The organism is Nocardia sp. NPDC004860 (assembly GCF_040609015.1).
Taxonomy (GTDB): domain Bacteria; phylum Actinomycetota; class Actinomycetes; order Mycobacteriales; family Mycobacteriaceae; genus Nocardia.
Genome location: NZ_JBEXJI010000029.1, coordinates 56,448 through 112,085, shown reverse-complemented (window position 1 = coordinate 112,085; position 55,638 = coordinate 56,448). Strand labels below are relative to the sequence as shown.

The 55,638-nt window shown below is 67.7% G+C and carries 57 protein-coding genes and 1 pseudogene (2 of these 58 running past the window's edge); 20 read left to right on the top strand and 38 right to left on the bottom strand.

Features of this window, described 5'->3' with window-relative positions:
- Both ABZV44_RS36445 and ABZV44_RS36440 read left to right on the top strand, forming a co-directional pair.
- Nucleotides 1-173, top strand: the end of a protein-coding gene (locus tag ABZV44_RS36445; RefSeq protein ID WP_354846838.1) for a flavoprotein. Its footprint begins 304 nt before the window's first position; the window shows 173 of its 477 coding nt (coding positions 305-477); its start codon lies beyond the left edge, outside the window; the stop codon is at nt 171-173.
- 412 nt (nt 174-585) lie between these two features.
- The gene (locus tag ABZV44_RS36440; protein ID WP_354846835.1) at nt 586-1,350 is read left to right on the top strand and encodes an SDR family oxidoreductase; all 765 of its coding nucleotides are present in this window, start codon (nt 586-588) and stop codon (nt 1,348-1,350) included.
- A gap of 66 nt (nt 1,351-1,416) precedes the next feature.
- Here ABZV44_RS36440 and ABZV44_RS36435 read toward each other — a convergent pair whose 3' ends face one another.
- Nucleotides 1,417-2,403 (bottom strand): proline-rich domain-containing protein, encoded by a 987-nt coding sequence (locus tag ABZV44_RS36435; protein WP_354846832.1) that lies wholly within the window; start codon nt 2,401-2,403, stop codon nt 1,417-1,419.
- Between the two features lie 88 nt (nt 2,404-2,491).
- Between ABZV44_RS36435 and ABZV44_RS36430 the strand changes: the two genes are divergently transcribed.
- Together ABZV44_RS36430 and ABZV44_RS36425 are read left to right on the top strand one after the other, a co-directional pair.
- Complete coding sequence (locus ABZV44_RS36430) at nt 2,492-3,652, top strand: lycopene cyclase family protein (RefSeq protein WP_354846829.1); 1,161 nt, start codon at nt 2,492-2,494, stop codon at nt 3,650-3,652.
- A 304-nt stretch (nt 3,653-3,956) separates the two neighbouring features.
- The gene (locus ABZV44_RS36425; RefSeq protein WP_354846826.1) at nt 3,957-4,247 is read left to right on the top strand and encodes a hypothetical protein; all 291 of its coding nucleotides are present in this window, start codon (nt 3,957-3,959) and stop codon (nt 4,245-4,247) included.
- Between the two features lie 291 nt (nt 4,248-4,538).
- On the opposite strand, the gene ABZV44_RS36420 is transcribed toward ABZV44_RS36425, so the two are convergent.
- The 10 genes from ABZV44_RS36420 to uraD form a co-directional block, all read right to left on the bottom strand.
- Entirely contained in the window at nt 4,539-5,336 is a 798-nt protein-coding gene (locus tag ABZV44_RS36420; protein ID WP_354846823.1) for a TIM barrel protein, read from the bottom strand.
- Nucleotides 5,333-5,716 (bottom strand): gamma-glutamylcyclotransferase, encoded by a 384-nt coding sequence (locus tag ABZV44_RS36415; protein WP_354846820.1) that lies wholly within the window; start codon nt 5,714-5,716, stop codon nt 5,333-5,335. Before ABZV44_RS36415 ends, ABZV44_RS36420 begins: the two co-directional genes overlap by 4 nt.
- Before the next feature lie 31 nt (nt 5,717-5,747).
- The gene (locus tag ABZV44_RS36410; RefSeq protein WP_354846818.1) at nt 5,748-6,863 is read right to left on the bottom strand and encodes an XdhC/CoxI family protein; all 1,116 of its coding nucleotides are present in this window, start codon (nt 6,861-6,863) and stop codon (nt 5,748-5,750) included.
- 2 nt (nt 6,864-6,865) lie between these two features.
- Entirely contained in the window at nt 6,866-8,302 is a 1,437-nt protein-coding gene (locus tag ABZV44_RS36405) for an NCS2 family permease (RefSeq protein WP_354846815.1), read from the bottom strand.
- 134 nt (nt 8,303-8,436) lie between these two features.
- On the bottom strand, nt 8,437-10,770 hold the full coding sequence (locus ABZV44_RS36400) for a molybdopterin cofactor-binding domain-containing protein (RefSeq protein ID WP_354846812.1): 2,334 nt from the start codon (nt 10,768-10,770) through the stop codon (nt 8,437-8,439).
- Complete coding sequence (locus tag ABZV44_RS36395) at nt 10,767-12,119, bottom strand: 8-oxoguanine deaminase (RefSeq protein WP_354846809.1); 1,353 nt, start codon at nt 12,117-12,119, stop codon at nt 10,767-10,769. Before ABZV44_RS36395 ends, ABZV44_RS36400 begins: the two co-directional genes overlap by 4 nt.
- On the bottom strand, nt 12,116-12,589 hold the full coding sequence (locus ABZV44_RS36390) for a (2Fe-2S)-binding protein (RefSeq protein WP_354846807.1): 474 nt from the start codon (nt 12,587-12,589) through the stop codon (nt 12,116-12,118). The genes ABZV44_RS36395 and ABZV44_RS36390 overlap by 4 nt, the downstream gene beginning before the upstream one ends.
- Nucleotides 12,589-13,461, bottom strand: a complete 873-nt coding sequence (locus ABZV44_RS36385; protein WP_354846804.1) for an FAD binding domain-containing protein — start codon at nt 13,459-13,461, stop codon at nt 12,589-12,591. Before ABZV44_RS36385 ends, ABZV44_RS36390 begins: the two co-directional genes overlap by 1 nt.
- 42 nt (nt 13,462-13,503) lie before the next feature.
- Nucleotides 13,504-13,803, bottom strand: a complete 300-nt coding sequence (gene uraH / locus ABZV44_RS36380) for a hydroxyisourate hydrolase (protein ID WP_354846801.1) — start codon at nt 13,801-13,803, stop codon at nt 13,504-13,506.
- Entirely contained in the window at nt 13,800-14,315 is a 516-nt protein-coding gene (gene uraD / locus ABZV44_RS36375) for a 2-oxo-4-hydroxy-4-carboxy-5-ureidoimidazoline decarboxylase (RefSeq protein WP_354846799.1), read from the bottom strand. Before uraD ends, uraH begins: the two co-directional genes overlap by 4 nt.
- A 164-nt stretch (nt 14,316-14,479) precedes the next feature.
- On the opposite strand from uraD, the gene ABZV44_RS36370 reads away from it, so the two are divergent.
- A complete protein-coding gene (locus ABZV44_RS36370; protein ID WP_354846796.1) occupies nt 14,480-15,988 on the top strand; it encodes a PucR family transcriptional regulator ligand-binding domain-containing protein in 1,509 nt (502 codons plus the stop codon).
- 134 nt (nt 15,989-16,122) lie between these two features.
- Here ABZV44_RS36370 and ABZV44_RS36365 read toward each other — a convergent pair whose 3' ends face one another.
- The 3 genes and pseudogenes from ABZV44_RS36365 to ABZV44_RS36355 form a co-directional block, all read right to left on the bottom strand.
- The gene (locus ABZV44_RS36365) at nt 16,123-16,479 is read right to left on the bottom strand and encodes a ferredoxin family protein (protein WP_354846794.1); all 357 of its coding nucleotides are present in this window, start codon (nt 16,477-16,479) and stop codon (nt 16,123-16,125) included.
- Nucleotides 16,476-18,069: pseudogene (locus ABZV44_RS36360) on the bottom strand (FAD-binding protein). The gene ABZV44_RS36365 and the pseudogene ABZV44_RS36360 overlap by 4 nt, the downstream one beginning before the upstream one ends.
- Before the next feature lie 149 nt (nt 18,070-18,218).
- Nucleotides 18,219-18,650 carry a MarR family transcriptional regulator gene (locus tag ABZV44_RS36355; protein WP_354846792.1) on the bottom strand — a complete coding sequence of 144 codons (432 nt, stop codon included), beginning with the start codon at nt 18,648-18,650 and terminating at the stop codon, nt 18,219-18,221.
- 90 nt (nt 18,651-18,740) lie between these two features.
- On the opposite strand from ABZV44_RS36355, the gene ABZV44_RS36350 reads away from it, so the two are divergent.
- Complete coding sequence (locus ABZV44_RS36350) at nt 18,741-20,300, top strand: MFS transporter (RefSeq protein WP_354846789.1); 1,560 nt, start codon at nt 18,741-18,743, stop codon at nt 20,298-20,300.
- 306 nt (nt 20,301-20,606) lie between these two features.
- Here the strand turns inward: ABZV44_RS36350 and ABZV44_RS36345 are convergent, their stop codons facing one another.
- Nucleotides 20,607-21,065 (bottom strand): MarR family winged helix-turn-helix transcriptional regulator, encoded by a 459-nt coding sequence (locus ABZV44_RS36345; protein ID WP_354846787.1) that lies wholly within the window; start codon nt 21,063-21,065, stop codon nt 20,607-20,609.
- 152 nt (nt 21,066-21,217) lie between these two features.
- Here ABZV44_RS36345 and ABZV44_RS36340 point away from each other — a divergent pair, with 152 nt between their 5' ends.
- Entirely contained in the window at nt 21,218-21,865 is a 648-nt protein-coding gene (locus ABZV44_RS36340; protein ID WP_354846784.1) for a nitroreductase family protein, read from the top strand.
- A 152-nt stretch (nt 21,866-22,017) separates the two neighbouring features.
- Nucleotides 22,018-23,007, top strand: a complete 990-nt coding sequence (locus ABZV44_RS36335) for a diiron oxygenase (RefSeq protein ID WP_354846782.1) — start codon at nt 22,018-22,020, stop codon at nt 23,005-23,007.
- A gap of 376 nt (nt 23,008-23,383) precedes the next feature.
- Here the strand turns inward: ABZV44_RS36335 and ABZV44_RS36330 are convergent, their stop codons facing one another.
- The 3 genes from ABZV44_RS36330 to ABZV44_RS36320 are packed head-to-tail and all read right to left on the bottom strand — an operon-like array spanning nt 23,384 to nt 24,939.
- Nucleotides 23,384-24,238, bottom strand: coding sequence for a helix-turn-helix transcriptional regulator (locus tag ABZV44_RS36330; RefSeq protein ID WP_354846779.1), 855 nt, complete (start codon nt 24,236-24,238; stop codon nt 23,384-23,386).
- Nucleotides 24,219-24,737 (bottom strand): DUF6879 family protein, encoded by a 519-nt coding sequence (locus ABZV44_RS36325; RefSeq protein WP_354846776.1) that lies wholly within the window; start codon nt 24,735-24,737, stop codon nt 24,219-24,221. Before ABZV44_RS36325 ends, ABZV44_RS36330 begins: the two co-directional genes overlap by 20 nt.
- A 49-nt stretch (nt 24,738-24,786) precedes the next feature.
- The gene (locus ABZV44_RS36320; RefSeq protein ID WP_354846773.1) at nt 24,787-24,939 is read right to left on the bottom strand and encodes a hypothetical protein; all 153 of its coding nucleotides are present in this window, start codon (nt 24,937-24,939) and stop codon (nt 24,787-24,789) included.
- Between the two features lie 953 nt (nt 24,940-25,892).
- Between ABZV44_RS36320 and ABZV44_RS36315 the strand changes: the two genes are divergently transcribed.
- The 6 genes from ABZV44_RS36315 (at nt 25,893) to ABZV44_RS36290 (ending at nt 31,505) form a co-directional block, all read left to right on the top strand.
- Nucleotides 25,893-26,621, top strand: coding sequence for a PASTA domain-containing protein (locus ABZV44_RS36315; protein ID WP_354846771.1), 729 nt, complete (start codon nt 25,893-25,895; stop codon nt 26,619-26,621).
- A gap of 1,016 nt (nt 26,622-27,637) precedes the next feature.
- Nucleotides 27,638-28,102 (top strand): YbaK/EbsC family protein, encoded by a 465-nt coding sequence (locus tag ABZV44_RS36310; RefSeq protein WP_354846768.1) that lies wholly within the window; start codon nt 27,638-27,640, stop codon nt 28,100-28,102.
- Nucleotides 28,103-28,323: 221 nt separating this feature from the next.
- Nucleotides 28,324-29,232, top strand: a complete 909-nt coding sequence (locus tag ABZV44_RS36305) for a Ku protein (protein ID WP_354846765.1) — start codon at nt 28,324-28,326, stop codon at nt 29,230-29,232.
- Nucleotides 29,233-29,306: 74 nt separating this feature from the next.
- On the top strand, nt 29,307-29,885 hold the full coding sequence (locus tag ABZV44_RS36300) for a GNAT family N-acetyltransferase (protein WP_354846763.1): 579 nt from the start codon (nt 29,307-29,309) through the stop codon (nt 29,883-29,885).
- 30 nt (nt 29,886-29,915) lie between these two features.
- The gene (locus ABZV44_RS36295; protein ID WP_354846760.1) at nt 29,916-30,410 is read left to right on the top strand and encodes a hypothetical protein; all 495 of its coding nucleotides are present in this window, start codon (nt 29,916-29,918) and stop codon (nt 30,408-30,410) included.
- Between the two features lie 171 nt (nt 30,411-30,581).
- On the top strand, nt 30,582-31,505 hold the full coding sequence (locus ABZV44_RS36290; RefSeq protein WP_354846758.1) for a hypothetical protein: 924 nt from the start codon (nt 30,582-30,584) through the stop codon (nt 31,503-31,505).
- A 2-nt stretch (nt 31,506-31,507) separates the two neighbouring features.
- Here ABZV44_RS36290 and ABZV44_RS36285 read toward each other — a convergent pair whose 3' ends face one another.
- The 3 genes from ABZV44_RS36285 to lexA form a co-directional block, all read right to left on the bottom strand.
- Complete coding sequence (locus tag ABZV44_RS36285) at nt 31,508-32,131, bottom strand: hypothetical protein (RefSeq protein ID WP_354846756.1); 624 nt, start codon at nt 32,129-32,131, stop codon at nt 31,508-31,510.
- Between the two features lie 110 nt (nt 32,132-32,241).
- Nucleotides 32,242-32,697 (bottom strand): DUF4189 domain-containing protein, encoded by a 456-nt coding sequence (locus tag ABZV44_RS36280; RefSeq protein WP_354846753.1) that lies wholly within the window; start codon nt 32,695-32,697, stop codon nt 32,242-32,244.
- A 52-nt stretch (nt 32,698-32,749) separates the two neighbouring features.
- Nucleotides 32,750-33,412 carry a transcriptional repressor LexA gene (gene lexA / locus ABZV44_RS36275; RefSeq protein ID WP_354846751.1) on the bottom strand — a complete coding sequence of 221 codons (663 nt, stop codon included), beginning with the start codon at nt 33,410-33,412 and terminating at the stop codon, nt 32,750-32,752.
- Between the two features lie 323 nt (nt 33,413-33,735).
- Between lexA and ABZV44_RS36270 the strand changes: the two genes are divergently transcribed.
- The gene (locus ABZV44_RS36270) at nt 33,736-34,824 is read left to right on the top strand and encodes an ADP-ribosylglycohydrolase family protein (protein ID WP_354846748.1); all 1,089 of its coding nucleotides are present in this window, start codon (nt 33,736-33,738) and stop codon (nt 34,822-34,824) included.
- 188 nt (nt 34,825-35,012) lie between these two features.
- On the opposite strand, the gene ABZV44_RS36265 is transcribed toward ABZV44_RS36270, so the two are convergent.
- From ABZV44_RS36265 to ABZV44_RS36235, 7 genes are read right to left on the bottom strand one after another with little or no spacing between them, the layout of a single operon-like run.
- Entirely contained in the window at nt 35,013-35,369 is a 357-nt protein-coding gene (locus tag ABZV44_RS36265; RefSeq protein WP_354846745.1) for a metal-sulfur cluster assembly factor, read from the bottom strand.
- 2 nt (nt 35,370-35,371) lie between these two features.
- Nucleotides 35,372-35,845 carry a Fe-S cluster assembly sulfur transfer protein SufU gene (gene sufU / locus ABZV44_RS36260; protein ID WP_354846742.1) on the bottom strand — a complete coding sequence of 158 codons (474 nt, stop codon included), beginning with the start codon at nt 35,843-35,845 and terminating at the stop codon, nt 35,372-35,374.
- A 3-nt stretch (nt 35,846-35,848) separates the two neighbouring features.
- Nucleotides 35,849-37,102 carry a cysteine desulfurase gene (locus ABZV44_RS36255; protein ID WP_354846739.1) on the bottom strand — a complete coding sequence of 418 codons (1,254 nt, stop codon included), beginning with the start codon at nt 37,100-37,102 and terminating at the stop codon, nt 35,849-35,851.
- Nucleotides 37,103-37,900 carry a Fe-S cluster assembly ATPase SufC gene (gene sufC, locus ABZV44_RS36250; protein WP_354846736.1) on the bottom strand — a complete coding sequence of 266 codons (798 nt, stop codon included), beginning with the start codon at nt 37,898-37,900 and terminating at the stop codon, nt 37,103-37,105. It abuts the gene before it with no gap.
- A gap of 37 nt (nt 37,901-37,937) precedes the next feature.
- Nucleotides 37,938-39,116 (bottom strand): Fe-S cluster assembly protein SufD, encoded by a 1,179-nt coding sequence (gene sufD / locus ABZV44_RS36245; RefSeq protein ID WP_354846734.1) that lies wholly within the window; start codon nt 39,114-39,116, stop codon nt 37,938-37,940.
- Nucleotides 39,116-40,552 (bottom strand): Fe-S cluster assembly protein SufB, encoded by a 1,437-nt coding sequence (gene sufB / locus ABZV44_RS36240; protein ID WP_354846731.1) that lies wholly within the window; start codon nt 40,550-40,552, stop codon nt 39,116-39,118. Before sufB ends, sufD begins: the two co-directional genes overlap by 1 nt.
- Nucleotides 40,549-41,391: a metalloregulator ArsR/SmtB family transcription factor gene (locus ABZV44_RS36235; RefSeq protein WP_354846728.1), complete on the bottom strand. Its 843-nt coding sequence runs from the start codon at nt 41,389-41,391 to the stop codon at nt 40,549-40,551. Before ABZV44_RS36235 ends, sufB begins: the two co-directional genes overlap by 4 nt.
- 149 nt (nt 41,392-41,540) lie before the next feature.
- Between ABZV44_RS36235 and ABZV44_RS36230 the strand changes: the two genes are divergently transcribed.
- Complete coding sequence (locus ABZV44_RS36230; protein WP_354846725.1) at nt 41,541-42,365, top strand: NAD(P)H-binding protein; 825 nt, start codon at nt 41,541-41,543, stop codon at nt 42,363-42,365.
- 130 nt (nt 42,366-42,495) lie between these two features.
- The gene (locus ABZV44_RS36225; RefSeq protein ID WP_354846722.1) at nt 42,496-43,503 is read left to right on the top strand and encodes an LLM class flavin-dependent oxidoreductase; all 1,008 of its coding nucleotides are present in this window, start codon (nt 42,496-42,498) and stop codon (nt 43,501-43,503) included.
- A gap of 17 nt (nt 43,504-43,520) precedes the next feature.
- Here ABZV44_RS36225 and ABZV44_RS36220 read toward each other — a convergent pair whose 3' ends face one another.
- The 5 genes from ABZV44_RS36220 to ABZV44_RS36200 form a co-directional block, all read right to left on the bottom strand.
- The gene (locus ABZV44_RS36220; RefSeq protein WP_354846719.1) at nt 43,521-44,789 is read right to left on the bottom strand and encodes a glycosyltransferase 87 family protein; all 1,269 of its coding nucleotides are present in this window, start codon (nt 44,787-44,789) and stop codon (nt 43,521-43,523) included.
- Between the two features lie 515 nt (nt 44,790-45,304).
- Nucleotides 45,305-45,874, bottom strand: a complete 570-nt coding sequence (locus tag ABZV44_RS36215; RefSeq protein WP_354846717.1) for a peptide deformylase — start codon at nt 45,872-45,874, stop codon at nt 45,305-45,307.
- Nucleotides 45,875-45,943: 69 nt separating this feature from the next.
- Nucleotides 45,944-47,686 carry a pyruvate dehydrogenase gene (locus ABZV44_RS36210; RefSeq protein WP_354846715.1) on the bottom strand — a complete coding sequence of 581 codons (1,743 nt, stop codon included), beginning with the start codon at nt 47,684-47,686 and terminating at the stop codon, nt 45,944-45,946.
- A 116-nt stretch (nt 47,687-47,802) separates the two neighbouring features.
- On the bottom strand, nt 47,803-49,122 hold the full coding sequence (locus tag ABZV44_RS36205) for a deoxyribodipyrimidine photo-lyase (protein ID WP_354846713.1): 1,320 nt from the start codon (nt 49,120-49,122) through the stop codon (nt 47,803-47,805).
- Between the two features lie 47 nt (nt 49,123-49,169).
- Nucleotides 49,170-49,601: a DoxX family protein gene (locus tag ABZV44_RS36200; RefSeq protein ID WP_354846710.1), complete on the bottom strand. Its 432-nt coding sequence runs from the start codon at nt 49,599-49,601 to the stop codon at nt 49,170-49,172.
- A 29-nt stretch (nt 49,602-49,630) separates the two neighbouring features.
- Here ABZV44_RS36200 and ABZV44_RS36195 point away from each other — a divergent pair, with 29 nt between their 5' ends.
- A complete protein-coding gene (locus ABZV44_RS36195) occupies nt 49,631-50,527 on the top strand; it encodes a sigma-70 family RNA polymerase sigma factor (protein ID WP_354846707.1) in 897 nt (298 codons plus the stop codon).
- Here ABZV44_RS36195 and ABZV44_RS36190 read toward each other — a convergent pair.
- The 5 genes from ABZV44_RS36190 to ABZV44_RS36170 all read right to left on the bottom strand — a co-directional run bounded on the left by ABZV44_RS36190 (nt 50,517) and on the right by ABZV44_RS36170 (nt 53,192).
- Nucleotides 50,517-51,536 (bottom strand): alcohol dehydrogenase catalytic domain-containing protein, encoded by a 1,020-nt coding sequence (locus tag ABZV44_RS36190; RefSeq protein ID WP_354846705.1) that lies wholly within the window; start codon nt 51,534-51,536, stop codon nt 50,517-50,519. The genes ABZV44_RS36195 and ABZV44_RS36190 overlap by 11 nt on opposite strands.
- 40 nt (nt 51,537-51,576) lie before the next feature.
- Nucleotides 51,577-52,170, bottom strand: a complete 594-nt coding sequence (locus tag ABZV44_RS36185; protein WP_354846702.1) for a TetR/AcrR family transcriptional regulator — start codon at nt 52,168-52,170, stop codon at nt 51,577-51,579.
- A gap of 59 nt (nt 52,171-52,229) precedes the next feature.
- A complete protein-coding gene (locus ABZV44_RS36180; RefSeq protein ID WP_354846700.1) occupies nt 52,230-52,625 on the bottom strand; it encodes a DUF302 domain-containing protein in 396 nt (131 codons plus the stop codon).
- Nucleotides 52,625-52,861 (bottom strand): DUF2892 domain-containing protein, encoded by a 237-nt coding sequence (locus tag ABZV44_RS36175; RefSeq protein WP_354846698.1) that lies wholly within the window; start codon nt 52,859-52,861, stop codon nt 52,625-52,627. Before ABZV44_RS36175 ends, ABZV44_RS36180 begins: the two co-directional genes overlap by 1 nt.
- A gap of 61 nt (nt 52,862-52,922) precedes the next feature.
- On the bottom strand, nt 52,923-53,192 hold the full coding sequence (locus ABZV44_RS36170; protein WP_354846695.1) for a metal-sensitive transcriptional regulator: 270 nt from the start codon (nt 53,190-53,192) through the stop codon (nt 52,923-52,925).
- Between the two features lie 230 nt (nt 53,193-53,422).
- Here ABZV44_RS36170 and mptB point away from each other — a divergent pair, with 230 nt between their 5' ends.
- On the top strand, nt 53,423-55,105 hold the full coding sequence (mptB, locus tag ABZV44_RS36165) for a polyprenol phosphomannose-dependent alpha 1,6 mannosyltransferase MptB (protein WP_354846692.1): 1,683 nt from the start codon (nt 53,423-53,425) through the stop codon (nt 55,103-55,105).
- A protein-coding gene (locus ABZV44_RS36160; RefSeq protein ID WP_354846689.1) for an ABC transporter ATP-binding protein crosses the window boundary here: on the top strand, nt 55,102-55,638 show its 5' portion. Its footprint extends 396 nt past the window's final position; 537 of the gene's 933 nt are visible here — the first part of the coding sequence; it begins with the start codon at nt 55,102-55,104; its stop codon lies beyond the right edge, outside the window. The genes mptB and ABZV44_RS36160 overlap by 4 nt, the downstream gene beginning before the upstream one ends.

The window sequence follows — 55,638 nt, the reverse complement described above, 5'->3', positions numbered from 1 at the left end:
GTAGCTTCCCCGCCATCAGCAACGCCATCACCAACCTGTCCGAGTGGGGCGTCACGGTGCTCACGCGTGATCAGCATTCACCCGGTACAGGATCAGGGGTCCTCCACCTGTTCCCGTGGGAGACGGCCTGGCACGCGCTGCTCGAGCATCCATGGCGGTCCGCGGCAAGCTAGCTCCGGCATCTCGTTGCCGAAGTGGCTGCGCTGGTGCCTTCCGATGTCGTTCATGGGCGAACCACGACGTCAATCAGCGAGATCGAAGGGCATCCGCTTATGGCGAATACAGGGTGTACGGTGGCCTCACCGCAAAGCGGTCTGGGCAGGTGGTGAGTCCGCCGATGGCGCTGGTATGCACCGACCCAGCCAGACACCCCAGATGGTCTGACCTCCGATAAGCGTCATACAGCATCCAGCACAGGAGGCAGAGGCATCCGACTCAACGGCCGTGCGACTCCCGCTGCCCTCCGACCCAGGTCGAACCGCAAATAGGTCGATCCAATCAAATTTTCACCGCGCCTCACGGCCCCGCGCCACTGCCGGTAACGTCCGCCGAAGCGTCCACCTCGCCACCTGTAACGTGCCGTCCATGAGTGATGACTTGTCGGGTAAGAGCGCGCTGGTCACCGGGGCCAGCCGGGGTATCGGGTTCGCGGTGGCGGCGGAGCTGCTCAGGCGAGGCGCCAATGTGGTGATTTCGGCTCGGAAGCCGGAGCCGCTGGAGGAGGCGGCGGGGCGGCTGCGCGGGCTGGGGCATCCGGGGAAGGTGGTCGCGGTCGCCGGTAATTCGGGCGATGCGGCGGCTCGGGCCGAGCAGGTCGCCACCGCGGTGGCGCAGTTCGGGTCGCTGGATGTGCTGATCAACAACACCGGGATCAATCCGGTGTACGGGGCGCTGATGGATGCCGATCTGGATGCCGTGCGCAAGATCTTCGATGTGAATGTCGTTGCGGCGCTGGGGTATGTGCAGCAGGCGTACCGGGCGTGGATGGGTGAGCACGGGGGCGCGGTGGTGAATGTGGCGAGCGTCGCGGGGTTGCGGTCCACCGGCGTGATCGCCGCATACGGGGCGTCCAAGGCCGCGCTCATCCGGCTCACCGAGGAGCTGTCGTGGCAGCTGGGTCCGAAGATCCGGGTGAACGCGGTGGCGCCGGGCGTGATCAAGACCAAGTTCGCGGACGCGCTGTACTCGGCCGACGAGGAGGCCGCGGCGGGGATCTATCCGATGAAGCGGCTGGGGTCGCCGGAGGACGTGGCGGCGCTGATCGGATTCCTGGCTTCGAACGAGTCGTCGTGGATCACCGGCACGACCGTGCGAGTCGACGGCGGCCTGCTGGCCACCGGCGGCATCTGACACCGAACGGACCGAAAACTCGTGCCCGGCACCAGGAGTGGGTGCCGGGCACGGAACCGCGGCCGCTCAGCGGAAGACGAGCGCGCCCAGGGTGTCGCTGTGGCGGTACTTCAGGTACTTCGTGACCGTCTCCTCGTCGACCGCCGGGGTCGCGGTGGCCACGGTGATGACCAGGAAGTTGCCCTGGCTGCCGTCCCGCCATTTGCCGGTCTCGAAGTCGTTGATGTAACTGCCTTCCGGGAGCACGACGTCCTTGTCGTCGAACTGGCCGTCGGCGCCGGAGGCCTTGTCCGCATCGGACATGGTGAGCACCAGCTGGGTCAGCATGAGCGTGCCGTTCTCAGCCTTCCACGCCATCTCGGAGGCGCGCTTGCACCCGAGGCCCGTCAGCTTGCCCGCTTCCTCGATGTCGGCGCAGGTGTTGTAATCGCGACCGGACACGTAGGTGGCCTGGAGTGCGACGTCGCCCAGTTTGAAGTTCCAGTTCTGGCCGTACTCGGTGTAGCTGAACGATTTGCCGCCAGGTGCGGACTTGGTGGTGGTCGGGGCACTGCGGGTGGTGGCCGGAGCACTGGTGGTGAGCATCGTGGTGGTCGTGGTGGTCGCGTCGGCCTGCGAAGTGTCGTCGCTCTTGGAGACGAGGACGATCGCGCCGATGGCGACCGCGAGCACTACGACCACGCCGAGCACCACACCGATGACCAGCCCGGTGTTCGACTTTGGTGGCTGCGGCGGCGGGAAGCCCGGCTGCTGCGGAAAACCCGGGCTCTGCTGGAACCCCGGCTGCTGTTGAAACCCCGGCTGCTGTGCGAATCCCGCGTCTTGCGGATACCCCGGCTGCTGCGGATATCCCTGCTGCCCAATCCAATTCGTCTGTGTGGGCTCCCACCCCGCCGGATCGGCCGGCTGCTGTCCCGGCCAACCGGCCTGCGGCGCCTGCTGCTGGCTGCCGGTCTGCTGAGCGGGGTGGTCCCACCACGCCGGATCCGGATCCTGCGGCGGCTGCCCGTGCACGGTGGGGTCGCCGCCGAATCCGGCGGGTGGATACGTCATCTGCTCACCTTTCGCGGCCTGCCCGAGCCCTCCCCGGCCCGGCATCATTCCCGAAGCGTAGGCGGGCGACCCGTCATGATCCAATCACGTGGTGACCGATGATCTCCTCATCTGCGGTGCGGGCCCGGCGGGGCGAGCCGTCGCCCACCGCGCGCTGGCGCACGGACTCTCGGTCACGATCGTCGATCCGCACCCCCGGCGGCGATGGACGGCCACCTATGCGGCCTGGGCGGATGAGCTGCCGCAGTGGGTCGCTCCGGAGGCGATGGGGGCGACGGTCGACCACCCGATCGTGTGGGCGCAGCACCGCATCGAACTGGATCGCCGTTACATCGTCTTCGATACCGCGCGCCTGCAGGATTCGCTGGACCTTCCGGGTGCGCGGCTCCTGCAGGACAGCGTGACCGACATCGCGCCCGCTGCCCGGAACCGGCACGACGGACTGGATCTGCCGTCGGTGCGGCTCGCGTCGGGTTCGGTGCTGGCGGCCGGACGGGTCATCGACGCGCGCGGGGTGGCCCGCTCCCCCAGGCTGGCCGAGCAGACGGCATTCGGGGTGATCGTGGACCGGGCCCGCCTGCCGGAGCCGGAGACGTATTTCATGGACTGGCGTGCGGACAACGGCGCGGAAACCGATGCGCCCCGGTCGTTTCTGTACGCGGTGCCATTGGACGATGAGCGGGTTCTGCTGGAGGAGACGTGCCTGGCCGGGCTCCCGGCGCTGGATCAGCGGACGCTGCACGACCGGCTGACACACCGATTGCGTTCCCGGGGAATCACTCTCACCGGCACCGAACCGGTCGAACGCGTCCGATTCCCCGTGCACGGCGGCCGGCCGAACGCCCGCACGTTCGGCTCCGCGGGCGCTTTCACGCATCCGGCAACGGGATACAGCGTCGCGACCTCCCTGCGGATGGCCGATGCCGTCGTAGCCGGGGACCCCCTGTGGCCGGGTCCGGCGCGCGCCGTGCACCTGTTGCGCCAGGCCGGACTACGCGCCCTGCTGGCACTGCCGCCCGCCGACCTGCCCCTCTTCTTCGAGGCTTTCTTCGCACTGCCCGCCGAATCCCAGCGCGCCTACCTCTCCGGCCGCGACGACCTGCGCGGCACCGCCGCCGCCATGATGTCGCTGTTCGCGGCACTCCCCTGGCGAATGCAGCGCACACTCGCCATTGCCGTGGCCCGACCGCCCCGCCGCACACCCGACGCCTCCCGAGCCACGCCCTTATCCGCCGAGGGTCCCGTGTAGCGCAGTGGGTCGACGGTTATCGGTAGCGGGTTCGGTATTCATCTACCCGAATTCTCCGGAATTGCCGATGTAAAGCAGTCGCTGATGGTCTGCTGGTGGGGTCGCAATCCCGAATAGGGGGAGGTTCCAACGATGTTCGACCTTCCACGATCCAGTCACCGAGCACTGCCGAGGATGACCGTTTCCGATGCGCTCGCCGCGCAGAAAGCGCACGCCCAGTGCCCGATCACAATCTGCCCGATCAAATTGCAGGCCAGGACATTTCTTTTCGGTGAATCGCACCGCAGACCGAAGGGGGTGGGGCGTGGACGACCAGAGTGACATCGAGATTCGAGCGCTGCAGGATGTAATCGACGCGGTCGAAGATCGGTTGCGGCGTTTCGAGGCGAAGGACGGTGTCGTACTCGCGGAGCGGTCCGAGGTGTATGCCACCGTCATATACGCGGTCATCGCCAGTGCACGCGCCTCCGGCCACTACGGCGCGGGAAGCCTGGCGCGAGCGCCACTTCTGGACGAGATCCTCCTGGGTGCCGAGCCGGAGCCCTGGGAGACAGCGATGTACGCCGTGGTCATCGATCGGGCGTTGACGCAGTGAAGCGCGGGAGCCGCCGGCCCCTCATCGGTCAGCGGCTCCCGGGCCGTGAAGCGGGGGTCAGCCCCACTCGCATGGCGGTCAGTCCCACTCGCTCATGGCGGTCAGTCCCACTCGCTCATGGCGGTCAGCCCCGCTCGCTCATGGCGGTCAGCCCCGCTCGCTCGTGGCGATGCCGCGTGCGTCCGACGACCGGCAGCTGCACGGTGAACCGCTCTACCACCCAGCCGGGCGGCAGCGCCGATGCACAGTGCCCCCGCGGTGTCCACGATCCCGGCCGGCTCAGCACGATGCTCACTCGATCCAGCTCCAATCACGGTCGGGGTCCTGGTATTCCAGCCCGATCCAGCCGTCGTATCCGGCGGCGTCGAGGGCGGCGAAGAGGGCCTCGAAATCGAGGGTTCCGGTGCCGGGCCGGCTGCGCGCGGGCGCATCCGCGATCTGCACGTGCCCGATCCGGGATGCGTATTCGGCGATCACGCCGAACAGATCCGCACCCATGCGCGCGAGATGATAGAGGTCGCAGAGGAACCGGAGATTGGGTTCGCCGACCGCATCGATCACCTGTACGGCGCGCGCCGCCGACACGATCGGATAGTCCGGCGACTCGATGGAATTCAGTGCCTCGAGCACCACCTGCGCCTCGATGCCCGCGGCGGCGCGCGCGGCCAGTCGCAGGTTCTCCAACGCCAGCCCGTCCTGCACCGCCGGATCCGCGCCGGGAATCCGGTTCCCGTACAGGGCATTCAACGACCGGCATCCCAGCCGCTCGGCGATCCCCACGGTGACGTCGATATTGTCCCGGAATTCGGCCTCGCGTCCGGGCACGGACACCAGTCCCCGCCCGGCGGGCACCAGGTCGATGAAATTCAACCCGACCAGCTGCACCCCGGCGTCGGACACCGCGGAGACGAACGCGTCGACCTCCTTGTCCCCGGGCACCGGGTTCTCGCCGAAGGGCCACCAGAACTCGACCGCGTCGAACCCGGCCGCCTTCGCCGCCGCCGGACGCTCCAGCAGCGGCAGATCGGTGAACAGCATCGAGCAGTGCACGTCGAACTTCCGCAGCGCGCCCTCGGCGGTGTACTTCATCGGGCCGTTTCCTCCCTGTAGGTATGCCAGCTACCGAAATCGGTGATGTCGATGAGCTGCGGGTAGGAAATGATCGGGCGGCGCAACAGCATGGACAGCACCGAACGGTTGTCGGCCAACACAATCACACCCAGTTCCAGCTCCGGCGGTTCGGCCGGGAGCAGGCGGGTGCGCAGCACCTGCATCGGCACCTCGAACAGCTCGCCCGCGATGGGCGCGCCGCCGTAGGCCACCGGGTGCAGGCCGGGGAAGCGGTCACCGACCGAATAGAACCGGTAGTGCGGCGCGGTCCTGACCTCCCCGGCGCAGGGCGCGCCCTCGAGCAGGTGGTTCAGGGGTCCGCCGCGCATGGCACCCCCGTTCAGGAAGATCAAAGGCATTGCCGTGGTTCCTTTTCGGTCGACCGATGCATCAAGCGGTGAGCCGGAGGGCGTCCGGCGAGTCCGGAACGGTCACCTCCGGCACCGCGATCGCATCGCGATGGATCGGTCCGCCGTAGGTGCCCAGAGGCATTCCGGTGCCCCCACGGCGGACCGCCACGATCTCGGCGGCGATGGAGACGGCTGTCTCCTCCGGAGTCCGCCCGCCGAGATCGAGTCCGATGGGCGACTTCAGCCGCGCCAGTTCGGCATTCGTCATCCCGACAGCACGAAGCCGCTGGAGACGGTCCTCGTGCGTCCGCCGGGATCCCATCGCACCCACGAACGCCACCGGCAGGCGAAGCGCCACCTCCAGTAGCGGCACATCGAATTTGGCGTCGTGAGTGAGCACACACAGCACGGTCCGGGCATCCACCTGGGTCCGCGCCAGATACTTGTTCGGCCATTCCACGACCACCTCGTCCGCGTCGGGGAAGCGGGCGCGGGTGGCGAAGACCTCCCGCGCGTCGCAGACGGTGACGTGATAGCCGAGGAACTTGCCGATGCTGGCGACCGCGGCCGCGAAGTCGATCGCCCCGAAGACGATCATCCGCGGCGGCGGCACATGGGATTCCACGAATACCGTGACCTCGGCGTCACCGCACCCGATGGTGCGCACCGCGGTGGTGCCGGCGTCGAGCATGGCCTGGGCTTCGGCCACCACCCGTTCGTCGAATTCGGCTCCGGAGGTCCACCAGGTGCCCAGCGCCATGACGGCGCCGCTGTCGAGGTCGCGGACCATGGCCACGGCCTCCCCCTCAGCTCGCAGGACCTTCTCCACCGCATCGCGAGTGGACTCGGTCACCGACTGGACGAACACCTGAATCGTTCCGCCACAGGTCAATCCGACCGCGAAGGCGTCGGTGTCGCTGTAGCCGAAGGTCTCCCGGAGCGGTTCTCCCGTTCGCAGCGACTCGCGGCACAACTCGTAGACAGCACCCTCGACACAGCCGCCGGAAATGCTTCCGACGACGGTGCCGTCGGCATCCACGGCCAGGGCCGCGCCGATCGGACGGGGCGCGGAGCCGCCGATCCCGATGATGGAGGCCACGGCGTATTCCTTGCCCGCCGCATGCCATTCCAAGAGTTGTGCCGCGATGTCGCGCATGACTAGCCTCCCAGGGCCAATTCGATGCCGTTGATACCGAAGTAGGCGACGAAGACAACGCTCACCACGGCCACCAGCCAATGGATTTCGCGGTACTTACCGCGAGCGAGCTTGATCACCGTGTAGGCGATCAGGCCCGCACCGACACCGTTCGTGATCGAGTAGGTGAACGGCATGAGCACGATCGTGACGAAGGCCGGCACGGCGACCTCGAGATCGTTCCAGTCGATCTTGCGGGCCTGCGTCATCATGAGCGCGCCGACCAGCACCAGGGCGGGAGCGGCGGCCTGAATCGGCACCACGGCCGCGATCGGGGTGAAGAAGATGGCGGCACAGAACAATCCGCCGGAGATGACGCTGGCCAGACCGGTACGGGCGCCCTCACCGACACCCGTCGCCGACTCGACGTACACCGTGGATCCCGCGCCGCCGGACAGGCCGCCGACGATCTGGGCGACACCGTCGGTGGTGAGGATCTTGCCCATGCCGGGCACCTGACCCTTCTCATCCACCAGGCCCGCCTCGTCACAGACGCCGAAAACCGTTCCCATGGCGTCGAAGAAGCCGGTCAGCACCAGGGTGAACAGCACCACCGTGGCGGTCACCGCACCCGCGGTGGCGAAGCCGCCGAACAGGTCGATGTGACCGATCAGACCGAAATCCGGGGAAGCGAACAGCGATTTCGGCTTCTCGGGGACGACCGTGCCCCACGCCTTGGGGTCGATGGTCGCCATGGCGTTGACGATGATCGCCAGCACGGTCGAGATGGCGATGCTGATCAGGATCGCGCCCGGCACCTTGCGGATGAACAGGGCGAGCATCAGCAGCAGGCCAACGGCGAAGATCACCGTGGGCCAGCCGGCCAGATGTCCTTCGACACCCAGTGTTACCGGTGGCCCGCCGGGCGCACCATGTCCCACCACGCCGGAGGAGACCAGGCCGATCATGGCGATGAACATGCCGATGCCGACGCCGATGGCGTTCTTCATGGCCAGCGGAATGGCATTGATGATCATCGTCCGCAGGCCGGTCGCGGCCAGGATGACGATGACGATGCCCATCAGCACCACCAGGCCCATGGCCTGCGGCCAGGTCATATGGGGTGCGGCCTGATAGGCGACGACGGGGACCAGACCGAGGCCGGCGGCCAATGCGAGGGGCACATTGCCGACCACGCCCATCAGGACGGTGGTCAGGCCGGCGGAGAAGGCGGTCGTGGTGGTCAGCTGAGCGATATTGAGCTTGTCCCCGTGCGCGTCGGTGACGCCGCCGAGAATTAGCGGAACCAGCAATATGACATACGCCATAGCGACGAATGTGGTGATGCCGCCACGGATTTCCCGCGATATGGTGGTCTTGCGCTCCGATAGCCTGAAGAACTTTTCGAGCGCAGAACCCCGCGTTTCCGGGGTGGTGATCGGTGACTGAGTCTGGGTCATGGCTGCCCTCCTATGGGCGTAGCCGACCAGCGGCCCGGGGTGCTGGGGTATCCCGGGCCGCGGATTCGGTGATGCTTGTTGTGGGGTCCCTATCGCGCTCCACCATTTCGAGAAGCGCGATCTGCCCCTGTTGATCAACTGTTCCGGATGATGTCTTCCGGACGCACGGGCACGCGGTTGATGTTTCCGGTGCCGCCCCGCTTGCGACAGGCATCGCGAATCGCTGCGGCGATCGCAGGCGTGGAGGAGAGAGTGGGCGGCTCACCCGCGCCGCGCAGGCCGTAGGGGGCGTGCGGGTCCGGGTTCTCCAGGATCTCCAGCTTCTGCGGGGGTGTATCGAGAATCGTGGGAATCAGATAGTCCGTGAAGGACGGATTCCGCACCTTGCCATTGGTGACCTGAATTTCCTCCATAACCGCCAGACCCAGGCCCTGAATGGAGCCGCCGTGGATCTGGCCTTCCAGCGAAAGCCGGTTCATGATCTTGCCGACGTCCTGAACGGCGTCCAGGGCAACGACTTTGACCAGTCCGAGTTCGGTGTCGACATCCACCACGGCCCGGTGCACGCAGACCGCGAGCTGGGTGTGGCTGGAGCCCTGACCGGTCACCTTGTCCATACCGGTGGTCGGCCGGTGGTGGTATTCACGGGTCAGATCGATGACGTCGTCGCCGAGCACATCCTCGATGGTCGCGACCACTTCACCGTTGTTCTTGACGACCTTGCCGCCCTCGAGCCGCATGAAGCCGTGCACGTCGAACTTCTTGCGCGCCAGCACGAACAGCTCGTCGGCCACCGCGCGGCAGGCGGTCATCACCGCGCCGCCGGTCATGTACGACTGGCGTGACGCGGACGAGGAACCCGAGCTGCCGACATTGTTGTCGGAGGGGTGGCTGACCACCCGCTCGATGGCGAGCTCGGTGCGCGCGATCTGCGCTTCGAGGGTGATCAGACCCTGGCCGACCTCCGCGCCGGCGGTGTGCACCAGCGCGACCGGCTCGCCGCCGATCACTTCCAGGCGCACCCGGGCGGTCGAGTAGTCGTCGAAACCCTCGGAGAAGCAGATGTTCTTGATGCCGACGCCGTAGCCGACGCCGCGGTACACGCCCTCGCCGTGGGTGGTCTGCGACGCACCGCCGGGCAGGTTGCGGATGTCCGAGGTGTCCACGGACTCCGGCAGTTCCATGTCGCGCAGGCTGTCGAGCATCTCCTTCAGCGGGGTCGGCGCGTGCACGACCTGGCCGGTGGCGAGCGTGGAGCCCTGGGAGACGGCATTGACCTGACGAACCGTGACCGGATCCATATCGAGCGCCTCGGCGAGCTTGTCCATCATGGACTCGTGGGCGAAACACGCCTGCACGACACCGAATCCGCGCATGGCGCCGCAGACCGGATTGTTGGTGTAGACACCGTAGGCGTCGATCTCCAGGTGCGGCACCTCGTAGGGGCCCAGCGCCAGCGAGGCGGCATTGCCGATCACGTTCTGGGTGGCCGAGGTGTACGCACCGCCGTCGAGAACGATGAGAACCTTGGCGTAGGTGATCTTTCCGGTCGCGGTGGCGCCGAATTCGTAGCGCATCTTCGCCGGGTGGCGATGCACGTGCCCGAAGAACGACTCCTCGCGGTTGTACATCATCTTGATCGGCTTGCCGGTGCGCATGGCCAGCATGCCGGCGTGGATCTGCATGGACAGGTCCTCGCGGCCGCCGAACGCGCCGCCGACGCCGGACATGGTCATGCGGATCTGGTCCTCGTCCAGATCCAGGCACGGGCCGATCTGGGTGAGGTCCCAGTGCAGCCACTGCGTCGCGACATAGAAGTCGAGCGAGCCGTCCTCGTTCGGGATGACCATGCCGGATTCCGGGCCCAGGAAGGCCTGGTCCTGCATGCCGACCTCGAACTCCTCGGAGACCACGACGGTGGCGAGGGCCTTGCCGATCTCGATGTCGCCGGAGCGCACCGGCTGGTAGCGCGCGATGCCGCCGCGCGACTGCACGGCCAGCCCGACCGGGTCCTCGACCACCGCCATCGGGTCCGTGATCGGTTCCAGCACTTCGTATTCCACCTCGATGGCGGCGACGGCGCGCCGGGCGATCTCGGGGTGGTCGGCGGCGACCAGGGCGATGGCCTCGCCGTGATGGCGCACCTCGTCGAAGGCCAGTACCGGCTGGTCCCAGGTGTGGTCGAGGCCGTAGACCTTGCGGCCCGGCACGTCCTCGTGGGTGAGCACGGCGTGCACACCGGTCATGGCGAGGGCCTTGCTGGTGTCGACGCTGACGAGTTTGGCGCGGGCGTGCGGGCTGCGCAGGGTCGCGCCCCACAGCATGCCGTCCATCCACAGGTCGGAGGAGTAGGCGAATTCGCCCTTGACCTTGAGGGTGCCGTCCGGGCGGAGCGGGCTCTCGCCGATCCCGCCCTTGCCCGGGACCGCCACATCCGTGGGGAACCGAGTGGTGCGCGTGATGGTCATCGGTTCTCCTGCTTCATGATTCGCTGCCGTGCGGCGACGCCGGCCTGGCCGACGGCGTCGTGCGGCATGGTCTTGAGCTCGTCGTTCTCGACGACGGTGTTGCCGCCCACCAGCAGGCGCGCCAGCGGCGGCTGCGGGCCGAATACCAGCGAGCACACCGGGTCCTCGATGGCGGCGCGGAAGCCGTCCACCTTCCAGACCGCGATATCGGCGAGCTTGCCGACCTCGAGGGAGCCGATCTCGTTCTGGCGGCCCAGGTTCCGGGCGCCGCCCAGGGTGCCGACCTCGAGGGCCTGCCGCGCGGTCATGGCGCGGGGGCCGTGCACGGCGCGCTGGAACAGCATGGCCTGCCGCATCTCCCCGGCCATGGAGGTGAGCTCGGAGGAGGCCGCGCCGTCCACGCCGAGACCGACGGGCGCACCGGCGGCGAGCAGGTCCATCACTCGCGCGATGCCCGCGCCCAGGCGGGCATTGGAGGTCGGGCAGTGCGCGGAACCGGTGCCGGTCTTGGCGAACGCCGAGATGTCCTTGTCGTGCAGGTGCACCGCGTGGGCGAACCACACGTCGTCGCCGAGCCAGCCCAGCTTCTCCATGTATTCGACCGGGGTGCAACCCATCTGCTCGATGCAGTGCTCTTCCTCGTCGAGGGTCTCGGCGAGGTGGGTGTGCAGGCGCACGCCGTGCCGGCGGGCCAGCGCGGCCGAATCGACCATCAGGCCCTCGGACACCGAGAACGGCGAGCAGGGGGCGACGGCCACTCGCAGCATGGAGTCGAAGGACGGGTCGTGGTATGTGCGGATGATCTCCTCGGTGTTGAGGAGGATCTCTTCGCGGTTCTCGACCACCTCGTCCGGCGGCAGGCCACCGTGCGACTGACCGCGGTCCATGGACCCCCGGCACGGGTGGAAGCGGATGCCCAGCTCGCGGGCGGCACGGACCTCGGCCTCGAACAGATCGCCACGGCCCTTGGGGAACACATAGTGGTGATCGGTGGAGGTCGTGGTGCCGGTCAGCGCGAGCCAACCCAGACCTGCGGACGCCGCGCCGTAGACGATCTCGGCGTCCATGGTGGCCCACAGGCGGTACAGACCGGTCAGCCACTCGAACAGGGTGGCGTCCTGGAACAGGCCCTGGGTGGCCCACTGGTAGAGGTGGTGGTGGGTATTCACCAGGCCCGGGGTCACCAGGCAGCCGGTGCCGGAGAGGCGTTCAGCACCCACCACCATCGGCGCAGGTCCTGCACCGAGAGCTTCGATCCGGCCGTCGTCGCCGACGATCAGATAGCCATTGGGGATCTCCGCACCGACAATCGGTGCGATATAAGCGTTTTCGATGACGAGCTTGCTCACTTTGCCGCAGCCTTCCGCTCGGCCGCCAGGCGAACGGCATCCAGAATCTTCTCGTAACCCGTACAGCGGCACAGGTTTCCGGCGAGCGCCTCACGGATCTCGACGTCCGACGGGTTCGGCACCCGATCGATCAGGTCGTGCGCCTGCACGATCAGACCCGGTGTGCAGAAACCACACTGGACCGCGCCGGCCTCCACGAAGGCCTGCTGCATGGGGTCCAGCTTGTCGCCGTCGGCCAGGCCCTCGACGGTGCGGACCGAACGGCCCTCCACCTGACCGGCGGCCACCAGGCACGAGCAAACGGGGGTGCCGTCCAGATAGACGGTGCAGGAACCACATTCACCCTGCTCGCAAGCGTTCTTGGAACCGGGGAGGCCGACCCGCTCACGCAGCAGGTACAGCAGGCTCTCGCCTTCCCAGACGTCGTCGGCGGTTTCCTGGGATCCGTTGACGGTGAAGTTGATACGCATCAGGCCGCCCTCCTCTCCGCGGTGTAGTCGTTCCACGCCCAGCCGAGGGTCCGGCGGGCCATCACCGACAGCGCGTGCCGGCGGTAGTCGGCGGTGCCGCGCACATCGTCGATGGGCTTGGCCGCGGCGCCGACCAGACGGCCGAACTCGCGGGCCAGCTCGTCGTTCAGCGCGCCGGCGTTGTCCCAGTCCAGGTTGGCGGCCAGGAAGTCCTGCGCCTCCACCGGACGGATCGGGGTCGGACCGGCCGAGCCGATGCCCGCGCCGGCGGTCCGCGAATCCGCGTGCAGCGCAATAGAGAACGAGCACACCGCGATCACCATGGCGTTGCGGGTGCCGACCTTCGAGAAGTACTGGGGGCCGCCGGCGGGCTTCAGCCACACGGCGCGAATGAGTTCGTCCGGCTCGAGCGCGTTCTTCTTGACCCACACGTAGAAGTCGTCGATGTCGATCATGCGGGTGCCGCGGGCGGCCGACTCGACCTCGACCACGGCATTGGCGGCCAGCAGGGCCGGGTGGGCGTCACCGGCGGGCGAGGCGCCGCCCAGATTGCCGCCGACGGTGCCGCGATTGCGGATCTGCGGAGAACCCACGGTGCGCGACGCCTGGGCCAGACCGGGCAGGCGGTCCTGATACCGGTTGATGATCTTCACGAACGGGACGCCGGAGCCCAGCCGGATCCGGCCGTCCTCCTGCTCGTCGACGGTGAAGACCTCACGGCACGGGTTCAGGTCCAGAATGGCGGCCGGACGGTGCCGGTCGAAGTTCAGCTCGACCATCACGTCGGTGCCGCCCTGAATCGGAACCGCCTCGGGGCGTTCCGCTTTCAGCTGGAGCGCTTCGGCCCAGCTTCCCGGTTGTAGGAAATCCATTGCAATCCTCTAGATATCGGTTCGACGCAGGTACGACAGCACTCAGCTGCCCCGGTACGTAGAGAAGGAGTAGGGGCTCAACAGCAGGGGTACGTGGTAGTGCTCATCCGGATCGGTGACCAGGAAGTCGATGGTCACCGTGGGATAGAACGGGCTGACACCGGAGGTGTCGAAGATCAGGCGGTGGGCACCGGCGCTCGGGGCGGGCAGATCCTTGACCCGGCCGTCGTCATCGGTGTGGCGCTCGGCGAGGACCTCCCCCGCCGCGTTCTCCAGCCGCACCGCCATGCCCGCGGCCGGGCGTCCGGTCGCGGCATCGAGTACGTGCGTGGACAGACTCATTTGTCCTCCAGGAGTTTCCGGATCCGCAGGCCGGTGATGTCGGCGAGCTCGCGGCGGACCGTCAGCTGCTCCTCGGCGACCGAGTTGCCGAGACGACGCTGGAGCTCCGAGAGCATCTCGGTGGCGCTGCGCCCGGCGGCCCGGATCAGGAAGACGTGGCCGAAGTGTTCCTCGTAGGTCACGTTCCAGGCGGCCAGATCGGCCTTCACCTGATCGTCGGCGTCGGAGGCTCCGGACTGTTCGTCGGCGGACCACTTCGCCTCACGCTCGGACTGGTGGGCGGCGGCCGTGCGCTCGCCGATCCGGGGGTGCGCCGACAGCGCCTCCTCGACATCGGTCCAACTCAGCTCGGTGACCCCGGTCACCGCCGCGGCGATCAGACTCGACTCGTCCGCGTACGGCCGGTTCGCCACCATCTTGCGTGCCCAGGTCCGCGACGCATTGCAGGTCAGCAGGTGCGTCTCGGCCTCTTCCAGGGGCAGCGAACCGAGCCATTCCAGGCGACTCGACATCCGACCTCCATCCGTCATTGGCGTGTGTCAACCACTTAACCCGGCGGGCGGTCATGCCCGAAAGGGCGAGACCTCCGAACCTGTGGCCTGCTTCACAGGGGCGCGTTCGTAGTTACATCCAAGTTCGGTAACCGGGCCGTCACCGACTGTTAGCCTCGGGCATCATGCGGTTACGTTCCCTGCTGACCATGCACGATCTGGGCTTGCGGCTCGTCACCGGAGAGGACGAGCTGGACCGCTTCGTACGCTGGGTGGTAACCACTGACATGCTCGATCCCGGTCGATACCTCTCCGGCGGCGAATTCGTCCTGACCGGGCTGCAATGGCGGCATTCCCCCGAGGACAGCGAGACCTTCGTGAGCGCGCTCGCCCGCGCCCGGGTGGCCGCGCTCGCCGCGGGTGACGCGCTGTACGGCGAACCGCCCGACGATCTCGTCGCGGCCTGTAAGAAACACCGAATCCCGCTGTTCCGGGTCGAGGAGCAGATCGCCTTCGCCACCGTCACCGAGCAGATCAACCGGAAGCTGTCGTCCGGACGGGCCGCCGACCTGAGCGCGATCCTGGACCGGCACCGGCAGCTGGTGTCCGGCGGCGGACTGGATTCGGTGCTCGACCTGGTGCATCGCACGCTGGGCACGCGCTGCTGGGTGGTGTCCGCACTCGGCCGCGTGGTGGCCGGGCCGACCCGCGACCTCCCCGAACAGGTGCGGTCGGCGTTCCTGGGCGCGCGACGGCTGCCGCATGTGCTTTCCCACAATCAGGTGCGGTACTCGCTGTTCGCGGTGGACGCCGACGGGACCTCACGCATCGCGGACTGGTTCCTGGTGTTCGAGAGCGACTACAAGGATTGGCCCGAGGAGCGGCGGGCCCTCATCGGGGAACTGGCCGCGGTGGTGTCCCTCGAACGTGCCCGGCAGGACGATCGGCACAGCGCCGAGGGGCGGCTGGCCCAGGAACTGATCGAGCTGATCATGTCCGACGCCAAATCCGCCGACATCATCTCCCGGCTGGAGTTGACCGGGCTGGGACTGTCCGACCGGTACCTCGCGGTCGCCGCGACCGCGGATTCCGGGGCCGTGCGGCCCGGTGAGTTGCGCGCCGTATTGCGCGAAATCCTTTACGGCAGAAGCCCTGCCGTCGGTGTGGTCGACGGCGAGGTCATCGTGCTGGTCGCCCTCGGTGACGACAAGGCCCTCGACGACCGCATCCACCGGGCCATCGAAGCCCTCGAACCCGGGCTGCAACTGAGCCGGCTCTCGGTCGGCATCAGCGGCGCGGTCGACGGCGAGGGGCTGCGCGGCGCGGTCGAGGAGGCCCGCTACGCCCGGCGCATGGCCGCGGAACGGCAGCAGCCCACCAGTGTGGTCCGCCACGACGAGCTCGCCACCCACATGCTGCTGCTGGCCAGCGTCCCCGACGAGGTCCGGCGCATGTTCCGGGTGCGGCTGCTGGATCCGCTGCGGGTCTACGACCAGGACAATCGTGCCGATCTGGTGCACACCCTGGAGACCTTCCTCGAGGTGTCCGGGTCCTGGACCAAGTGCGCGGATCTGCTGCACCTGCACGTGAATACGCTGCGCTACCGCATTCAGCGCATCGAGGAACTCACCAACCGCGACCTGTCCCGGCTCGAGGACCGCGTCGACTTCTTCCTCGCCCTCGCCCTGCGGTGACCGCGCGCCCGGATCGACGGGCGCGATCTCCGATCACTGTGCCGGACACCGTAATCGACACACCGGCTCGGCTGGGTACAGCTCGGCCGGAGACAGGTGCGAGCAGCAGCGCGCCGAGTATGCGCGGCGGCCACTCATCGAACCAGTCGACCGGGCTCGATCAGCCGCGGTGGCAGGGCGCCGTGCGGCAGGGCCGGGCCGAGGGCGACGAGGCTGCCCGGTGTGCGGCCCCGGCCCCAACCGAGTTGCTCACGGTAGCGACCGATGTGGGATTCGGGGATCGCGCTGCGGTCCGCGAGCGGCGCGGCCTCGGGTGAGACGTAGAGGGCGTCGGCCGGGCAGTACGCCTCACACATGAAGCAGGTCTGGCAGTCGGATTGCCGTGCGATGACCGGTATTCCGCTGTCGGTGCGGTCGAAGACATCGGTCGGGCAGACGTCGACGCACTTGTCGCAGGCGATGCAGTCCTCGGCGCGAACCAGTTCGATCACGACGCCACCACCGAGGTGAGACCGGTGGCCGCGGCGGTCGAGGTCCATACCCGGTCCAGGCCGCCGGACAGGATATGGTGGTGCTGTGCCGGATCCAGGTCCGGGTGGTCGGCACGCTTGCTCATCCCGCGAGTTTCTCTGCGCGCCAGCGTGGATCGGTACATCAGCCGGCCGACCGCGGTAATGGCGGCGGCCTGCCGGGCCCGGATCCGCTCGGCGCCGGTTCCGCCGCCGAGCCCGCGCGGCCCGCTCCCAGAGCTCGTCCAGTTCGGCCAGGGCGGGGCGGATGCGGTCGCCGTGACGCAGATAGTTCTTCTCGAACGGTATGAGTTCGCGCTGCGCGGCCGACACGACCTCGTCGGCGGACACCGATTCCGTTGTCTCCGGCCGTAATCCGACCCGCCCGGCTCCGTGGACAGCGGAGGGACCGACGCGCCCCGATCGCCGGGCGAAGGCCGCCGCACCCCGGCCCGCCCAGCTTCCGGAAGACATGGCCCAGGCCGAGTTGTGGCTGCCGCCGCCGGTGAATCCACCGCAGATTCGTTCCCGGGTCGCGGCGTCGCCCGCCGCGTAGAGACCGGGAACCGTTGTCGCGCAGTCGTCGTCGACGATATCGATGCCCCCCGTTCCGCGCACCGTGCCCTCGGCGAGCAGATCCACCTCGAAGCGGTCGGTGAACGGGTCGATCCCGCGCCGGTCGAACTGGAGGAAGAAGTTGGGCTGGCCCAGCCGCATCCGCGCCTGCACCTCGGCGTCGGCGCGGTCCAGCTGCGCGAACACGGGCTCCGACAACAGGGTTCGCGCGATGACCGACCGGCCCTTGGCGGAGCCCGCACCCTCCAGCACCCGGCCGTCGGCGTGGAAGAAGGTGGCGTAGCCGTAGTAGGCGGTCTTGGTGATGGTCGAGCCCTTGGGCACGATGGCGTAGGCGTTGGAGAACTCCATGCCCGAGAAGCGCGCGCCGGCCTCGGCCGCCATGAGCGCGCCGTCGCCGGTGTCGACATTGGTGCCCAGCGCCCGCGACAGGAAGGCGCATCCGCCCGTGGCCAGCACCACCGCGCCGGCGGTGATCCAGTAGTCCTGCTCGGCCTGCCGCCGATAGCCGGCCGCCCCGCGCGCCACCCCCTCGGCATCGACCAGGAGTTCCAGCGCGGGCGAATGGTCGAGGATCCGCACGCCGAGGCGTTTCACCCAGGCCCGCATCCGGCGCATGTATTCGGGCCCCTGCACCCCGGTGCGCACCGGCTCGCCGGTGCCGGAATCCACCGGGAACGGGTACCGGCCCTCGACGGCCAGCCGGTTCATGTTCACGTAGGTCTGGTCGAGGACCCGGTCCATCCAGTAGTGGTCGGCCAGATGCCCGCCCAGCGCCTCCCGGGCGGCCTTGGCATTGGCGCGGGCTGCGGCCTCGGGCGCGACGTACCAGACGCCGGTGCCGGAAGGCGCTGTGGCGCCGCTGGTTCCGCAGTAGCCCTTGTCCACCAGCACCACCTCCGCGCCCGCTTCCCGGGCGTGCACCGCCGCCCAGCACGCGGCGGGCCCGCCGCCGATCACCAGCACGTCGGTACTGATCTGCCATGGTTCGCTCATCGGCACGTTCCTCCCGGGAGAGTTGGTGTCCGGAACGGTAAGGCGGCCGGCCGTACTCGCCGAAGGGTTCGAATCAGGACGATCCTATGGCGGCGGAATTTTCCATATCGTGGAAAGCCGCTTGCTTCTCGCGGCGGGATCGGCGCGGGTCAGCGGCAGGCTTCGGCCATGCCGCTGAGCCATTCCCGGACCGCGACGCGTTGTTCGGGGGTGAATCCGGCTTCCAGTTCGGCCTCGCGGCGACCGACGGCGGCGTGGGCCTCGGTGTAGATGGCGCGGCCCGCGTCGGTCACGTAGATCTGGTGGGTCCGGCGGTCGGTGGGGTGCGGGCGGCGCTCGATCAGGCCCGCCTTCTCCAGGCCGCCGAGCATCTCGTTCGCGGCCTGCCGGGTGCTGCCGACATCGCGGGCGATATCGGTGACCGACTTCCCGGGCTGTTTCTGCGTCATCATCAGCGTCGCGTACTGCGAGGTCGTGAGGCCGAAATCCTTGAGTTCCTCACCGATGGCGGAACGCATGCTCAACCACACCGTGCGGACCATGAAGGTCAGGGATCCATCCTGCGATCCGGAACAGCTCACCGCGACAACCCTTTCCAAAGATTGACAGGTTCCTGACATTCACGCACACTGGCGATCGTCAGGTTCCTACCAATCTTATCGAAGGCATCCATGACCGTGCCCGCGACGCTGCCGAGATCCCGGCAGCGGCTCATCCTCGCCGTCCTCCTGCTGTCCTCCCTGCTGATCTGGCTGGACAACACCATCCTCGCCACCGCGCTCGAGACCCTCGCCGATCCGGCGCGCGGGCTGGGCGCGAATCCCGCTCAGCTGCAATGGGCCTCGGGGTCCTACACGCTCGTGTTCGCCGCGCTCATGTTCACCGCCGGGGCGCTGGGCGACCGCTACGGGCACCGGACCGTGCTCGTCACCGGATTGATCGTCTTCGCCGCCGCCTCGGTCTGGGCGGCCTATGCGGGTGATCCCGGAGGGCTCATCGCCGCCCGTGCGGTCATGGGCGTGGGCAGCGCGCTCATCATGCCGGCCACCATGGCGACGGTGACCTGGACGTTCACCGGTCCGGCGCGGGCATCGGCCATCGGGCTGTTCTCGACCTCCGCGGGGGTCGGACTGGCGGCCGGGCCGCTGCTGGCCGGGGTCCTGCTCGACCACTTCTGGTGGGGCTCGGTGTTTCTCGTGAACGTGCCCGTCGTCGCGGTCGCACTGATCGGGATCGCGGTACTGGTCCCGAACTTCCGCAGCCCGACGCCGCGGCCGCTGGACCTCGGCGGACTGACACTGTCGGTGAGCGGATTGGCGGCCCTCGCCTACGGGCTCATCCGGGCGGGTCAGGTCGCCGCGTGGACACCGGTGCAGGTGTGGGCGCCCATCGCCGCCGGGCTGGCCCTGCTGGCCGCGTTCGTCGTCGTCGAATTGCGTTCCGGACAGCCGAGTTTCGATCCACGGCTGCTGGCGCAGCGGGTCTTCGGCGGCGGCAACGCGGCCCTGGGCCTGCTGTTCCTGGCCATGACGGCGGCCGGCTTCTACGGTGCGTTCTACCTCCAGGGCGCCCGCGGCTTCTCACCGCTCGCCGCGGGTCTGATCAACTCCCCCGCCGCCGTCGGCGTCATCATCGGCGGTCCGCTCGGCGTCCGCCTGGTCCGCCGCTTCTCCCTGCGCGCGGTGACCGCGACCGCCCTCACCGTCGGCTCGCTCTGCATGGGCAGCGCGGTCTTCTTCGGATTGCACACGCCCATCATCTGGAACGTGGCACTGGCTGCGGCACAGGGCTTTTCGATCGGCATGGTGATCGGTTCGGTCACCAGCGCCCTGATGAGCACGCTTCCACTCGACCGCGCCGGCGCGGGATCGGCCGTCACCAATACCGTCAGGCAAACCGGCAGCGTCCTGGGTATCGCGCTCGGCGGCACCATCATGGCCATCACCTACCGCACCGGCATCCAGGCCGCGCTCACCGGCCTGCCCGACGCTGCCCGCGAACCCGCCCAGGTATCCGCCGAACAGGCGCGCCATGTGGCCACCGCCATCAACCGACCCGACCTGTCCCACGCCGCCGACGACGCCTTCATCCACGCCATGCACGTCGGCGGTATCTGGACCATGATCTTCGCGCTCGCAGGAGCCGTCGTCCTGGCCCTCACCCTGCGACCCCGCCCCACTCCGCCCACCCCGGAGCCGGAGCCGACCCTCGCGGCCGCCGGTCAGAACTGAGCCGATCGGCCCGTTCTCACCGAGCGCCACGCCACGCGTCCTGCGCCACCCGACGGCGGTGCAGGGCGCTGCGGTCGTCATCGCGACCCCGATGGGCCTGCATCAGTTTCGAGTGCACGCGCCGTGCTTGCTGCAACGATTTCCGGATCGACATGGCGGGCTTCCTTCTGTTCCGAGGGCAGGGTGTTCGTGCCACCTACCTCGTAAGACGGTCCGGGACAGGGAAATTCAGCGCCTCGGCCAACCCGGTTCAACGGATTTCCCTACACGCGCGAATCGCGCATGCGCGCAGCGGTGGAACGTTTGCTACTCGGATGCCCCTCCGGTAGCGAGGAGCTTCCCGAGCAACGTCGTCAGCTGGACCCGCTCCTCGGGAGTGAGCGCGGCGAAGGCGCCGGCCAGGAAGCCCGGGATCGCGGCCTCGGCGGTCCGCAATCGCTCCCGTCCAGCGGCAGTGATGGTGACCGCGTATGAGCGCCGGTCCTTCGGGTTGCGTTCCCGGCGGATGTCGCCCGATCGCTCCAGGTCGTCACAGACGGTCACCATGACGCTGCGATCGATGCGGAGTTCGGCGGCCAGCGTCTGCTGCGCGCAGTCGCCGACCGCGTCCAGCATCTTCAGCACCAAATGCTGTCCGACCCCCAGTTCCGTTGCGGCGGCATGGGCTTCACCGGCCTTGGCCACCGCGGCGGAGGCGCGGCAGAGGGCGATATCGGGGCGTTCGGCGGCGAGAGCCGGGAAGTAGGACGGTCTGGCGGCAGGCATGGTCTCCTCGTTCGATCGCGGCCAGCTTACCAAAACCATCTGTGCACAGATCATTTGACAGCAGATGATTGTCGCGCCTACGGTCCAATCGTCTGGGCGCAGATGATTTTCGCGCAGACGATCTCGGAACCCGTTGGGCCACAGGAGTTGCCATGACGCTTGATCTCTCTCCCGATGAATTGCTGTCGACCACCCGGGCCGTGCGTCGCCGCCTGGACTTCGACCGGCCGGTGCCGCGCGACCTCATCGAGGAGTGCGTCGATCTCGCCACCCAGGCGCCCACGGGGCGCAACCGCCAGCGCTGGCACTTCCTGGTCGTCACCGAGGCCGCGCAGCGCCGGGAGGTGGCCGAGATCTTCCGGCGGGCGCTCGCGCTGAGCGAGGCCGCGCCACTGTCGCGGGACGACCTCGCGCGCATGCACGTCCGCCCGGGCAGCATGGCGCGGGTGTTCGACGGCGTGCGCCATCTGGCCGACAACATTCACCGCGTGCCCGCGTTCGTGATACCCGCAGTCGAGGGCCGCACCGACGCCGCCTCGGTCCAGATCCAGTCCGGCACCTGGGGATCGATCCTTCCCGCGGTCTGGAGCTTCATGCTCGCCGCCCGCGCCCGCGGTCTCGGGACCGCGTGGACCACGGCCCAGGCTCCACTCGAGCGCGAACTGTCGGCAATCCTGGGCGTGCCCTACGACGAGGTCATGCTCGCCGCGTTCCTGCCACTGGCCTTCACGCTCGGCACCGAGTTCAAGCCCGCGGTCCGTGTCCCCCGCGACCGGGTCCTGCACTGGCAGCACTGGTGACGGGCGGGGCACCGGGCGAATCCTGGGACACGCGGGCATTTCGGGGTTGTCTGTAACCCTAGTTAGCACTTACCTTGGAGTGTGTTGCACCGCACAGGAGCGGCCTCGGCTTCGGCTCCCGGGCGGCGCGGCACAGAGACGAGGAGGCAATGATGGCTCTGACGACGATGTCGGGCTCCGTTCCGGCGGCACGAGACTATGCGGATGTGCTGCACACCCTGTCGGAGGGATCGGTGTACCGCCGATTCGATCCGTATCTCGATATCGCCTGGGACTCACCCGAATTCGCGATCGACCCCCGGGACCCGCGCTGGGTGCTGCAACCGGACATCGATCCGCTGGGCGCGACGCGGTGGTATCAGAACCTGCCCCTGGACCGGCAGATCGAGATCGGGCGGTGGCGGATCGCCAATGCCATCAAGGTCGGCGCGGCCTTCGAGAGCATCCTGATCCGCGGCATGATGCAGTACATCATGAAGCTGCCCAACGGGTCGCCGGAGTTCCGCTACTGCCTCCACGAGATGACCGAGGAGTGCAACCACATCCAGATGTTCCAGGAGCTGGTCAACCGGATCGGCGTGGACGTCCCGGGGATGCGGCCCATCTTCCGGAGGCTGTCGCCGTTCATCGGCGTGGCCGGCGGTTATGCCTGGCCGATTCTGTTCATCGGCATTCTCGGCGGCGAGGAACCGATCGACCACTATCAGAAGGCGGTCATCCGCAATGGCGCGAAGCTGCCGCCCGCGGTGGTGCGCTGCATGGAAATCCATATCGCCGAGGAGGCCCGGCACATCTCCTTTGCCAACGAGTTCCTGAAAGAGCATGTGCCGGGTTTCAATCCGCTGTATCGCAATGTCTGCGGTATCGCCTTCCCGCTCGCGATGCGGTGGCTGGCCGGTGAGATCATGGCTCCCCCACCGGAATTCGCCCACACCTTCGGCATCCCCCGCGAGGTCATCAAGGAAGCCTTCTGGCGCTCCCCCACCGCGTCGAAAATCCTCTCCGGATACTTCGGTGACATGCGCTCCCTCGCCGGCGACCTGGGCCTGATGAACCCGGTCACCAACCGATTGTGGAAGCTCCTGCACATCGACGGCGACCAATCCCGCTACCGCAGCGAGCCCGAACGCCGGGCCGCCTGACCCCGGGGATACCCACCGGAATCACCCGTCCGAAATACGATCGGAAAATGCGGTCCATCTGAAAGGGCTTTCGGTAGCGCGAAATCGCGAATACCGAAGGCCCACACCACCTCCGACCTGTGATCGGCGGTCCGACACAGCATCGACCCAAGCCCGACCGTCGCCGAGATCAACCAAGCCTTACAACTGCTTCAACACCCGGACGTCCAGGGCGTGATCGAAACCGCGGCAGGTCTCACCCCGCTCCAGATATCGACGACGCGGTGGGTGGCTGTGCGACGACGAACAGGATGACGTCGACGACTACAACCCCCGGTTCGGAACGTCGTTCGCCGACCCTGACGACCGCTACTGAGTGGATCTGCTCGGCCACGAGTCAATCGTCAAGCTCAGCAAGCACTTTCAGGATCAGCGCACGCGCATCCCGCCCGTAGACCGCAGCCTGTTTCAGTACCTCGAACATTCGCACATATAGGTTGCACTCCGTCGGCTGTGTGACCTGAATGCTCGCGGTCGGCGTTTCAAGAGCGACGAGGTCATCATCGAAGATCCAGAACCCCGCCGATGCGACCGCCTCGCGTTCTCGCATGAGCGGAATGATGCCGAGCGAGATGTTCGGTAGCGACATCAACTCGAGTAGCCGTCCGAGCTGCCCCGCCTGAATTTCGGCGTCACCGAACCACGTTCGCAGCGCTTGTTCCTCGAGCACCGTCACGAACCGCTTGCCACCTCGCTGCAGGATCCGCTGACGCTCCATCCTGACGGCGACCGCGGCATCGATGTCGTTTGGTGTGCCCAGGAACCGAATCCAGAACGACAGCATGGCGGCGGAGTACTCGGCAGTTTGGAACAGACCCGGGATCACGTTGTGCTGAGAGATCCGGAACACCTTCGTCGCCTCATACCGCTGCTGGGTGTGAGCGCCGAGAACTCGCTTCAGGCCGGCTCGGCTCTGGCGCCGGAACTCGAGGTAGGCCGAATCGGCTTCCCGCAACGTCGCGATGAGATCGGCCACCTGGTCCTCGGCGCCGCAGACGCGACACCACTCCCTGATGTCATGGTCGGTCGGTGCCTGAATGCCGTTCTCGATCTTGGAGACACGTGTGTAGTGCTGCTGTGTCGCATGAGCGAGGCGGCGGGCACTGAGACCAGCATCTCTGCGGATATCCCGCAGCCTGGCCCCGAGTGCCCGTCGCGCCTCCTGCGCTGAGCTAGAAGGGCTGGTATTCATGGTGAGGAATCGCCAGCTTCCACACCGCCTCGAATGCCGTGCGGCACAACAGGATATCGGCGGGGTCTGTCGATGCGGCCTTGCCGGTTCCCAGGCCGTTGCCTGCGTAGTGAAGGAACACGGCAAGGCGGTCATCGAACAGGTAGAAGTCGTTGCCTGGCATGGCGATCGACGAGACCAGACGTCTCGGCGCCCAGCGGATATCCTCGCCGGCATCAACCATCGGCCACGCGATGCTGTACGACCATCTCTGGTAGTCGCTGAGCGGTTCCGAGACGATGCGCGCTCGCCGGATCGACTTCCCTGCGGCAGTGTGATCTCTCAACGTTGAGCACCAGCCCTGGAGCCATTCCAGGTCGTCTGGTTCGCCCGCCGTCCACTGCGCCATGTGCGGCAGCTCTACCACGGTGCCGTAGGCGTCCCGAGTCTCCAGATGGATGGACTCCGTCTGGAATTCGATCAGCAGTTGCTCGAAGTCGTCATCGCTGATCGGAGTCACTGTCTCCCTGTTCGAAGAACGGAACCAGACGGTCCGGAACCTCTACGCACTATTCGCCGGCAGGAATATCCATCTGCGCCAGCGTTGCCGGATCGTCGATCACCCAGCCCTGTACCACCCATGAACCTCGGTCGGTGCGGTACAGAGTCGGAGAGCCCGTCGGGTTCGATCCCGGATCCTTGGCGATGAAGGTCAAACGCATGGTGTCCCCATGCGTGCAGTGTTGCGAGTAGTTGCTCCATCATGTCGCCAAATCGCGGCCCACGGCAAGGAATTCACATTTCAGGTGTATACCCGCAGCGATCGCAACATTTCGCAACAACCTTCCGAACTTGGGAACGCCACTTCTACCGTCTATGTAGGCGCTCGGGGCCGGTGATCGTCGTCCCCGCCCCGCGTCGCCACCGACGACCAACGACGGCGAGGGACGACGATGGCCTTGACCGAACCAGAAGCTAAAACGCTTGGGGCACTGGCGACCTTGGATCCATCGCAGTCCCGGACCGTCCAACAGCTCTGCCGCACAACCAAGCTTGCCGAGACGTCACTCCGCAACGCTCTGATGCGGCTGTCACGCACTGGGCTCGCCATGTGCCTCCCCCACGCTCCGACGCGGTGGCAGCCCACCGACCGCGGCCGGCGTACAAGCCGCATTCCGGTGTACGCCGAGTACGCGAGGACCGATCGATGACTGGGCCGCACCACAACCTTCCGATACCCGGAAGGCGCCCAGCGCTCCGGGTGCTTCGTGGCGGCGCCGGAAGTATTCACGCACGGGTTCTGTTCGTTTACACGCGATCCTGGGTCTCCGACCCGGTAACGGCGATTCTGGTTGATCGTTCGTACCCGTGTGATGCGGAATCGACAGAGCTATCGACGTTCCTGCAAGCGATCCGTTTTCTGCACGGGGGACGACTTGGACCAATCACTGGCGCGCATCGAGATTGGATCGCGCAGCAGGAGCCCGCGAGCCACGATGTCCGCTACCTCCTACAAATGGCTCTTGTCGAAGCAGGATTCGACGTCGAGGTGGTCGATACGTGGGATGAAGCCCTCCACCCCATACCGCATCAGCTCGTGGTGAATCGGGGACACCCAGGCCCATGCCTGCACTGCCTCGAACGCCCCTCCCCTACGCGCGAGAGGAGGTGAGACATGGACCTGCTCGAGCCCGGCCCGAACGGCAATAGTCACGACAACTGGAACGAGGAAGCGAACGCCGATCGCACGCAGTGCCGTGCGCCGGGGTTTTGGACGACCGATTCCCTGACCGATTCAGAAGCCGATCCCCAGAGGCAACTTCTCTGCAATACTTCCCCACTGCTCGATCCACCTGACGGGTCGGGTACAGTGCTCGACCCGCTGCCAGGTCCAACGTGCCCAGCGGCCAGAACAAGGAGTTCTGTGTACAACCATGCCATTTCGGCCGGATCGTTCACGCGTCGCCTTGTGATCCTGATCGGCCTCGCCTGCGCCGTGGCCGGTTGCGGGATCGCAACCGACACGGCACATCCGACAACGACGATCTCGAAATCCCTCCCGCTGGCCACCGTTCCACAAACAACGGCCTTCGCGCCATCGAGCACCCCTGACCCGACGCTATCGCCCCTGACAACGACTCCTCCCACGACGACGGCTGTCCCGGCATCCCCGGCGGCCGTCATGCCCGCCGTCGTCTGCATGAATCTGCAAGACGCACAGAACAAGATCCACGAGGCTGGTGTCTTCTACTCCCGATCGAAGGACAACACAGGCCAGGGCCGCCACCAGGTCATCGACCGCAACTGGCTTGTGGTCGCCCAATCCCCCTCCCCGGGAACCCCTTTCGGCGAGGGCGACGCGGTCCTGTCCGTCGTCAAATATGGCGAACCCAACAACTGCTGACGACCGGCGATCGCTCAGGCGAGACGGCCCGGGTGTACCGGATTGGTCGTAGAGCTCGGCGATGCGGAACCAGCCGCGTCCCAGCACTTGTGGGACATCGGTGAGGCGGCGATACGATTCGGGTCGGATTCCGGAATGGTCGCCGAGGTCGCGGTAGCTCGAGCCGATTGCCCGCAGTGCATGAATTCGACGCCGGACACCCAGTGCCGACACGAGCAGGGTCGCCTGCGCGGCGACGGGAACGTGGGTGACGCCCATCAGCCGCATCGCCCGCTCCAGCCGTGTCTTCTCATCGGTACGCCCGCGGACCAGCCACAGTGTGCGTTGCGGGAGACCCGCAGCGGCGCCGATCGACGGTTCGGTGGTGGTCATGCTGCTTCGGCTTTCGGGGAGTAGAGGACCACGTGGTCTGCACGTCGATGAAGGGACGGTCGGCCGGCGGAGTCAGTCGATGAAGCTGTATGCCTGCTCGCAGTACCAACGGGCTCGCGCGGCCATGAGTTCGGCGGCGGCGTAGCGGGCGAGCTCGGAGTGCAGAAACATTAGCACCGCTAAATATGCTGATTCGTGCCATTTGCAGCATTCCCTATGGACATAGGCGTCCCGATATGAATTCATTCCGATCAGGCAATGTCAGTTACCTATGAGCAGATTTGCAGGATGCCTCGCCAACGCGCTTCCCCGCGTGTCACCGAGACCATACGACAGCCAATCGCACACGACTCGCTTTCGAGGCGGAATGCGCACACGACCCACACGATTCACCACTTCTCGATTCGCCGGCCGAAGGGCTGGATGCGATCCGAGGCAGATTCGGGGTGAGCGGGGTCGCGGGCTCGAGCAACGCTGCCGGCCGCCCTGGATAATCCAGGCGTCGGGTTGATTGCCAGGCTTTGGGCCGACGTGAAGGCAAAGGGGTGCAACGCGATTCCATCCGCGCGAATGCGATCTATGCTGAACGACACCGGCACAAACACAATATTCACCGAGACGTTGAGACGAGGTGTGCCATGTCCATGTCTCCTACCCTGCAGGATTGCCTGCGTCAGAAATCCTCGCGGTACGAAGTCGTGAACCACCCTCATAGCGATACGAGCCTGCAGACGGCCACGGCGGCGCACATCCCCGGCGATCGCCTCGCGAAAACCGTGCTGCTCGAGGACGACAACGGCTATGTCGCAGCTGTGCTGCCGGCGACGCAGGCGGTGCGCCTGTCCGATCTCTGGGCGCGGACCGGCCGGCATCTGGTGCTCGCGAAGGAAGCCGAGCTGCACAAGCTGTTCACGGACTGCGATACAGGCGCGTTGCCGCCGGTCTGCATGGCCTACGGCATGCAGACGTTCCTCGAGCAGGATCTGGCCTTGGAGCCGGAGGTCTATTTCGAGGCCGGCGATCACGAGGCGCTGATCCATATGGCGCAGCGCGAATTCCTGTTGCTGATGGAAACGGCCGAAGTCGCGCATTTTTCGTACAGGATGTAGCGCATCGCGTCTCGAGCGGCAACCAGTGCATGACCGCAAGTAGCGGATCTCGAGTGCCTGCCAGCACGCCGGCCGGACGGCAGGCGTCCGCGAGCCCACGCCGTCCACAAGCCGTCGGACGCTCACCGGCAGCCACCAACAAGCACCAACGACCAGGCGAAACCGACAGGCCGCGGTGGGTTGCGGTAGAACGCCGACCTGGTACGACGTACTCTGACCAAATGCGGTCCATTTGGAAGGGCTCCATCGCGTTCGGACTGGTGAATGTCCCCGTGAAGGTCTACACCGCCACGGAGGACCACGACATCAAGTTCCACCAGGTGCATGCCGCCGATGGCGGGCGCATTCGCTACGAGCGGTTGTGCACGGTGGACGGGCAGCCGGTGCAGTATTCCGATATCGACCGGGCCTACGAATCACCCGACGGGGATCGGGTGATTCTCACCGACGAGGACTTCGCCAAACTTCCGGCGGCCGAGAAACACGAAATTCCAGTGTTGCAATTCGTGCCGTCGGAGCAGATCGATCCGATTCTCTTCGACAAGAGCTACTACCTGGAACCCGATTCGAACACGCCGAAAGCCTATGTGCTGCTGGCGAAGACCCTCGAGCGGGTGGACCGGGTGGCGCTGGTGCATTTCACGCTGCGCCAGAAGACCCGGCTCGGCGCGCTGCGGGTACGTGACGGGGTGCTGGTGCTGCAGACGCTGCTGTGGCCGGACGAGGTGCGGGCGGCGGCGTTCGACAAGCTCGAGGACGTGACCGAGCCGAAGTCCCAGGAATTGCAGATGGCCGAGACGCTCGTCGACACGCTGTCCGACGATTTCGATCCCAGCCTGTACGTGGACGAATATCAGCTCGAATTGAAGAAGCTGCTCGACGAAGCGATCGCCAGCGGTTCCAGCAAGGTCACCCGGGCGCCCGAGGCGGCGGTTCCGGCAATGGATGCCGAGGTCGTGGACCTGGTCGCGGCCCTGCAGCGCAGTCTCGAAGCCTCCGGACACAAGGCGGGTACTGCGCCTGCCAAGGCCACCAAGGCGACGAAGGCCGCCAAGGCCACCGCGGAGAAGAAGCCCGCCAAGAAGGCCGCGAAGAAGGCTCCGGCCAAGCAGACCCGCAAGGGCGCCTGATAGCACGCCACCCGCGCGGCCTCGCCACCGGCGGGCGCCCGGGTAGCCAGCACCCACCTGGCAAACTGTCGGGCATGGATTCCGACATATCCAGCCATCCGGATATCGCCGTCGTGCCCATGGGGCTCGGGCATCTGCGTCAGGTCATCGACCTCGGCTACCAGGTGTTCGACACCCAGGCCAAGCCCTACACCTCGTGGTCGCTGACCTCGGTGGCCGAGCACCTCGACAGTGCCGGCCGGTCCTGCTGGGTGGCGGTGGATTCGGATCGGGTCGTCGGATTCGTGCTGGCCTCCATGGAATTCGAGCTGCGCGAGGACTGGGCGTACCTGGAGTGGATCGCCGTGGCGCCCGATATGCAGGGGCGCGGTGTCGCCGGCCGGCTCATGACCGCGTGCTGCGATCTGCTGTTCCGGCACGGTGCGGTCCGCATCGTGACCGACGTGGAGAACCACAACACGGCCTCGGCGTCCATGATGCGCAGGAACGGGTTCACCGAGGGCACCACGGTGACACTGTTCGTGCGGCCCAATCCGGACGAGGCCGTGGCCGGGGCCGACGAGCAGGTCACCCTCGGACCCGGCACCAAGCGCGATCTCATCCGGCGCGGCCGGATCACCGGGGACGGGCGGCACGGGCGGCCCGCCCGCTAATTGTCGGACCCTGACGCTACGGTCGCGGGCATGACCGCCGTCGACGAGACCATGACCGCCATCAACGACGCCGTAACCCTTGGCCGCCAGGGTGATACGGCGACGGCGCGGAAGCAGCTGACCGCGCTGTGGGACACCATCGGCGCGGGCGGCGACCCGCTGCACCGGGTCTCGCTCGCCCATTTCCTGGCCGACCTCCAGGCGCATGCGGCGGACGCGCTCACCTGGGACATCCGGGCCCTGGATGCCGCCGACGCGCTGACCGACGAGCGGGCCCAGGCTCACTATGCGGGGTTGAGTGTCCGGGGCTTCTATCCGTCGCTACACCTGAATCTCGCCGACAATTATCGGCGCCTGGGGGCGTTCGACACCGCCCGGCGCCACCTCGACCACGCCCGCGACCGGCTCGACGCCCTCGACGAGGACGGCTACGGGCTCGGAGTCCGGGCCGGCATCGCGAATGTCGAAGCAGCACTGACGGAACGCTCCACCGAGCAGCTACCCACGCACCCCGCCGCGTCATAGCGGCCGCCTGACCTTCGAGAATGTCGGCCCGGTGATCATTGCCGGGCTGGACCGGGCGATATACGCTGGCCGCGACCACCGCCCAGTGAAGGGAACGCCTCGATGCCGGAGCCGCGATCGGAAGTAGCTGCGCCGCAAGCGGATCCCAGGGGACGACGTGCCGGATTGGGCGTGACCCTCCTGCTGGCCGTCGCCGCGGGCGGACCCGTCGCGGTGGCCGGCCCGGCCGTCGCCGACGCTCCCGGCACGGCCACGCAGGTTTCCTGCTCCCCCGCCGAACCAGCGACAGGCCTGCCCGCCCGCACGCCGGTGGGCGACTGGTCGGAGAATCTGGGATTCGACACGGCCGGGGACCTCTGGGTCGCGCGCACCTACCGCAATGCGGTGGAGCGGTACGACCGGGGCGGTCACCTCGTCGTCAGTGTGCCGGTATCGAGCCCGGGCGCGGTCCGTCTCGGCCCGGACGGGCTGATGTACGTGACATACGGCAACTCACCGTTCGCCGGGATCGCCGGGCAGGGCGGCGTGCTCCGATTCGATCCCGCCGCGGCCGTTCCACAGCCCGAGGTCTTCGTCTCCGGGCTCGGCCAGGCCAATGGGGCCGCCTTCGATGCGGCCGGGAATCTGTTCGTCGCCGACACCACCGCCGATACCGTGGAGCGGATCCGGCCGGACGGGACCCTCGACACCGAGTGGACCGAGCGGGCCCGGAACGCGCTGGCGGCCAAGGGATCCGGCGCCGACGGGATCGCCGCGGCCGGGAACATCCTCTATGTGACGCTGCTGGAGAGCCCGACGGCACGCATCGTCGCATTGCCCATCGACGATCCGGCCCGGGCCGATGTCGCCGTCGATCTGGCACCCGCCCCGCTCACCGCACCGCTGCTCCCCGACGATCTGGCGGTCGCTGCGGATGGGTTGCTCTACATCGCCACGGGCAGTGGGCAATTCGTGCGGGCCGATCCGGTCACCCACACCAGCTGCACGCTGTTGTCGGGACAGCCGCTGACCTCCGTGGCCGTCGACCCGTCCGACGACCACACCTTCATCCTCGGCACCGAGGGCGGCGATGTGCTGAAGGCGCACCTGCGCTGACGTCAATTGTCCTGCGCGGCACGGGCTCTGCCCTCCCGGAAGAACTCCAGCAGGCCCTCGACCGTCGCCACCTCGGCGCGCGGTCGCATCGCCCCGAAGGACGTGTGCCAGAACTCGCCCTCGCGCCGGGTCCACGGCCCGACATACGCGTAAGGCTGTGGGTTGTCCCAATCCCCCGGTGAGACCCCGTAATTCACCTCGTCGACGGCAACGGACAGATCGAAGTGCTCGGGCCACAGCACCGGTTGTTCCTCGGCGAAGCGCCGTAATGCGATGTCTCCCACCGCGAACCAGTCGTGCACCGTGGTGGCGGCATCGGCGTCGACGCTGAAGGGTTCGTCCGGATCCATGCGGGTGCCATCGGAATACAGGCCCGCGGGCGGGGCGTCGGCTGCGAATCCGGCGGTCGAAGCGAGGTCACTGTAGGTGCCGTGCAGACGGATACGACCCTGTGGCCACACCAGATCGGTGCCCGTCACCGACACCGGCCACTTGATGCCGGTGAAGCCGCCCAGCACGATACGCATGCGGATACTGCCGAATCGGCGATACTGCGGGCCGGCGATCAGCAGTTCGGCCGCCGCGTGCATTGCGAACCGGGTGTCCTCGTAGGTGATGTCGTCCACCGGGAAATCATCTCCGTCCGGCCGGGCGTGTTGCTGGAAAATGGACTCCGGCAAACAAAACAGCGCCACACCGGACGAATCCGGTGTGGCGCCGGGTGATTCGCGATCGGTCAGCTCGCGTTGTCGGTGCACGCCGACAGGATGACCTTGGCCTGGCGCGGCGAGGACGACCCCGTGTCCGGGAAACCCGGGGCGCTCTTGCCGAGCACGTTGATGGCGGCCGACTCGGCCTCCACCTTGGACGGGGCCCACGCCCAGCCGAAGCGGGTGTCGGCGCCCTGTGCGACCGCGCCGCAGGCATTGGCGAAGTGCACGACGACCGCGCAGTCGCCGCCGCCGCACTTGTCCACGGCGGTGCTGTCCGCGCTGTCCCAACTGCCGTAGTTCACGGCATAGGCGACGTTTCCGGTGCTCTTGGACAGCGCGAGCGCGCCGTACAGGTCACCGGAGGTGGCGACGAAGACCGGTTCACTGTCCGCCGCGGAGGCGGTTCCGGCGGCCACGGTGCCGATCGCGGCCATCGACGTAACGGCGAGGCCTACACCGGCCTTGCGCAGCAACGACATTCGATACTCCCCGGGGATGGAAGGTAATAACGGCCGTCATCATGCCAGACGCTCAGACCCTGCGCATGACCGAGACAACCTTACCCAGCACCTGGGCGTGGTCGCCGTCGATCACCGGGTAGGCCGCATTGCGCGGCTCCAGATACACATGACCATTGGCGCGGCGGTAAACCTTGACCGTGGCCTCGCCGTCGATCATGGCGGCCACGATCTCGCCGGTGTGCGCCTCCTGCTGCTTGCGCACCACCACGATGTCGCCGTCGCAGATGGCGGCGTCGACCATGGAGTCACCGCGAACCCGCAGGCCGAAGACGGTGCCGCGGCCGACCAGCTCACGCGGCAGGGACAGTACGTCGTCGGTGTGCTCCTCGGCCAGAATCGGCGTACCGGCCGCGATATCGCCCACCACGGGCACCGGCACCGAATTCTCGTCGTGCTGCCGCTGCGGCCCGGCCGCGCGCAGGAACAGCCGCACATCCATGGGCCGGGTCACCGATTCACTGCGCTTGAGAAACCCCCGCTCCTCCAATTCGCGTAAATGCCGCGAAACAGACGAAGCCGACTTCAACCCGACCGCATCGCCGATCTCCCGCGTACTCGGCGAATACCCGTGCCGCTGCACCCAATCGCGAATACTGCACAGAATCCGCTGCTGCCGCTCCGGCAATGTGGAGGTGTCGAGATGCTCGAACCCGTCGAAGTCGTCATAGGTCACCGGAGAATCCTACGGTCCGAACCGGCCGTTCCCCCCACGACCGGCCGTGTCACTCCCGGTCACGACAGGCTGCGTCATTCCGGCGACGACGGTTGCGTCACTCCCGGCGACCGCGCGAGTGCCGCCTCGGCCTCGGCGGCGAGAGCGCCAACCAGGCCGGCCGCCGGTTGCACACAGCGACGGCCGCCGACTCGGAAAGGCTGTCCGGCAGCGGGATACGAGCCAGACGGACCTGCTTGCCGGGCCACCGTTGCCAGGTACTGCCCACGACGGAGGCGGCGCATCGTGACGGCTCTGCGGGCGACGCGCATAGGGTGGGTCGCGTGCAAGATCACGAGAGGCTGTTCGACCGGGTGCGCGGGGCGCTGCTGGGTGGGGCGATCGGGGACGCGCTGGGGTGGCCGATCGAGTTTCTGTCGCTGCAGCAGATCCGGGGGCGGTACGGGGCGGCGGGGGTCACCGGATTCCTGCCCGGCCCGGATCCGGCCGCGCCACAGCAGATCACCGACGACACTCAGATGACGCTGTTCACCGCCGAGGGGCTGCTGCGCTGTCCGCCGGGTGCGGACCCCGCGCCGGTGCTGCGCCGTGCCTACCTGCGGTGGCGGGATACTCAACAGCAGGAGAAACCTGCGGCCGAGGTGGACGGGTGGCTGGCGGGGCACCGATTCCTGTATGCCATGCGGTCTCCGGGCAATGCCTGCCTCACCGGGCTACGGCGGCAGGCCGAAAGTTTCGTGCCGCCGTTGGAGTTCGGGGAGCCGGGGCCGGTGAATCCGAAGTCGAAGGGATGCGGGACCGTGATGCGATCGGCGCCGTTCGGGCTGGCCGGATTCGGCGCCGACCGCGCGTTCTATACCGCCATGCGATGCGCCCAGCTCACCCACGGCCACCCGACCGGCTACCTCGCGGCGGGCGCCCTCGCCATCTTGATCGACAGCGTGCTGTCCGGAACCGAACTACCGATCGCGGTGCAGGACACCATCTCCCGGCTCGCCCCGATGCCCGCGAGCGCGGAAACGATCACCGCCCTGGCCACCGCCCTCACCACCGCGCATCTGGGTGACCCCACCCCGGAGCGGCTGGAGCGAATCGGCGCGGGGTGGTGCGCCGAGGAGTGCCTGGCCATCGCCGTGTACTGCGCGCTGCACACCTACCGCACCGGCGACATCCGCACCGGGCTCCTGCTGTCGGTCAACCACTCCGGCGACTCCGACTCCACCGGCGCGGTGGCGGGCAACCTCATCGGCGCCATCCACGGCCTCGAGGCCCTCCCCATGGAATGGGTGGCCGCCGTCGAAGGTCGCGACGAATTGTTCCGAGTCGCCGACGATCTCGTCCTCAACTTCTTCTACAACGATCGCACGGCCCTGGCCGACCGCTACCCTCTCGACCGAGGTCTCGACCAGTGAGCGGGAGGGCGTCGCCCACGAATTCAGGGCCGTACGAACCGAATCGCCGAATCCCTTCCAGATCAACGGCGCAGGGGCCTGATTCCGCAGGACAAGGCTTCCTCCCCCGGTGAAAGCGTCGGCCCACACAACGATGCGGGCCGATCCGTATCGGATCGACCCGCATCGTGGGCGGATTGCTGGTCCCGCTAGACCGTGAAGCCGAGGGCGCGCAGCTGTTCGCGGCCGTCGTCGGTGATCTTGTCGGGGCCCCACGGGGGCATCCAGACCCAGTTGATCTGGAGGTCTTCGGCCAGGCCGGAGCGCACGAGGGCGTTGCGGGACTGGTCTTCGATGACGTCGGTCAGCGGGCAGGCCGGGGAGGTCAGGGTCATGTCGAGTTTGGCGATGCCATCCTCGAAGGTCATGCCGTAGACCAGGCCGAGGTCGACGACATTGATGCCCAGCTCGGGGTCGACGACGTCGCGCATCGCCTCCTCCATGTCCTCGAGGTGCTGGATCTCCTCGGGGGTGAGTTCCTTGGCCTGCTGGTCGGTTTCGCTCATCTCTACTCCCCGTTGCCCATCGTCTTCTTGGCTTCCTCGGCCGAGGCTATCCGCACCACGGCATCCTTGAAGGCCATCCAGCCCAGCAGCGCGCACTTCACGCGGGCGGGGTACTTGGCGACGCCGACGAACGCGATGCCGTCGCCGATCACCTCTTCGTCGCCCTCGACGGTGCCGCGGCTGGTGACCATCTCGTCGAACGCCTCGACCACCTTCAGCGCCTGCTGCACCGGCAGGCCGATGACCTGGTCGGTGAGCACCGAGGTGGACGCCTGGCTGATCGAGCAACCCTGGCCGTCGTAGGACACGTCCTTGACGTCGCCGTTGTCGTCGATGTGCACACGCAGCGTCACATCGTCACCGCAGGTGGGGTTGACGTGGTGCACCTCGGCGCCGAAGGGCTCGCGCAGCCCTCGGTGGTGCGGGTGCTTGTAGTGGTCCAGGATGACTTCCTGGTACATCTGCTCCATGCGCATGGTCTATGCAACTCCGAAGAAGCTCTGGGCCTTCCGCACCGCGGCCACCAGCTGATCGACCTCGTCGAGGGTGTTGTACACCGCGAACGAGGCCCGCGCGGTCGCGGCGATACCGAAGTGCCGGTGCAGTGGCCACGCGCAGTGGTGACCCACCCGGACGGCGACACCCTGGTCGTCGAGGATCTGGCCGACGTCGTGGGCGTGAATACCGTTCACCAGGAACGACACCGCGCCACCGCGGTTCACGTTCTCGGTCGGGCCGATGATGCGGACGCCGTCGATCTCGCCCAGGCCCTCCAGTGCCGCGCCGATGAGCGAGTGCTCGTGCGCCGCAACGGCTTCCATGCCGACATCGCTCAGATACCGGACAGCCGCGCCCAATCCGACGACCTGCGAGATCATCTGCGAGCCCGCCTCGAACCGCTGCGGCGGCGGGGCGAAGGTCGAATGATCCATGAACACGGTCTCGATCATGGAACCACCGGTGATGAACGGCGGGGTGTCCTCGAGCAGCTCACGGCGGCCGTACAGGATGCCGACACCCGAGGGGCCCAGCATCTTGTGGCCGGAGAAGGCGGCGAAGTCGACGCCCAGCGCCTTGAAGTCCACCGCCATGTGCGGCACCGACTGGCAGGCGTCCAGCACCACGATCGCGCCGACTTCCTTTGCCCGGCGCACCAATTCGGCGACATCCGCGACCGCGCCGGTCACGTTCGACTGGTGGGTGAAGGCGACCACCTTGGTGGCCGGCGACAGCTCCAGCGAGTCCAGGTCGATGCGACCCTCGTCGGTGACCCCGTACCACTTCAGCGTCGCACCGGTCCGGCGCGCGAGCTCCTGCCACGGCACGAGATTCGCGTGATGTTCGAGCTCGGTGATGACGATCTCGTCGCCGGGGCCGACGCGGTACGGGAATCGGTCGTCGGAGAAGGCGTAGGCCACCAGGTTCAGCGACTCGGTCGCGTTCTTGGTGTACACGATCTCGTCCGCGCCGACGCCGACGAACGCCGCGATCGCCGCGCGCGCCGCCTCGTAGGCCTCATTGGCCTCCTCGGCGAGTTGGTGCGCGCTGCGATGCACGGCCGCGTTGTGTTCGAGCAGGAATTCCCGCTCGGCGTCGAGCACCTGCAGCGGACGTTGCGACGTCGCACCGGAATCCAAGTACGCCAGCGGTTTTCCGTCGCGCACGGTCCGGCTCAGGATCGGGAAGTCGGCCCGGATCCTGGCGATGTCGAGAGTCCCCACGGTGCTGGTCATTTAGGCTCCTACGACAGAATCTGATTCGCGGCTCGCCGCGGATGAAGTGAAGCGCACGTAGCCATTCGCATCGAGTTCCTCGGCCAGCTCGGGGCCGCCCTCGGCCACGATGCGGCCGTTCACGAACACGTGAACGAAGTCGGGCTGTATGTAGCGCAGGATGCGGGTGTAGTGGGTGATCAGCAGGATGCCGCCGGTCTCCCGCTCCTTGTAACGGTTCACACCCTCGGAAACAATCCGCAGCGCGTCCACGTCCAGACCCGAGTCGGTCTCGTCGAGGATGGCGATCTTCGGCTTGAGCAGGCCCAGCTGCAGGATCTCCTGGCGCTTCTTCTCACCGCCGGAGAAACCCTCGTTGACCGAGCGCTCGCCGAAGGCCGGATCGATGTCCAGCTCGGACATGCCGTCCTTGACTTCCTTCACCCAGGTGCGCAGCTTGGGGGCCTCGCCGCGGACGGCGGTCACGGCGGTGCGCAGGAAGTTCGAGACCGAGACACCCGGGACCTCGACGGGGTACTGCATGGCCAGGAACAGGCCCGCCCGCGCACGCTCGTCGACCGACATCTCCAGCACGTTCTCGCCGTCGAGGGTGATGGTGCCCTGGGTGACGGTGTACTTGGGGTGCCCGGCGATGGCGTAGGACAGGGTCGACTTGCCGGAGCCGTTGGGGCCCATGATCGCGTGGGTCTCACCGGACTTCACGGTCAGGTTGACGCCCTTGAGGATCTTGATGGGCTCGGCGGTCTCGTCCGGGTTGGCGACCTCGACGTGCAGGTCCTTGATTTCCAGGGTGGTCATCGAATTCGAATTCCTTTGCGGGGATGGGAAGTTGGTGTCAGGCGCCGACAGCGGCGAGCTCGGCCTCGATGGCCGCCTCGAGCCGCTCCCGGACCTCGGGAACCGTGATCTTCTGAATGATCTCGAAGAAGAAGCCGCGCACGACCAGACGTCGGGCCGCGTCCTCGCTGATACCGCGCGAGCGCAGGTAGAACAGCTGCTCGTCATCGAAACGCCCAGTGGCCGAAGCATGTCCGGCGCCGACGATCTCGCCGGTCTCGATCTCCAGGTTCGGCACCGAGTCGGCGCGCGCGCCATCGGTGAGTACCAGGTTGCGGTTGGCCTCGTAGGTGTCGGTGCCCTCGGCCGCCGCGCGAATGAGCACGTCGCCCACCCACACGGTGCGCGCGTCCGGCTTGCTGGAGGACGGATCGCCCTGCAGCGCACCCTTGTACAGCACGTTCGACTTGCAGTGGGGCACCCCGTGGTCGATCAGCAGGCGCTGTTCGAAGTGCTGGCCGTCATCGGCGAAGTACACGCCGAGCAGCTCGGCGTCGCCGCCCGGACCGTCGTAGCGGACAGTCGCGGTCAGGCGCACCAGATCGCCACCGAGAGTGACATTGGTGTGCCGCAGGGTGGCGTCCCGGCCCAGCTTGCCGTGGTGCGCGGTCGCGTGCACGGCGTCGTCGGCCCAGTCCTGAATGACGATGACATTCAGCTTGGCGCTGTCGCCGAGCACGAATTCCACGTTCTCCGCGTAGGTTCCGCTGCCGCGCTGGTCGAGGACCACGTTCGCGTGCGCGAAGTTGCCCAGTCGGATCTGGGTGTGCCCGTAGGCGGTCTTGCCCTCTCCCGGACCGGTGATGGTGACGACGACCGCTTCGGCCACTTCGGTTTCCGCGCCGATCGACACGATGGTCGCCTGCTCGAAACCCGAGTACGCCTGCGCGGCAACGCGATCGGTGGGGGTACCGGCGATACCGAGGCGAGCGTCGTCACGGCCGACGGTCTCCACCGTCACGCCCTCGACAGTGTTCGCCTCGACGACGGCCCGGCCGTCCGGAACGGCGGTGCCGTCGTGCAGGCCACGCAGGCGACGCAACGGGGTGAAGCGCCACGCCTCGTCATGCGCGGACGGCACCTCGAAGGCGTCCACGTCGAAGGACGCAAAAACCTCACCCTTGTTGACGGCGGGCGCACGGCCCTCGGCGGCAACGGCAACATTCTCGACCGTCATCAGCCGACGGCTCCTTCCATCTGCAGTTCGATCAGGCGGTTCAGCTCCAGGGCGTACTCCATCGGGAGCTCCTTGGCGATCGGCTCGACAAAGCCGCGCACGATCATGGCCATGGCCTCGTCCTCGGTGAGGCCGCGGCTCATCAGGTAGAACAGCTGGTCCTCGGACACCTTCGACACCGTGGCCTCGTGGCCCATCGTCACGTCGTCCTCGCGGATGTCGACGTAGGGGTAGGTGTCGGAGCGAGAGACGTTGTCCACCAGCAGCGCATCGCACTTCACGGTCGACTTCGAGCCGTGCGCACCCTTGTTCACCTGAACCAGGCCGCGGTAGGAGGCACGACCGCCGCCGCGCGCCACCGACTTGGAGATGATGGTCGAGGAGGTGTGCGGCGCCAGGTGCAGCATCTTCGCGCCGGTGTCCTGGTGCTGGTCCGGACCGGCGAACGCGATGGAGAGCACCTCGCCCTTGGCGTACTCACCGGTCATCCACACGGCCGGGTACTTCATGGTCACCTTGGAGCCGATATTGCCGTCGACCCACTCCATGGTCGCGCCCGCCTCGGCCTTGGCGCGCTTGGTCACCAGGTTGTAGACGTTGTTCGACCAGTTCTGGATGGTGGTGTAGCGGCAGCGGCCGCCCTTCTTCACGATGATCTCGACCACCGCGGAGTGCAGCGAATCCGAGGAGTAGATCGGCGCGGTGCAGCCCTCGACATAGTGGACGTAGGCGTCCTCGTCGACGATGATCAGCGTCCGCTCGAACTGACCCATGTTCTCGGTGTTGATCCGGAAGTACGCCTGCAGCGGGATGTCCACGTGCACGCCCGGCGGCACGTAGATGAACGAGCCACCCGACCACACCGCCGAATTCAGCGCGGAGAACTTGTTGTCACCCGACGGGATGACCGAGCCGAAGTACTTCTGGAAGATCTCCGGGTGCTCCCTGAGACCGGTGTCGGTGTCGAGGAAGATGACGCCCTGCTTTTCCAGGTCCTCACGGATGGAGTGGTAGACGACCTCGGACTCGTACTGCGCGGCGACACCCGCGACCAGCCGCTGCTTCTCCGCCTCCGGGATGCCCAGCTTGTCGTAGGTGTTCTTGATGTCCTCGGGCAGCTCTTCCCAGGACGCGGCCTGCTTCTCGCTCGAGCGCACGAAGTACTTGATGTTGTCGAAGTCGATGCCCCCGAGGTTGGAGCCCCAGCTCGGCATGGGCTTCTTGTCGAAGATGCGCAGTGCCTTGAGGCGGAAGTCGAGCATCCATTCGGGCTCGTCCTTCTTCGCCGAGATGTCGCGTACGACGTCCTCGGACAGGCCGCGCTTGGCACTGGCACCGGCGACATCCTTGTCGGCCCAGCCGTACTCGTACGTGCCCAGGGACGCGATGGTCTCTTCCTGGGACAGCGGCTGCACCTGGTCGGTGGTCGTCGTCATTCGGCACTCCTTCCGGAGTCATCTGTAGAAGTCGTTGCGGGCTGTGCAACGGGGGTCGATGCGGAATTCTTTTGGGCGGTATTCGATATCGGGGGCACTGCGACGAGCGGGACGTGCGTGGTGCAGGCGCAGTCGCCATTGGCGATGGTCGCCAGGCGCTGCACGTGCGTACCGAGAATCTCCCGGAAGGCTTCGAGCTCGGCCGCGCACAGCTCCGGGAACTCCTCGGCGACATGCGAGACCGGGCAGTGGTGCTGGCAGATCTGCACGCCCGCACCGACCTTCCGGGTCGAGGCCGCGAATCCGGCGTCGGTGAACGCGTCCGCGATCTCCTCCGCCTTGGCCTCGGTCTCGGCCGGGGTGTGCTCGGCGAGCGCGCCGACCCCGGACACGATGGTCGCCACCCGCTTGCGCGCGAACTCGGTTATGGCCTGCTCTCCGCCGATCTCCCGCAGCTGCCGCATGGCGGCTCCGGCGAGGTCATCGTAGGCATGCCCGAGGCGGCCACGGCCGGTGGCCGTCAGCTGGAACTGCTTGGCGGGACGACCACGCCCCTTCTGCTGCCACGGTGCCGACCGCATCGCGCGGGCCTCGCCCGATTCGATGAGCGCGTCCAGGTGCCGGCGCACGCCCGCTGGGCTCAGGCCCAGGCGTTCGCCGATGGCGGTCGCGGTGATCGGGCCCTCCTCCAGCAGCAGCTTGATGACAGCTTCCCGGGTATGACCCTCACCCGCCGGCACGGGCACGACAACGGACCGGGCACCGTCGTTTTGGTGCCCGGCCTGTTCCGCGTTCCGCAAACCCACGGTTTTCACAACATCAGTGTGACGGAATTCCATCCCTCGTTCCAGTAAGGGTCACCTGACCTGATCATCGCGACCTGGGGCGATGGGTTCGGGTGTGATCCGAGCCACCATATATATCCCGGCATTAAGGAAATTCGACCCGGTCACGGTGGGTTTCCGAAGACGTGAACAGTGTGCTCGTGGTGGGTGCGACGGGAAACGTCGGCCGGCAGGTGGTTGCCCAACTGGTCGCGGCGAGGGTCCGGACACGCGCGCTGGCTCGTGATCCGGAGACCGCCGGCCTGCCGCCCGGAGTCGAGGTGGTGAGCGGGGATCTGGCCGAGCCGGAATCGCTGGCCGCGGCCGCGGACGGGGTCGACTCGGTGTTCCTGGTGTGGCCGTTCCATGGGACGGAGGGCGCGGCGCGGGTGCTGAAGGTGCTCGCCGGGCACGCTCAGCGCGTCGTGTACCTGTCGTCCACGACGGTGAACGACCAAGGGCCGCAATCGGATCTGATTCCGCAGTTGCATGCCGAGATGGAGGCGCTCATCGAGGGCTCAGGGCTGCCGTGGACCGTGCTGCGCGCGGACACCCTCGCCTCCAACGCGCTGGGCTGGGCGGGGCAGATTCGCGCCGGTGACGTGGTGCGCGCGACCGAGGTCGCGCCGTGCGCTGTGGTGCACGAGGGCGATGTCGCGGACGTGGCGGCGCGACTGCTCACCGATCACTCGCACACCTGGCGGAAATACCTGGTGACCGGGCCGCGGGTGGTCGGGCGGGCCGATCAGGTCGCGGCGATCGGCGAGGTGCTGGGTCGTTCGCTGCGCTTCGAGGCGCTGCCGCTGGAGGTGGCGCGGGAGTCGATGACCGGGGCCGGGCTGCCGGCGCGGCTGATCGAATCACTGCTGTCGATGGCCGAATTCCGGCCACGCTCGGATCTGGTCACGACGACGGTGGCCGACCTCACCGGGCGGCCGGCGCGGGATGTCCGGGACTGGGCCGCGGAGCACGTGGAGAAATTCCGGTAGCCGACCGGTCGCCCGATGGCGGCTCGGTGCGGCACGGGCATAAGTTCGATGACAATCGAATTATCACTGAGGTGCGGGTGCCACAGCGTCCGCCCTCCAGAACACGACATCCACGAAAGCCGGTGCCCGCATGCCCATCGCACTGTCCCTCCTCGACCTGGCGGCGATCGCGCCCGGTCAGACCGCGCGTGACAGCTTCCGGAACAGCGTCGCGCTGGCGCAGGCGGCGGAACGCAGCGGGTACCGGCGGGTCTGGTATGCCGAGCACCACAATATGAAGTCGATCGCGTCCAGCGCGACCAGCGTGCTCATCGGCCACGTGGCCGGGCATACCGAGACAATCCGGCTCGGCGCGGGCGGAATCATGCTGCCGAACCACTCGCCGCTGGTGATCGCCGAGCAGTTCGGCACCCTCGAATCGCTGTACCCGGGTCGCATCGACCTCGGGCTGGGCCGCGCGCCGGGCAGCGATCAGGAAACCATGCGGGCGCTGCGGCGTAACCCGTCCTCGGCGGACACCTTCCCGCAGGACGTACTGGAGTTGCAGGGGTATCTGACCGGGAACTCGCGGATTCCGGGCATTCAGGCGGTGCCGCGCGCGGAAGGCGTTGTGCCGCTCTACATTCTGGGGTCGTCGCTGTTCGGCGCGCAGCTGGCCGCGCACCTGGGCCTGCCCTACGCCTTCGCCTCGCACTTCGCGCCCGATTCCCTGCACGAGGCCGTCCGCGAATACCGCGACCGGTTCCGGCCCTCCGAGCAACTGGCCGAGCCGTATGTCATGGCCGGGGTCAATGTGTTCGCGGCCGAGGATCGCACGCAGGCCGAGGAACAGAAGACCATCTCCTACCGGGCGCGCACCCGCGCGTTCATCAAGCGCGGCGCGGCGGGCATGGATTTCTCCGACGAGGAGATCGACGCCTTCCTGGCCTCGCCCAATGGCCGTCATCTGGCCAGGATGACCACGTACACGGCCGTCGGCACACCCACCGACGTCGTGGCGTACCTGGAGGATTTCGCGGCCGGCATCCAGGCCGACGAACTCATCACGGCGCATCACGCCCAGAACATCGACGACCGGGTGCGCTCGATCGAGCTGACCGGCGCGGCGATGGCAGCACGCGAATCCGTCACACGCTGAAGGACATCAGCCGACCTCTATGCCGGCCCGTCGCTCTCCGCCGGGGTATTTCGCCGGAGAGCGAGGGCGATGACAGCGAAAAGGACCAGGGCGAGCCAGATAAAGGCATTGTGGTCGAAGAGTGCGACAGGGCCCCGGTTCGGGAAGTCGAAGACACTCTCGCGGTGGACGCCGAACAGGATGAACATACCGCCCGAACAGACGAGGAAAACGGCGAGCAGGCCCGCGACGGTGGGGACGGAACGGTGGCGATTCGCCAGGTGGGCCAGGTAGATCAGCAGGGGCGCGAGCCAGACCCAGTGATGGATCCAGCTGTACGGGGAGACGACGGTGCTGGTCAGGCCACACAGGACCACGGCGGGAAGTTCGCGGCCGGATCCGGAGAGACGGCGGGCCAGCACCAGGCAAACGGCGGTGATGACGAGAGCTGCTGCGAGCCACAGCACTTGGATGCCGCCACCCGAACCCAGCGACCGGGCGAGCATGCCGCGCAGCGATTCGTTGTCCGGATTCTCGGGGGCGCCGACGCGGGAGGGGTCGGCGAACCCGCCGCTCCAGAAGGTCAGTGAATCCTTCGGCAGCACAGCCAGACCGATCACCATCGTGGTCACCAGAGCGCCGGTCGCGGTGGCGGCGGCCCGGAAACGCCGGGTCACCAGCAGGTAGAGAATGAAGAACGCCGGAGTCAGCTTGATGCCGGCCGCGATGCCGGTCAGTACGCCTTTCACGCGTGACGAATCGGGCAAGGCCATATCGGCCAGGACGAGGAGCAGCAGCAACATGTTGACCTGGCCGAACGCCATGGTCTCGCGGATCGGCTCGCACAACAGCAGCAGCCCGGCAGCGGTCGGTCCCACGATCAGCATGCGACGATCGCGGCGATAGCCCAGCACCGACAGGGCTGCCCACACCGATCCGGTGAGCAGAAGGAAATTCGCGAGCCCGCCGACCCAGGTGAACGCCGCTCCGTGCAGTGCCGCCAGGGGCACGAACATCAGTGCCGCGAACGGAGTGTAGACGAACTCCCAGACCCCGCGCGTATGGCCGTGCAGCGGTGTGTCGTACACCGAAACACCGTGCACCACCCGGTCCGCCGCAATCCGATAGGCATCGAGATCGACCAGGTGCAGCGCCATCCGCGGTGCCACGATCGCCAGCTGGAGCCAATACGCCCCGGCCAGCGCGCCCAGCACCGCTACCGGCCACACCACGACCAGGGGAATCGAGTGCCGCTGCGGCGCAGCCTGATTCGCGGCCGTCGCCTGATCGATGGCCGGCAACGGCATGCGCACCCCCATGGTCCCGGGTTTCGATTGCCCGCCCGACCGTAGTGACAGCACCCCCCGGCCGCGAGCCCCCATTTACTCCTGCGGCGCAACAGGGTTCGATTCGGCGCGGCCGAGTGGTCCCTCGCGGTCATGGCGCCGGACAATGCTGTCTTCGCGGTCGCCGCGGTACTGAAGAGCCTGCGCACGCGGGCGGGCCTGCGCTCCGGGCGGGCCTGCCCTCCGGGCGGGCCTGCCCTCCGGGCGGATCCGCGCCACAGACGGCGCGTGGCCATCGCGTGATCGGGTTCGTCGCGCCCGGCGGTTCGGTCTCGCCAATTTCACCCTGATCGCCGGGGTGGTGAGTCGCTACGTCGTCGTCTTCGCGGCCCCGTTCACGCTTCGCCGACCATCCGGCCCGCGCCCTCGGCCGCGCGCGTATTCCTCACCCCCTGGCCGAATTCGCGCTGTCGGCGATCACCGGGATTGCCCTGGGTGTCGAGGCCTATGCATTCACCCGGTCGGGAGACCGGGACCTAGTCGTGGAACGGGTCGGCGTCCTGGCCGGGCAGCCAGGAGCGGCCCGCTTCGGTCCAGCCATTGGCCTTGATCATCTTCTTGGCGGCGCGCTGATTGCGGCCGATGAGGCGGTCCAGGTACAGGTGGCCGAGCAGGTGGTCGGTCTCGTGCTGCAGGCAGCGGGCCAGGTAGCCGGTGCCGGAGACGGTGACCGGCTGGTTGTGGATGTCGACGCCCGAAACTTCGGCCCAGTCGGCACGCCCGGTCGGGAACCACTCGCCGGGCACCGAGAGGCAGCCCTCGGCGTCGTCGTCGGGGTGGGGCATGGTCTCCGGGATCTCGGAGGTCTCGATGCTCGGATTGATGACGTACCCGCGCCGGCGGCCGTCGCCGGTCATCAGGTCGTACACGAAAACCGCACGGGGATCGCCGATCTGGTTGGCCGCCAGGCCCGCACCCCGGGCCGCGGTGTTCGTCTCGAACAGGTCCTCGACGAAAGCGGCCAGCTCCGCGTCGAATTCGGTGACGGGCACGGCCGGGGTGGACAGTCTGGGGTCACCGGCGATGAGGATCGGTCGAACAGCCATGCCCCTATTTCTTCCAGAAGCAGGCCGCCCGGTTTCCGCCGGGGTCCGGCAGCGGGAATTCGCGACCCGCTACGGGCGCGGAATATTGCGCAGGTTGCTGCGGGCCATGTCGAGCATGCGGCCGACGCCGCCCGCCAGCACGATCTTGCCCGCTGCCAGGGCGAAACCCTTGACCTGTGCGGCGTCGATCCGGGGCGGGAGGGACAGGGCATTGGGGTCGGTGACCACGTCCACCAGCATCGGCCCGGGCTCGGCGAACGCCGTGGCCAGCACGGCCCGCGCCTCGGCCGGGTCGGTCACCCGCAGCGACGGAATGCCCACGGCCGCCGCGATATCGGCGTAGTTCACCGGCTCCTGGTCGGTGCCGAAGTCGGGCATGCCGTCGACCAGCATCTCCAGCTTGACCATGCCGAGCGTGGAGTTGTTGAACACCACGATCTTCACCGGCAGCCGGTGCCGCCAGACGGTGAGCAGCTCACCCATGAGCATGGCCAGACCGCCGTCTCCCGACAGCGAGATCACCTGCCGGCCCGGGTAGGCCGTCTGGGCGCCGATGGCGTGCGGGACGGCATTGGCCATGGTGCCGTGCCGCCACGAGCCAATGATGCGGCGGCGGCCGTTCGGGGTGATGTAGCGCGCCGCCCAGACATTGCACATGCCGGTGTCGACGGTGAAAACCGCGTCGTCGTCGGCGATTTCGTCGATGAGCGCGGCGACGTACTCCGGGTGGATGGGCGTGTGGTGGTCGATATCGCGGGTGTAGGCGGCCACCACGTTCTCCAGCGCGGAGGTGTGCCGGCGGAGCATGGCGTCGAGGAAGGCGCGGCTCGGATTCTGGTGCAGCAGCGGCAGGACGGCGTCGATGGTGGCGGCCACGTCGCCATTGACGGCGACATCGACCGCGGCGCGGCGCCCGATGCGGGACGGGTCGCGGTCGATCTGGGCGATCCGGCCGTTCTGCGGCAGGAAGGTGTCGTAGGGGAAGTCGGTGCCGAGCAACAGCAGCAGGTCGGCTTCGTGCGTGGCCTCGTACGCGGCGCCGTAGCCGAGCAGCCCGCTCATGCCGACGTCGTACGGGTTGTCGAACTGGATCCACTCCTTGCCGCCGAGCGCGTGGCCGATCGGGGCGTGCAGTCGCTCGGCCAGGCTCATGACCCGGGCGTGTGCGCCGCGCACGCCCGCGCCCGCGAACAGGGCCACCGTGTCGGCGTCATTGAGGGCCTCCGCGAGGCGGTCCACCTGGGCGGCGGGCGGGACCACGGTCGGCGCTTCGGTCACCAGATCCGACTGCCGGCCGCGGTTCTCGGCCTCCGCGCCGAGCACGTCACCGGGGACCACCAGCACCGAGACGCCGTGCCGGCCGAGTGCGGTCTGCATGGCGATGTAGGCGAGCCGCGGCATCTGCTCGGGGGTGCCGACCATCTCACAGAAGTGGCTGCACTCCACGAAGAGTCGCTCGGGGTGGGTTTCCTGGAAGAATCCGGTGCCGATCTCACGGCTGGGAATGTGCGAGGCGATAGCCAGCACCGAGGCACCATTGCGATGTGCGTCGTAGAGCCCCTGGATCAGGTGAGTGTTGCCGGGTCCGCAACTGGCCGCGCAGACCGCGAGCCGGCCGGTGAGCACCGATTCCGCGCCGGCCGCGAAGGCCGCGCTCTCCTCGTTGTGGCAGTGCACCCAGTCGATGCCCTCGGTCCGGCGCACCGCGTCGACGAAGGGGTTCAAGCTATCCCCCACCAGTCCGTACACCCGTTGGACCCCGGCGGCGACGAGGGCGACGACCAGCTGGCCGGCGACCGAATTCCGGCCCATGATCGCTCCGTTCGCAGTGTCGAGACCGAGCATGACCGGAGGCCACCGACGCACTCTACCGAAATCAGACAGTTAGGGTTGCTGCATAGTTGCCATACCGCGAATCGGGCCGATTGTCACATGCCGTTGAACTCCACCAGCGGAGCCGGGTAGCCGGCTACGGGAGGTGTTGCGCGCCAAGGCTTGTGGATGCGCGCACCGGGCAGATGCGCGAGCTCGGGGAGCCAGCGACGGACGTACTCGCCATCGGGATCGAACCGCTCGGCCTGGCGGATGGGGTTGAGAACCCGGTTCGGGCGGGTGTCGGTGCCCGTGCCCGCGGCCCACTGCCAGTTCATCTGATTGTTGGCGATATCGCCGTCGACCAGCCAGGTCAGGAAGTGCGCCGCGCCGAGGCGCCAGTCCACACCCAGCGACTTGGTGAGGAAGCTCGCGACCAGCAGCCGGGCGCGACCGGGCATCCAGCCCTCGGCCAGCAGCTGCCGCATGGCCGCGTCGATGACCGGGTAGCCGGTGCGTCCGTCCCGCCAGGCCGCGAAGGCGTGTGGGTCATCGCGCGGGGCGGTGGGGCGCGGACGGAAGTCGGTGTGGGCGAGGTCCGGCCGGGCCGCGAGGATCTGGTGGTGGAAATCGCGCCAGGCCAGCTGACGGGCGAAGGCTTCGCCGCCGGGGGTGGCGAGATCGGTGCGGCGGACCACCTCGACCGGGGAGAGGCAGCCGAAATGGAGGTAGGGCGAGAGGCCGGAGGTGGCGCCGGCCAGGATGTCGCTGTCGGTGTGGTAGTGGTCCACCGGCCCGGAGAGCCAGTCGCGCAACAGTTTCCGGCCGGTGCGCTCGCCACCCACGGACAGGTGCGGGGAGGTCGGCTCGGCGCACAGATCCGCATAGGCGGGGACCGGCTCGCCGCCGATGTCCGGACCTGCGAGTCGTCGTGGGCGCGGGGCCTGCGGCCGCAGCGGCGTGTCGAGCCAGCGACGGAAATACGGCGTGAAGACCGCGAAATGGTCGCGGCCGGTGGCCGGACGCAGCTCCGCCGGGTCGACCACGGTCACCGACGCGGGCTGGACCACCAGCCGGCACCCCGACTCCCCCGCGCGAACGTGCAACTCCCGCTCACGGTTTCGGCTGTACCGGCTGACATCGGCGGCCACCTGCACACTCGTCGCGCCGGTTTCGGCGATCACCCGGGCCACCTCGTCGGCGACCGGGCCCCGGCGGATCACCAATGGTGTGCCGAGCCCGCGTAATTCGGCGTCGAGGTCCGCGAGCGCCGCCGTCAGGAAGCGGAGCCGGTTGGGCGCGACCGGGTTTCGCTCGATGATGCCGGGGTCCAGCACGAACAGCGGCACCACCGCCGCGCCCGCGGCGGCCGCCGCCAGCACCGGATTGTCGTGCACCCGCAGGTCACGGGTGAACAGGGCGATCGCCACCTGCATCGAGCACTCGCTTTCGGATCGATCGGGTCGAACGGGAACGCGGTGTTCTACGGGAGATTCCGCCGGAAACCTATCAGCTGGTCCCGGACTTTCCGCCCGGCCGGGCGCGTCGCCCACGAGACGACCGTGAGCACGAGCAGCAGCGCGAGCACGGTCACCTCGCCGCGGGCATAGCCGATCGTCAGGTGCGAGACGATGCCGCCGCTGTCGACGAAGACGACGCCCGCGTAGGCCCACTCCTTGACCAGGGGAAATCCCGGAACCAGCAGCGCGAGCGCGCCGAGCAGCTTCCAGACGCCCAGCAGAACCAGGAAGTAGGTCGGATAGCCCAGGTGCACGATGGTGTCGCGGGCCTGCGGGTAGCGGGTGATGTCCCACCAGCCGCCGACCACCAGTTCCGCCGCGACCAGCACGGTGGCGGTCCAATAGAGCACCGAGCGGTCGAGAGCTTTTCGTGTGACGATGGTTTGTGTAGTCATGACACCGTGACGTTCGGCGAGCGCGAAATATGTCGGACAGCGACTCGGGATTCCCGGTAGAACGTTTCGAACAACGGCGCGCCAGGCTGAACGCGCTGGCATTCCGCCTGCTCGGCGCATCCAGCGAGACCGAGGACGCCGTGCAGGAGACGTGGATGCGGTTGCACCGCACCGACATCGACGGCATCCGCAATCTCGACGGCTGGCTGACCACCACGCTGTCCCGGATCTGCCTGGACCGGCTGCGCGCCCGCAGGACCAACCCCGAACGCCCGCTCGGCGACGTCGTGCCCGGACCGCTCCCCTCCACTGCGACCGCCGGTGAACCCGAAGAACACGCGGTACTCACCGACGAACTGGAGCGGGCGGTCCTGGTGTTGCTGCGGCGGCTGCCACCGGCCGAACAGATCGCCTTCGTCCTGCACGACATGTTCGCGGTGCCGTTCTACGAGGTCGCCGACATCCTGCAGCGGTCCCCGAACGCGGCCCGGCTGCTGGCCAGCCGCGCCCGGCATCGGGTGATCGACGCCTCCGACGAGCTCCGGCCGGACGCGCTGCGGGAACGCCGTGTCGTGCGGGCGTTCCTGGCAGCGGTCCGGGCCGGAGACATCGCCGCGGTGCTGGCGGTCCTGGCCGCCGACGTGACAGTGTCCGCGGACCGGACCGCCGCGCCGGGGCCGGTGCCGGTCACCGCACGGGGCGCGCCGATCGTGGCGCGGCTGGCGGCCGGGTTCGCGGCGCGCGCCGATTTCTCGGCGATGGTCCTGGTCGACGGGCGGCCGGGAGCACTGGTCGCCGGCCGCGACGAGCCACCGGCGGTCATGGCGTTCACCGTCGAGGGCGAGCGCATCGTCCGGATCGACGTGCTCGCCGACCCGGAAACGCTGGCGCGACTACCACTCTCGATATCCGGCTTCAGCGCGTAGCGACGAGTTTGACCGGCGCCTCGAGCAGCGCGTCGATCGAATCCTCCCACGCCACGGTGCGGGTGGTCACCACGCTCGGATCGAAACGCCCGGCCGCCACCAGATCCAGAATGTGCGGGATCGACGGGCGAGCGTGCGCCCGGCCGGTGTGGAAAGTGCAGCAGCGCGAATACATTTCGAGCATGGGCAGGGCGACATCCTGGGTCTGGATGCTGACGCTGGTGCAGAAACCATCATTGGCCGTGGCACGGATGGCGGCCACCAGGGCTTCGGAGCCGCCCACGGCTTCGACGGTGACCGGGAACCGGCCGACCCGGTCGGTCGGCCTGCCCTCGACGGGCTCCGCGCCGAGTTCGGCTGCGATGGCGAGCCTTTCGGGGTCGGTGTCGAGGTAGACGGCCCGGGCGGAGCCGAGTGCCACCGCGAGACCGGCCGCGTACAGGCCGATGGATGGTGCGGCCGGACCGCTCAGGACCAGGACTTCGGCGCCGGGGCGGGCGGCGAGTTGCGGGGCGACCGATCGGTAGGCGTCGGCGATATTGTCGCTGGCGCTGGCGACCGCGGCAGGATCCACTCCGGCCGGCAACGGGACCAGCATGGCGTCGGCGTGCGGGACGGCGACCAGGTCCGACCACAGCCCGCCCCAGCTCAGCCCGCCCATCGGGCCGAGGCCGTAGCTGGACATGAACGGGTGGGTGGTGCAGTTGCCGGTATGGCCGCGGCGGCAGGAATCGCAGGCGCCACAGGAGATCTGGAACGGGACCACCACCTTGTCGCCAGCGCGGACGGTGGTGACGTCGTCGCCGACGGCCACCACCTCCGCCACCCCCTCGTGGCCGAAGGGGTAGGGGCCCGCCAGCGGGAACCGGCCCTGCAGGATCGCGGGGTCGATATCGCAGGTGGCCACGGCGATGGGGCGGACCAGGGCCTGATCAGGGGCATTGAGGGTGGGTTCGGCGGCGTCTTCCCAGCGCAGTGCGTGCGGGCCGTCGAGCACGAGTCGCTTCATGGATCGATCGTCGCTAGAACATTCTTTCCAGTCAACCCCCCTAGGATGAATTCGACTCGGCAGCAGCGACTTCCGCGAGACTCAGCCGGATCAACCGGGCCATGGCCGCCGAAACCGTGTGCAGCGGCTCATCGGTGCGGCGCACCCGGGCCAGGACGGTCGCGCCCTCGTAGGCCGCGACCACCGTGGTGGCCAGATCACGCGCGTCCCCCGGTGCCAGGCCCAGCTCGGTGAGCAGTTCGGCGAAACCGTGTGTCATCGCCTCGAAGGCCGACACGCACGCGGAGCGCACGGAGTCGACATCACTGCCGCCGTCCAGGGCGGGGGTCCCGACCGGGCAGCCCGCGGCCCAGTCGGTCTCGGCCAGTTTGGTGGCCATGAAGTCGAACAGCGTTGCCGCGGTACCGAACACATCGCCCGGGGCCTGCCGGATCATGCGCCCCACCAGCACGCCCGTGCCGGTGATGGCCGAGACGGCGATCTCCTCCTTGCCGCCCGGGAAGTGATGGTAGATCGACCCATACGGCAGCCCTGCCGCCTCGCTCAACTTCTTCAGCCCGAATCCGTGATAGCCGTGCCGGGCGAGCAGCCCGGCCGCAGCCACCTCGATTCGCCGTTTCGAATCGGACACCATTCATCCAGAGTATGAGCGGGGTCCGACAGGGGCAGCGCGAATCGTGTTCGGGCAGTGGATCAACCGAGCGCCGCCATGGCCGCGCTCAGCATCGCGGTGGCGCAGTCGGCGACCTCTTGCAGCGCCGGATCGCCCGCGACCTGCACCAACACCTCCGGATTCATGGCCTCCACGATCATCGTGCCGGCGTCCGAACGATCCGCGCGCACAACCACATTGCACGGCAGCAACAGGCCGATCCGACGGTCCACACCGAGGGCGGTGTGTGCCAGCGCCGGATTGCACGCGCCCAGGATGAGGTAGTCCTCCATGTCCGCGTCCAGCTTCTGCTTCATGGTCGCGGTCACGTCGATCTCGGTGAGCACGCCGAAGCCCTGCTCGGACAGGGCCTTCCGGGTGCGTTGCACCGCATCGGCGAAATCGGTGTGCAGGGTGGCCGAGAGGGCAGGGGTCATCACGAAGTCCTTTCCGTGGCGGGGCTGCCGGTTCGGGGCACGCCCAGGCGTTGCAGGAGCAGGGTCATCGGACACCAGCCGACGACCCCGAAGAGCACCAGGTTGGCCGCCACCAAGGCGGTCAGCAGCAGCCACCAGGGCGAGAACACGAGCACCAGCACGAGGCTGAGCAGCACCACGGCGCCGGCCAGACCCGGCACGATGCGGTCGATGGACCAGTGGCGGATCGCGGTCATCTTGACCTCCTTTCGCTCCGGGCGCTGGGCGATCCCTCGGCGGGGATCGCCCGGAAGAGCATCAGGCCAGCGCCAGGAAGAGTTTCTCCAGTTCCTCGACTGTCATCGGCTCGGAGTTCTCGGCCCGCTCCCCGGTCAGGCAGTCCCGCAGTCCGGTGGCGACGATCTTGAACCCGGCCCGGTCGAGAGCGCGAGAGACCGCGGCGAGCTGGGTGACCACGTCCTTGCAGTCGCGGCCCTGCTCGATCATGGAGATGACGCCCGCAAGCTGTCCGTGCGCGCGGCGCAGCCGATTGAGGACCAGTGCGATGCTGTCTTCGTCGCCGATCATTGGGGGTTTCCTTCCCTGAGTCCGATGACTTCAGTATACCCCTAGGGGTATGAGAGAGTCATGAGAGAGGGCTCACCCTTTCCCGCGACCCCACCCGTCAGTGCGCGGAGCCAGCGGGCGTGATCGGCCATGCGGGCCCCGATCGGCAACTCGCGAGCACACCGGTCGAACCCGCGCTACGGCCATGCGATCGGCGTCCGACCCGCGGCTCCGGACTAGGCTTCGCAGCTGTGGCGGTAGTGGAAGGCGCGCGGCGCAGAGTCATCGATATCGGACGCCGGGCCCTGGGTCTGGACGTTCCCGCCGCCGATCACACCGTCGCCGTCCTGCACGGCGTCGACGCCGACCGGCCCGGTCTGGACCGGCGCGAAACCCTGCAATTGATGCGGATCCGGCTGCTCGGCGCGACCGGGGCCGTGATCATGGCGGTGTCCGCGCTGGGTGTCGGAGCCCAACCGGTGCACCAGAATCCGATCTCCGGTATGCGGGTGCTCGGGTTCTTCGCGCGGGCCGGCACCTCGACGCTGGCCATGTGCATGATCGGCACCATCCTGGTGATCATGGCGTGGCTGCTGCTGGGCCGCTTCGCCGTCGGCGGGTGGGGCGGCGATCCACGCCACCGGCTCAGCCGCTCACAGATGGATCGGACGCTGCTGCTGTGGATCATTCCGCTCAGCGTCGCGCCACCCATGTTCAGCAACGACGTCTATTCGTACCTGGCACAGAGCGAAATCGCGGCCCGGGGCATGGACCCGTATTCGGTCGGCCCGGTGGCCGGGCTCGGGCTCAACAATGTGCTCACCAACAATGTCCCCACCATCTGGCGGGACACCTCCGCGCCCTACGGCCCGCTGTTCCTGTGGATGGGACGCGGCATCGCGCAGATCACCGGTGACAACATCCTTCTCGGGGTGTGGCTGCATCGGTTGCTGGCATTGGCGGGCGTCGCATTGATGGTATGGGCGCTGCCGCGGCTGTCGCGACGCTGCGGAATCGCGGGGGTGAGCGCGCTGTGGCTGGGCGCGGCCAACCCGCTGGTGCTGTTCCACCTGGTGGGCGGGGTGCACAATGACGCGCTCATGCTCGGGCTGATGCTGGCGGGAATGGAATTCTGCCTGCGCGCCATCGACGATTGCCCGCAGTTCAATCAAAGGGCTTGGGCGCTGCTGGTTTTCGGTGCCGTGCTGATCACGCTGTCCTCGTCGGTGAAGATCATCTCGCTGGTGAGCCTCGGATTCGTCGGCATGGCGCTGGCGCGGCGGTGGGGACGCGGGCTCAAACCGGTACTCGTCGCCGGCGGTGTACTCGGTGCCATCGCCGTGATCACGACACTTTCGGTGAGCTATGCCAGCGGACTCGGATTCGGCTGGGTCAATACCGTCGGCACCGCCACCTCCGTGCGCAGTTACCTGTCGCTGCCGACCGCCGTCGGGATCATCACCGGGTTCGGCGGCGTGCTGCTCGGACTCGGCGACCACACCACCGCCCTGCTCGACATCACCCGGCCCATCGCGGAACTCATCGCGGGCTTCGTGACCCTGCGCATGCTCATCGCCGCCTGGACCGGGCGCTTGAATGCGATCGGCGCGCTGGGTGTTTCGCTCGGCGCGATCGTGCTGCTGTTCCCGGTGGTGCAACCCTGGTACCTGCTGTGGGCGATCGTGCCCCTCGCCGCGTGGGCCAACCGGCCCGCCTTCCGGGTGCCGGCGGTGGTGCTGTCGGTCGTGGTGTCGGTGATGGTCATGCCGCGCGGCGCGGACTTCTACGTCTTCCAGATCGTCGAATCCGCCATCGCCACCGTGATCGTGGGCCTGTCGCTGATCTTCCTCACCCGAAATGTGCTGCCGTGGCGCAATCAGCCGGGGGTGTCGGCTCGGTCACAGCAGCCCACGCCTTACGGTGTCTCATCGTGACCGCAGCTTCCGGACCCGCCGTACGCGTCGACGGCGTCGTGAAACGCTACGGCGAGACCACCGCGGTCGACGGCATCAGCTTCGATATCGAACGCGCACAGGTGCTGGCCCTGCTCGGACCCAATGGCGCCGGCAAGACCACCACCACCGAGATGTGCGAAGGCTTCGTGACTCCCGACGCCGGGACCGTGCGGGTGCTGGGCCTGGACCCGATCGCCGACTCCGATCAGCTCCGACCGCGCATCGGCGTGATGCTGCAGGGCGGCGGCGCGTATCCGGGGTCCAAGGCCGGGGAGATGCTCGATCTCGTCGCCTCCTATTCGGCGAATCCGCTGGACCCGGCCTGGCTGCTGGACACGCTCGGACTGAAAGACGCTCGGCGGACGCCCTATCGGCGGCTCTCGGGCGGGCAGCAGCAGCGGCTCGCGCTGGCGTGCGCGCTGGTCGGGCGGCCGGAGATCGTGTTCCTCGACGAGCCGACCGCCGGATTGGACGCGCAGGCACGGCATCTGGTGTGGGAACTCATCGACGCG

Bases quoted from the DNA above. Each gene is read 5' to 3' on its own strand.
- ABZV44_RS36385 (WP_354846804.1), bottom strand. From the start codon at position 13,461: ATGGATTTCCTACAACCGGGAAGCTGGGCCGAAGCGCTCCAGCTGAAA.
- ABZV44_RS36330 (WP_354846779.1), bottom strand. From the start codon at position 24,238: ATGAATACCAGCCCTTCTAGCTCAGCGCAGGAGGCGCGACGGGCACTC.
- ABZV44_RS36415 (WP_354846820.1), bottom strand. From the start codon at position 5,716: ATGCCTTTGATCTTCCTGAACGGGGGTGCCATGCGCGGCGGACCCCTG.
- ABZV44_RS36420 (WP_354846823.1), bottom strand. From the start codon at position 5,336: ATGAAGTACACCGCCGAGGGCGCGCTGCGGAAGTTCGACGTGCACTGC.
- sufD (WP_354846734.1), bottom strand. From the start codon at position 39,116: ATGACGGTCGAGAATGTTGCCGTTGCCGCCGAGGGCCGTGCGCCCGCC.
- ABZV44_RS36280 (WP_354846753.1), bottom strand. From the start codon at position 32,697: ATGTCGTTGCTGCGCAAGGCCGGTGTAGGCCTCGCCGTTACGTCGATG.
- sufB (WP_354846731.1), bottom strand. From the start codon at position 40,552: ATGACGACGACCACCGACCAGGTGCAGCCGCTGTCCCAGGAAGAGACC.
- sufU (WP_354846742.1), bottom strand. From the start codon at position 35,845: ATGCGCATGGAGCAGATGTACCAGGAAGTCATCCTGGACCACTACAAG.
- ABZV44_RS36215 (WP_354846717.1), bottom strand. From the start codon at position 45,874: ATGGCTGTTCGACCGATCCTCATCGCCGGTGACCCCAGACTGTCCACC.
- ABZV44_RS36255 (WP_354846739.1), bottom strand. From the start codon at position 37,102: ATGACCAGCACCGTGGGGACTCTCGACATCGCCAGGATCCGGGCCGAC.
- ABZV44_RS36310 (WP_354846768.1), top strand. From the start codon at position 27,638: ATGTCTCCTACCCTGCAGGATTGCCTGCGTCAGAAATCCTCGCGGTAC.
- sufC (WP_354846736.1), bottom strand. From the start codon at position 37,900: ATGACCACCCTGGAAATCAAGGACCTGCACGTCGAGGTCGCCAACCCG.
- ABZV44_RS36190 (WP_354846705.1), bottom strand. From the start codon at position 51,536: ATGAAGCGACTCGTGCTCGACGGCCCGCACGCACTGCGCTGGGAAGAC.
- ABZV44_RS36170 (WP_354846695.1), bottom strand. From the start codon at position 53,192: ATGATCGGCGACGAAGACAGCATCGCACTGGTCCTCAATCGGCTGCGC.
- ABZV44_RS36315 (WP_354846771.1), top strand. From the start codon at position 25,893: ATGGACCTGCTCGAGCCCGGCCCGAACGGCAATAGTCACGACAACTGG.
- ABZV44_RS36335 (WP_354846782.1), top strand. From the start codon at position 22,018: ATGGCTCTGACGACGATGTCGGGCTCCGTTCCGGCGGCACGAGACTAT.
- ABZV44_RS36405 (WP_354846815.1), bottom strand. From the start codon at position 8,302: ATGACCCAGACTCAGTCACCGATCACCACCCCGGAAACGCGGGGTTCT.
- ABZV44_RS36300 (WP_354846763.1), top strand. From the start codon at position 29,307: ATGGATTCCGACATATCCAGCCATCCGGATATCGCCGTCGTGCCCATG.
- ABZV44_RS36295 (WP_354846760.1), top strand. From the start codon at position 29,916: ATGACCGCCGTCGACGAGACCATGACCGCCATCAACGACGCCGTAACC.
- ABZV44_RS36265 (WP_354846745.1), bottom strand. From the start codon at position 35,369: ATGAGCGAAACCGACCAGCAGGCCAAGGAACTCACCCCCGAGGAGATC.
- ABZV44_RS36200 (WP_354846710.1), bottom strand. From the start codon at position 49,601: ATGACTACACAAACCATCGTCACACGAAAAGCTCTCGACCGCTCGGTG.
- ABZV44_RS36220 (WP_354846719.1), bottom strand. From the start codon at position 44,789: ATGCCGTTGCCGGCCATCGATCAGGCGACGGCCGCGAATCAGGCTGCG.
- ABZV44_RS36205 (WP_354846713.1), bottom strand. From the start codon at position 49,122: ATGCAGGTGGCGATCGCCCTGTTCACCCGTGACCTGCGGGTGCACGAC.
- uraD (WP_354846799.1), bottom strand. From the start codon at position 14,315: ATGTCGAGTCGCCTGGAATGGCTCGGTTCGCTGCCCCTGGAAGAGGCC.
- ABZV44_RS36390 (WP_354846807.1), bottom strand. From the start codon at position 12,589: ATGCGTATCAACTTCACCGTCAACGGATCCCAGGAAACCGCCGACGAC.
- ABZV44_RS36320 (WP_354846773.1), bottom strand. From the start codon at position 24,939: ATGCGTTTGACCTTCATCGCCAAGGATCCGGGATCGAACCCGACGGGC.
- ABZV44_RS36235 (WP_354846728.1), bottom strand. From the start codon at position 41,391: ATGGAATTCCGTCACACTGATGTTGTGAAAACCGTGGGTTTGCGGAAC.
- ABZV44_RS36175 (WP_354846698.1), bottom strand. From the start codon at position 52,861: ATGACCGCGATCCGCCACTGGTCCATCGACCGCATCGTGCCGGGTCTG.
- ABZV44_RS36185 (WP_354846702.1), bottom strand. From the start codon at position 52,170: ATGGTGTCCGATTCGAAACGGCGAATCGAGGTGGCTGCGGCCGGGCTG.
- ABZV44_RS36350 (WP_354846789.1), top strand. From the start codon at position 18,741: ATGACCGTGCCCGCGACGCTGCCGAGATCCCGGCAGCGGCTCATCCTC.
- ABZV44_RS36225 (WP_354846722.1), top strand. From the start codon at position 42,496: ATGCCCATCGCACTGTCCCTCCTCGACCTGGCGGCGATCGCGCCCGGT.
- ABZV44_RS36440 (WP_354846835.1), top strand. From the start codon at position 586: ATGAGTGATGACTTGTCGGGTAAGAGCGCGCTGGTCACCGGGGCCAGC.
- ABZV44_RS36195 (WP_354846707.1), top strand. From the start codon at position 49,631: ATGTCGGACAGCGACTCGGGATTCCCGGTAGAACGTTTCGAACAACGG.
- ABZV44_RS36345 (WP_354846787.1), bottom strand. From the start codon at position 21,065: ATGCCTGCCGCCAGACCGTCCTACTTCCCGGCTCTCGCCGCCGAACGC.
- ABZV44_RS36400 (WP_354846812.1), bottom strand. From the start codon at position 10,770: ATGACCATCACGCGCACCACTCGGTTCCCCACGGATGTGGCGGTCCCG.
- ABZV44_RS36305 (WP_354846765.1), top strand. From the start codon at position 28,324: ATGCGGTCCATTTGGAAGGGCTCCATCGCGTTCGGACTGGTGAATGTC.
- ABZV44_RS36210 (WP_354846715.1), bottom strand. From the start codon at position 47,686: ATGGGCCGGAATTCGGTCGCCGGCCAGCTGGTCGTCGCCCTCGTCGCC.
- ABZV44_RS36410 (WP_354846818.1), bottom strand. From the start codon at position 6,863: ATGCGCGACATCGCGGCACAACTCTTGGAATGGCATGCGGCGGGCAAG.
- uraH (WP_354846801.1), bottom strand. From the start codon at position 13,803: ATGAGTCTGTCCACGCACGTACTCGATGCCGCGACCGGACGCCCGGCC.
- ABZV44_RS36435 (WP_354846832.1), bottom strand. From the start codon at position 2,403: ATGACGTATCCACCCGCCGGATTCGGCGGCGACCCCACCGTGCACGGG.
- ABZV44_RS36340 (WP_354846784.1), top strand. From the start codon at position 21,218: ATGACGCTTGATCTCTCTCCCGATGAATTGCTGTCGACCACCCGGGCC.
- ABZV44_RS36370 (WP_354846796.1), top strand. From the start codon at position 14,480: ATGCGGTTACGTTCCCTGCTGACCATGCACGATCTGGGCTTGCGGCTC.
- ABZV44_RS36180 (WP_354846700.1), bottom strand. From the start codon at position 52,625: ATGACCCCTGCCCTCTCGGCCACCCTGCACACCGATTTCGCCGATGCG.